60 protein-coding genes (2 of these 60 running past the window's edge) are annotated in these 57,671 nt (G+C 40.7%); 46 read left to right on the forward strand and 14 right to left on the reverse strand.

Annotated features, from left to right (window positions below; genetic code table 11):
- Nucleotides 1-287 carry the 3' end of an ABC transporter ATP-binding protein gene (locus R8389_RS00870; RefSeq protein ID WP_317637633.1) on the forward strand. It extends 424 nt beyond the left edge of the window, so 287 of the gene's 711 nt are visible here — the last part of the coding sequence; its start codon lies off the left edge, out of view; the stop codon is at nucleotides 285-287.
- Between the two features lie 97 nt (nucleotides 288-384).
- Here the strand turns inward: R8389_RS00870 and R8389_RS00875 are convergent, their stop codons facing one another.
- From R8389_RS00875 to R8389_RS00885, 3 genes are read right to left on the reverse strand one after another with little or no spacing between them, the layout of a single operon-like run.
- Entirely contained in the window at nucleotides 385-1,236 is an 852-nt protein-coding gene (locus tag R8389_RS00875) for a class I SAM-dependent methyltransferase (RefSeq protein WP_317637634.1), read from the reverse strand.
- 25 nt (nucleotides 1,237-1,261) lie between these two features.
- Nucleotides 1,262-1,906: a histidine phosphatase family protein gene (locus R8389_RS00880; protein WP_317637635.1), complete on the reverse strand. Its 645-nt coding sequence runs from the start codon at nucleotides 1,904-1,906 to the stop codon at nucleotides 1,262-1,264.
- A gap of 23 nt (nucleotides 1,907-1,929) precedes the next feature.
- A complete protein-coding gene (locus R8389_RS00885) occupies nucleotides 1,930-2,526 on the reverse strand; it encodes a zinc metalloprotease (protein WP_317637636.1) in 597 nt (198 codons plus the stop codon).
- A gap of 212 nt (nucleotides 2,527-2,738) precedes the next feature.
- Between R8389_RS00885 and helD the strand changes: the two genes are divergently transcribed.
- The 4 genes from helD to efp all read left to right on the forward strand — a co-directional run bounded on the left by helD (nucleotide 2,739) and on the right by efp (nucleotide 7,167).
- Nucleotides 2,739-5,033, forward strand: a complete 2,295-nt coding sequence (gene helD, locus R8389_RS00890; protein ID WP_317637637.1) for an RNA polymerase recycling motor HelD — start codon at nucleotides 2,739-2,741, stop codon at nucleotides 5,031-5,033.
- A gap of 8 nt (nucleotides 5,034-5,041) precedes the next feature.
- On the forward strand, nucleotides 5,042-5,515 hold the full coding sequence (locus R8389_RS00895) for a GNAT family N-acetyltransferase (protein WP_317637638.1): 474 nt from the start codon (nucleotides 5,042-5,044) through the stop codon (nucleotides 5,513-5,515).
- 43 nt (nucleotides 5,516-5,558) lie between these two features.
- Nucleotides 5,559-6,473 carry a type I pantothenate kinase gene (gene coaA, locus R8389_RS00900; RefSeq protein WP_317637639.1) on the forward strand — a complete coding sequence of 305 codons (915 nt, stop codon included), beginning with the start codon at nucleotides 5,559-5,561 and terminating at the stop codon, nucleotides 6,471-6,473.
- 121 nt (nucleotides 6,474-6,594) lie between these two features.
- Entirely contained in the window at nucleotides 6,595-7,167 is a 573-nt protein-coding gene (efp, locus tag R8389_RS00905; protein WP_317637640.1) for an elongation factor P, read from the forward strand.
- 91 nt (nucleotides 7,168-7,258) lie between these two features.
- On the opposite strand, the gene R8389_RS00910 is transcribed toward efp, so the two are convergent.
- Together R8389_RS00910 and R8389_RS00915 are read right to left on the reverse strand one after the other, a co-directional pair.
- The gene (locus R8389_RS00910; protein ID WP_317637641.1) at nucleotides 7,259-8,137 is read right to left on the reverse strand and encodes a helix-turn-helix domain-containing protein; all 879 of its coding nucleotides are present in this window, start codon (nucleotides 8,135-8,137) and stop codon (nucleotides 7,259-7,261) included.
- On the reverse strand, nucleotides 8,134-9,600 hold the full coding sequence (locus R8389_RS00915; protein ID WP_317637642.1) for a sugar porter family MFS transporter: 1,467 nt from the start codon (nucleotides 9,598-9,600) through the stop codon (nucleotides 8,134-8,136). The genes R8389_RS00910 and R8389_RS00915 overlap by 4 nt, the downstream gene beginning before the upstream one ends.
- Nucleotides 9,601-10,227: 627 nt before the next feature.
- Here R8389_RS00915 and R8389_RS00920 point away from each other — a divergent pair.
- From R8389_RS00920 to R8389_RS00960, 9 genes are all read left to right on the forward strand, one after another.
- Complete coding sequence (locus tag R8389_RS00920; RefSeq protein ID WP_317637643.1) at nucleotides 10,228-11,628, forward strand: sugar porter family MFS transporter; 1,401 nt, start codon at nucleotides 10,228-10,230, stop codon at nucleotides 11,626-11,628.
- A 34-nt stretch (nucleotides 11,629-11,662) separates the two neighbouring features.
- A complete protein-coding gene (gene iolE, locus R8389_RS00925; RefSeq protein ID WP_317637644.1) occupies nucleotides 11,663-12,586 on the forward strand; it encodes a myo-inosose-2 dehydratase in 924 nt (307 codons plus the stop codon).
- 46 nt (nucleotides 12,587-12,632) lie between these two features.
- Nucleotides 12,633-14,492 (forward strand): FAD-binding protein, encoded by a 1,860-nt coding sequence (locus tag R8389_RS00930; protein WP_317637645.1) that lies wholly within the window; start codon nucleotides 12,633-12,635, stop codon nucleotides 14,490-14,492.
- A 147-nt stretch (nucleotides 14,493-14,639) separates the two neighbouring features.
- The gene (locus tag R8389_RS00935) at nucleotides 14,640-15,341 is read left to right on the forward strand and encodes a hypothetical protein (protein WP_317637646.1); all 702 of its coding nucleotides are present in this window, start codon (nucleotides 14,640-14,642) and stop codon (nucleotides 15,339-15,341) included.
- Nucleotides 15,331-16,188, forward strand: a complete 858-nt coding sequence (locus R8389_RS00940) for an isocitrate lyase/PEP mutase family protein (RefSeq protein ID WP_317637647.1) — start codon at nucleotides 15,331-15,333, stop codon at nucleotides 16,186-16,188. Before R8389_RS00935 ends, R8389_RS00940 begins: the two co-directional genes overlap by 11 nt.
- Before the next feature lie 14 nt (nucleotides 16,189-16,202).
- A complete protein-coding gene (locus tag R8389_RS00945) occupies nucleotides 16,203-17,345 on the forward strand; it encodes an MFS transporter (protein WP_317637648.1) in 1,143 nt (380 codons plus the stop codon).
- A 143-nt stretch (nucleotides 17,346-17,488) separates the two neighbouring features.
- A complete protein-coding gene (locus R8389_RS00950) occupies nucleotides 17,489-18,514 on the forward strand; it encodes a Gfo/Idh/MocA family protein (protein WP_317637649.1) in 1,026 nt (341 codons plus the stop codon).
- A gap of 13 nt (nucleotides 18,515-18,527) precedes the next feature.
- Complete coding sequence (locus tag R8389_RS00955) at nucleotides 18,528-19,394, forward strand: sugar phosphate isomerase/epimerase family protein (protein WP_317637650.1); 867 nt, start codon at nucleotides 18,528-18,530, stop codon at nucleotides 19,392-19,394.
- Nucleotides 19,395-19,412: 18 nt separating this feature from the next.
- Nucleotides 19,413-20,264, forward strand: a complete 852-nt coding sequence (locus R8389_RS00960) for a TIM barrel protein (RefSeq protein ID WP_317637651.1) — start codon at nucleotides 19,413-19,415, stop codon at nucleotides 20,262-20,264.
- Nucleotides 20,265-20,490: 226 nt separating this feature from the next.
- Here R8389_RS00960 and R8389_RS00965 read toward each other — a convergent pair whose 3' ends face one another.
- The 7 genes from R8389_RS00965 to R8389_RS00995 all read right to left on the reverse strand — a co-directional run bounded on the left by R8389_RS00965 (nucleotide 20,491) and on the right by R8389_RS00995 (nucleotide 26,610).
- On the reverse strand, nucleotides 20,491-21,339 hold the full coding sequence (locus R8389_RS00965; RefSeq protein ID WP_317637652.1) for a TIM barrel protein: 849 nt from the start codon (nucleotides 21,337-21,339) through the stop codon (nucleotides 20,491-20,493).
- A 12-nt stretch (nucleotides 21,340-21,351) separates the two neighbouring features.
- Entirely contained in the window at nucleotides 21,352-22,209 is an 858-nt protein-coding gene (locus R8389_RS00970; RefSeq protein ID WP_317637653.1) for a TIM barrel protein, read from the reverse strand.
- A 478-nt stretch (nucleotides 22,210-22,687) separates the two neighbouring features.
- Nucleotides 22,688-23,965, reverse strand: a complete 1,278-nt coding sequence (locus R8389_RS00975; protein ID WP_317637654.1) for a glycosyltransferase family 2 protein — start codon at nucleotides 23,963-23,965, stop codon at nucleotides 22,688-22,690.
- Entirely contained in the window at nucleotides 23,962-24,453 is a 492-nt protein-coding gene (locus R8389_RS00980) for a hypothetical protein (RefSeq protein ID WP_317637655.1), read from the reverse strand. The genes R8389_RS00975 and R8389_RS00980 overlap by 4 nt, the downstream gene beginning before the upstream one ends.
- Before the next feature lie 324 nt (nucleotides 24,454-24,777).
- The gene (locus R8389_RS00985) at nucleotides 24,778-25,254 is read right to left on the reverse strand and encodes a hypothetical protein (RefSeq protein WP_317637656.1); all 477 of its coding nucleotides are present in this window, start codon (nucleotides 25,252-25,254) and stop codon (nucleotides 24,778-24,780) included.
- Between the two features lie 16 nt (nucleotides 25,255-25,270).
- Nucleotides 25,271-25,840, reverse strand: coding sequence for a hypothetical protein (locus R8389_RS00990; protein ID WP_317637657.1), 570 nt, complete (start codon nucleotides 25,838-25,840; stop codon nucleotides 25,271-25,273).
- Nucleotides 25,841-25,953: 113 nt separating this feature from the next.
- Nucleotides 25,954-26,610, reverse strand: a complete 657-nt coding sequence (locus R8389_RS00995) for a hypothetical protein (RefSeq protein ID WP_317637658.1) — start codon at nucleotides 26,608-26,610, stop codon at nucleotides 25,954-25,956.
- 60 nt (nucleotides 26,611-26,670) lie between these two features.
- Here R8389_RS00995 and yaaA point away from each other — a divergent pair, with 60 nt between their 5' ends.
- The 14 genes from yaaA to R8389_RS01065 all read left to right on the forward strand — a co-directional run bounded on the left by yaaA (nucleotide 26,671) and on the right by R8389_RS01065 (nucleotide 37,363).
- On the forward strand, nucleotides 26,671-27,438 hold the full coding sequence (gene yaaA / locus R8389_RS01000) for a peroxide stress protein YaaA (protein ID WP_317637659.1): 768 nt from the start codon (nucleotides 26,671-26,673) through the stop codon (nucleotides 27,436-27,438).
- A gap of 58 nt (nucleotides 27,439-27,496) precedes the next feature.
- Nucleotides 27,497-28,096 (forward strand): histidine phosphatase family protein, encoded by a 600-nt coding sequence (locus R8389_RS01005; protein ID WP_317637660.1) that lies wholly within the window; start codon nucleotides 27,497-27,499, stop codon nucleotides 28,094-28,096.
- Nucleotides 28,097-28,216: 120 nt separating this feature from the next.
- Complete coding sequence (locus tag R8389_RS01010) at nucleotides 28,217-28,759, forward strand: TetR/AcrR family transcriptional regulator (RefSeq protein WP_317637661.1); 543 nt, start codon at nucleotides 28,217-28,219, stop codon at nucleotides 28,757-28,759.
- Nucleotides 28,759-29,820, forward strand: a complete 1,062-nt coding sequence (locus R8389_RS01015) for an ABC transporter permease (protein WP_317637662.1) — start codon at nucleotides 28,759-28,761, stop codon at nucleotides 29,818-29,820. Before R8389_RS01010 ends, R8389_RS01015 begins: the two co-directional genes overlap by 1 nt.
- Before the next feature lies 1 nt (nucleotide 29,821).
- Nucleotides 29,822-30,496, forward strand: coding sequence for an ABC transporter ATP-binding protein (locus R8389_RS01020; protein WP_317637663.1), 675 nt, complete (start codon nucleotides 29,822-29,824; stop codon nucleotides 30,494-30,496).
- Nucleotides 30,497-30,927: 431 nt separating this feature from the next.
- Nucleotides 30,928-31,149 (forward strand): hypothetical protein, encoded by a 222-nt coding sequence (locus R8389_RS01025; RefSeq protein ID WP_317637664.1) that lies wholly within the window; start codon nucleotides 30,928-30,930, stop codon nucleotides 31,147-31,149.
- 89 nt (nucleotides 31,150-31,238) lie between these two features.
- Nucleotides 31,239-31,850, forward strand: coding sequence for a TetR/AcrR family transcriptional regulator (locus tag R8389_RS01030; RefSeq protein WP_317637665.1), 612 nt, complete (start codon nucleotides 31,239-31,241; stop codon nucleotides 31,848-31,850).
- A 143-nt stretch (nucleotides 31,851-31,993) separates the two neighbouring features.
- The gene (locus R8389_RS01035) at nucleotides 31,994-32,533 is read left to right on the forward strand and encodes an NADPH-dependent FMN reductase (RefSeq protein ID WP_317637666.1); all 540 of its coding nucleotides are present in this window, start codon (nucleotides 31,994-31,996) and stop codon (nucleotides 32,531-32,533) included.
- A gap of 12 nt (nucleotides 32,534-32,545) precedes the next feature.
- Nucleotides 32,546-33,094 (forward strand): NADPH-dependent FMN reductase, encoded by a 549-nt coding sequence (locus R8389_RS01040; RefSeq protein WP_317637667.1) that lies wholly within the window; start codon nucleotides 32,546-32,548, stop codon nucleotides 33,092-33,094.
- Nucleotides 33,095-33,178: 84 nt separating this feature from the next.
- Nucleotides 33,179-33,970, forward strand: coding sequence for a tyrosine-protein phosphatase (locus R8389_RS01045; protein ID WP_317637668.1), 792 nt, complete (start codon nucleotides 33,179-33,181; stop codon nucleotides 33,968-33,970).
- A 12-nt stretch (nucleotides 33,971-33,982) separates the two neighbouring features.
- The gene (locus R8389_RS01050; protein WP_317637669.1) at nucleotides 33,983-34,906 is read left to right on the forward strand and encodes an FAD:protein FMN transferase; all 924 of its coding nucleotides are present in this window, start codon (nucleotides 33,983-33,985) and stop codon (nucleotides 34,904-34,906) included.
- Between the two features lie 713 nt (nucleotides 34,907-35,619).
- Nucleotides 35,620-36,135: a hypothetical protein gene (locus R8389_RS01055; protein WP_317637670.1), complete on the forward strand. Its 516-nt coding sequence runs from the start codon at nucleotides 35,620-35,622 to the stop codon at nucleotides 36,133-36,135.
- A 5-nt stretch (nucleotides 36,136-36,140) separates the two neighbouring features.
- Nucleotides 36,141-36,992 carry a thioredoxin family protein gene (locus tag R8389_RS01060; RefSeq protein WP_317637671.1) on the forward strand — a complete coding sequence of 284 codons (852 nt, stop codon included), beginning with the start codon at nucleotides 36,141-36,143 and terminating at the stop codon, nucleotides 36,990-36,992.
- A complete protein-coding gene (locus R8389_RS01065; RefSeq protein ID WP_317637672.1) occupies nucleotides 36,989-37,363 on the forward strand; it encodes a hypothetical protein in 375 nt (124 codons plus the stop codon). Before R8389_RS01060 ends, R8389_RS01065 begins: the two co-directional genes overlap by 4 nt.
- Nucleotides 37,364-37,759: 396 nt before the next feature.
- Here R8389_RS01065 and R8389_RS01070 read toward each other — a convergent pair whose 3' ends face one another.
- Nucleotides 37,760-38,698 carry a C39 family peptidase gene (locus R8389_RS01070; RefSeq protein ID WP_317637673.1) on the reverse strand — a complete coding sequence of 313 codons (939 nt, stop codon included), beginning with the start codon at nucleotides 38,696-38,698 and terminating at the stop codon, nucleotides 37,760-37,762.
- 102 nt (nucleotides 38,699-38,800) lie between these two features.
- Nucleotides 38,801-39,334, reverse strand: coding sequence for a CvpA family protein (locus tag R8389_RS01075; RefSeq protein ID WP_317637674.1), 534 nt, complete (start codon nucleotides 39,332-39,334; stop codon nucleotides 38,801-38,803).
- Between the two features lie 157 nt (nucleotides 39,335-39,491).
- Here R8389_RS01075 and rsmG point away from each other — a divergent pair, with 157 nt between their 5' ends.
- From rsmG to R8389_RS01165, 18 genes are all read left to right on the forward strand, one after another.
- Nucleotides 39,492-40,214, forward strand: a complete 723-nt coding sequence (gene rsmG, locus R8389_RS01080) for a 16S rRNA (guanine(527)-N(7))-methyltransferase RsmG (protein WP_317637675.1) — start codon at nucleotides 39,492-39,494, stop codon at nucleotides 40,212-40,214.
- An 18-nt stretch (nucleotides 40,215-40,232) separates the two neighbouring features.
- Complete coding sequence (gene noc, locus R8389_RS01085) at nucleotides 40,233-41,075, forward strand: nucleoid occlusion protein (RefSeq protein ID WP_317637676.1); 843 nt, start codon at nucleotides 40,233-40,235, stop codon at nucleotides 41,073-41,075.
- 15 nt (nucleotides 41,076-41,090) lie between these two features.
- Entirely contained in the window at nucleotides 41,091-41,870 is a 780-nt protein-coding gene (locus tag R8389_RS01090) for a ParA family protein (RefSeq protein ID WP_317637677.1), read from the forward strand.
- Nucleotides 41,848-42,735, forward strand: a complete 888-nt coding sequence (locus tag R8389_RS01095) for a ParB/RepB/Spo0J family partition protein (RefSeq protein WP_317637678.1) — start codon at nucleotides 41,848-41,850, stop codon at nucleotides 42,733-42,735. The genes R8389_RS01090 and R8389_RS01095 overlap by 23 nt, the downstream gene beginning before the upstream one ends.
- Nucleotides 42,728-43,003: a DUF951 domain-containing protein gene (locus R8389_RS01100; protein ID WP_317637679.1), complete on the forward strand. Its 276-nt coding sequence runs from the start codon at nucleotides 42,728-42,730 to the stop codon at nucleotides 43,001-43,003. The genes R8389_RS01095 and R8389_RS01100 overlap by 8 nt, the downstream gene beginning before the upstream one ends.
- A gap of 26 nt (nucleotides 43,004-43,029) precedes the next feature.
- Nucleotides 43,030-44,130 (forward strand): redox-regulated ATPase YchF, encoded by a 1,101-nt coding sequence (ychF, locus tag R8389_RS01105; RefSeq protein WP_317637680.1) that lies wholly within the window; start codon nucleotides 43,030-43,032, stop codon nucleotides 44,128-44,130.
- 9 nt (nucleotides 44,131-44,139) lie between these two features.
- Complete coding sequence (locus R8389_RS01110) at nucleotides 44,140-44,922, forward strand: DUF1129 family protein (RefSeq protein ID WP_317637681.1); 783 nt, start codon at nucleotides 44,140-44,142, stop codon at nucleotides 44,920-44,922.
- Between the two features lie 146 nt (nucleotides 44,923-45,068).
- Nucleotides 45,069-46,793 (forward strand): ABC transporter ATP-binding protein, encoded by a 1,725-nt coding sequence (locus tag R8389_RS01115; RefSeq protein WP_317637682.1) that lies wholly within the window; start codon nucleotides 45,069-45,071, stop codon nucleotides 46,791-46,793.
- A gap of 3 nt (nucleotides 46,794-46,796) precedes the next feature.
- Entirely contained in the window at nucleotides 46,797-48,665 is a 1,869-nt protein-coding gene (locus tag R8389_RS01120) for an ABC transporter ATP-binding protein (protein WP_425604641.1), read from the forward strand.
- Between the two features lie 210 nt (nucleotides 48,666-48,875).
- A complete protein-coding gene (locus R8389_RS01125; protein WP_317637683.1) occupies nucleotides 48,876-50,402 on the forward strand; it encodes an ABC transporter permease/substrate-binding protein in 1,527 nt (508 codons plus the stop codon).
- Between the two features lie 2 nt (nucleotides 50,403-50,404).
- Nucleotides 50,405-51,373 (forward strand): ABC transporter ATP-binding protein, encoded by a 969-nt coding sequence (locus tag R8389_RS01130; protein WP_317638221.1) that lies wholly within the window; start codon nucleotides 50,405-50,407, stop codon nucleotides 51,371-51,373.
- A gap of 171 nt (nucleotides 51,374-51,544) precedes the next feature.
- Nucleotides 51,545-52,231: a response regulator transcription factor CroR gene (gene croR / locus R8389_RS01135; protein WP_317637684.1), complete on the forward strand. Its 687-nt coding sequence runs from the start codon at nucleotides 51,545-51,547 to the stop codon at nucleotides 52,229-52,231.
- Nucleotides 52,232-52,235: 4 nt separating this feature from the next.
- Nucleotides 52,236-53,390 carry a sensor histidine kinase gene (locus R8389_RS01140; protein ID WP_317637685.1) on the forward strand — a complete coding sequence of 385 codons (1,155 nt, stop codon included), beginning with the start codon at nucleotides 52,236-52,238 and terminating at the stop codon, nucleotides 53,388-53,390.
- 44 nt (nucleotides 53,391-53,434) lie between these two features.
- Entirely contained in the window at nucleotides 53,435-55,006 is a 1,572-nt protein-coding gene (locus R8389_RS01145) for a UDP-N-acetylmuramoyl-L-alanyl-D-glutamate--2,6-diaminopimelate ligase (protein WP_317637686.1), read from the forward strand.
- Between the two features lie 13 nt (nucleotides 55,007-55,019).
- Nucleotides 55,020-55,769 carry an aspartate/glutamate racemase family protein gene (locus R8389_RS01150; RefSeq protein WP_317637687.1) on the forward strand — a complete coding sequence of 250 codons (750 nt, stop codon included), beginning with the start codon at nucleotides 55,020-55,022 and terminating at the stop codon, nucleotides 55,767-55,769.
- A gap of 117 nt (nucleotides 55,770-55,886) precedes the next feature.
- Nucleotides 55,887-56,081 (forward strand): hypothetical protein, encoded by a 195-nt coding sequence (locus tag R8389_RS01155; protein ID WP_317637688.1) that lies wholly within the window; start codon nucleotides 55,887-55,889, stop codon nucleotides 56,079-56,081.
- Between the two features lie 119 nt (nucleotides 56,082-56,200).
- A complete protein-coding gene (locus R8389_RS01160; protein WP_317637689.1) occupies nucleotides 56,201-57,499 on the forward strand; it encodes an SLAP domain-containing protein in 1,299 nt (432 codons plus the stop codon).
- Between the two features lie 161 nt (nucleotides 57,500-57,660).
- A protein-coding gene (locus tag R8389_RS01165) for a helveticin J family class III bacteriocin (protein ID WP_425604642.1) crosses the window boundary here: on the forward strand, nucleotides 57,661-57,671 show its 5' end (the start). It continues 796 nt past the right edge of the window; the window shows 11 of its 807 coding nt (coding positions 1-11); it begins with the start codon at nucleotides 57,661-57,663; the stop codon falls past the right edge of the window.

The following is a 57,671-nucleotide window of genomic DNA, read 5'->3' on the forward strand; positions in this document are numbered from 1 at the left end:
AGCAGATGCTGGCTATTGGCCGCGCACTGATGGCTAAACCTAAGCTGCTTCTACTCGATGAACCTTCGATGGGGCTATCACCGCTTTTTATCAAGGAAATCTTTACAATCATCAAGGAGTTAAATGAACGAGGCACAACTATTCTGTTGATTGAGCAGAATGCCAAGCAGGCGCTAGCAATTGCAGACCGGGGTTACGTCTTGGCGACGGGCAACGTGCAGTTAACCGGAACGGGTAAGGAGTTGCTGGCTAATCCAGAGGTACAACGAGTATACTTTGGTGGCTAAATAACAGTGCGATAAAGCATCAAAAGGGGGCTAAGACCGCGTTTCTTGCGAGTCTAGCCCCTTTTTTGTCCTAATAATAACTGCTGATCATTTGAAGTTATGGCTTTTGGGCAACAACCGAAAAGGTCAGCGGAAATTGCGGCGAAGTGGCCGGTAATTCCCAGCCCTCATGATCTTTGCTGTAAATTAAAGATGGCAAGGCTTGCCAGTCAGTGATCCGGTGTTCTCCGACGTTTTTAATGGTCAGACCAGCTCCAATCAATGAATTAATAATTTCTTGAAAGTCATGGGCCCAGTTGTGGTTAACTTGATGGTTAATCTTGCCAGCTGAGTTTGAAGTATAAGAAGAATCTGACTCATATGTGTCTTCCGTGCCGCTGAAATAATCCTGTTTTATTTCTAAGCCGGCATTCTCCAGCGCAAATAGCAGCGGGTGGTTGTCGCGAATCATGAACACACCGCCAGGAGCCAGTAACTGCGCAATTGATTCTGCCCAAGACTTTAATTCAGGTAACCAAGTAATTGTTCCGGCGCTGGTCACAATTGCATTAAACTGGGCTAACTGTTCCGGCATAGCCTGTGCTGCTAAGCCGGCATCTCCTTCTACATAAGTGATGGGAATTTGTGCTGCTGTTGCTAATTTGCGAGCAGCCGTTAGAGCAACCGGTGAAAAATCCAATCCGTAGACGTCACTAGCCCCAAGGCGGGCCCAACTGAGGGTGTCATCACCGATATGGCACTGCAGATGCAAGAGATGTTGGCCAGTTAGTTTTTGGTCAGGTAAAAAGGGTCGAATGACGGCCAAGTCCCGCTTAACTGTTGCAGTGATTGCCTGTTTGTTGCTTGCAAAAGCGGCCAGATCACCATAGCCGCCGTTAGCATGGACTACTGCTCGATCATTCCAGTTATTAAGGTTGTCGGTTAAGTCGATTTTAGTATGATGGTTCATTTTTGCTCCGTAGTGAGTCAAGTAATCACAGTTTCAACTTGTTATAAGCAACGACTTTTTTCTCCTTGTCGGTCATGGTCATAATGGTTACGGAAGAATTCCTTGGTCCCTGACTAATGTCAAAGTTGCCATAACGTGCCGCTATGCTACGAATGGTAAAGCCGTGGGTAACTAGCAGAATGTTTTCAGCGCCATCAAGTTGATCGATTAAGTTGAAGCCTTGGTCGAGCCGGGTCCAATATTCTTCGGCGTTTTCGGCATCATGGAAGGGGTCGGCTGCTTTGATCCAGTCTTTCACTGTGTCAAGGGGCTCATTTTTAAATAAGTCATAATGATTTTGATAGCCATGAGGTCCTGCGATCATACGCCAGGCCATGTCAGTATCCATGCCCTCGAAGTAACCGTAAAAGTGTTCGCGAAAAAGGGGCGAGGCGATATGTTGGAGTTCATCATGGTTTGTATTATGGCTGATGATTAAAGCGCAAGTGTCGCTGGCACGTTTCAGGTCACTGGACAAGGCGATGTCAAAAGGAACTTCCCTTAGCATTTCACCGGCTTGGTTGGCCCCAGCAATTCCTTCCTCGGTGAGTGGGGTGTCACACCAGCCTTGCATCTTGTTGTAGCGGTTAATATAGGTTTGACCGTGGCGCACCAGATAAATTCTCTTCATTATGTCATTCCCTGAATTAATGCTTATTTTTTGTGGTAAAGTTTTTTGACGTGTTTAATATCAATTGGCTGAATCGGGTAAGTAGACCCCTTGTAGTACATTACAGAATGGCCCTTAGTATGCTTCAAGCCGATAGCGTGCCCCAGTTCATGTTCTACTGTATTAACAACGCGGTCATAGCTATAATCGTATGGTGAAAAGTTTTGTAAAAAGTAAGTGTTTAATTCAACTTTGGCAAAGTATAGAATGTGATTTCGAATATAATAATTAAACCAAGTATAGCCAGCGTATGTAGAATATGGACTATATGTTGGCGAAATAACAATGTTAGCTTTCTTCTTATTTTTAGTCTTTTTAAAGGTAAATGCTCCAGTATCGTTCCAAGTAGCGATAGCCTCATTAGTAGCCGAAATCAGGTCGGTGTTATGGTTCAAATCTAGATAAACTGTGGCTTTAGGCTTGGCCCATCGAATTTTTTTACTCTTCTTTTTTGCCAAGACTACTTGTGATGGTTTATTTACTAGTAATTCATTAGTTAGAGGTTCAATGCTACCGCCTAGGGCTATGGCTGCCATAACTGCGCAAACTAGTTTTAATGAAAAACGACGAAATATCTTCATAGTTTAAATAACTCCAGTATAAATTATAAATAATCAAAATTGGTTAAGGTATGAATAAAATAAATGCTAATTTAACCTTAATACAATAAATTATAAACGAAAATTCATAAATTGTCATGAATTATTCAAATCCACAGCAATTGACCCGTGAATTATATATAAATCTGATTTCATGTTAAAATAGTAGGCAAGTTTTGAAATTAGGTGACTTTATGACAAAAACGATGGATGATAAACAATTTGAACAAAAGCATCTCGACCAAATCTTAAAAATGATTAGGGCCAAGCAGGCCGAGCTATCCGCGTCAATTCAGTCTGCTGAAGGAGAAGCTAAGAACCTTAATTCACATTTTTTTGATGATGTAAAATTGGATTATGATGGTTATTCAACTTCAATGGAAACTGCCCTATCCATTCACCAGCAGCAACAACTGCTTGATGAGCGCGAGCACGCCTGGCAACATGCGGCTAGACAATTGAGTACGGTCAAAAAATTAGTCCAAAAACCCTATTTTGCCCGGGTTGACTTCCAAGAGGGTAGTGCAGAACCGGAGACCATATATATTGGCTTAGGCTCTTTTGCTGACCAGAATGACCATTTTTTAATTTATGACTGGCGCGCACCTATTTCGTCAATTTATTATGATGGTAAACTAGGGCAAGTCTCCTACATGTCACCCGAAGGCGAAATTACCATAGAAATGACTAAAAAGCGGCAGTTCATGATTGAAGACGGTAAGATTGTCAACATGTTTGACACCAACGAGTCAATCGGTGACCAGATGCTGCTGGAGGTCTTGGGCGAAAAGTCGAGCACACAGATGAAGTCGATTGTGACGACCATCCAGCGTGAACAGAATAAAATCATCAGAAATACCAGCGCCGACTTGCTCTTCGTTCAGGGGGCCGCCGGTTCAGGTAAGACCTCGGCAATCTTGCAACGTATTGCCTACCTGCTGTACCGTTACCGGGGCAACTTAACTAGTAGCGATGTAATCATGTTTAGTCCCAACCAACTCTTTAATGACTACATTAAAAATGTGTTGCCAGAGATGGGTGAGCAAAACATGGTGCAAATGACCTATTGGCAGTTTGTTGCGCGCCGTTTGCCGGGGATGCAGGTCGAAAACCTGTTTGATCAGTTTGAAGATGATAATGCCAATTCGGCTATTAGTCAGTTCAAGGATTCTACCAGTTTCTTCAAGCTGCTGGATCACTATACCAAGCGGCTCAACCAGCGCGGAGTGATTTTTAAGAACATTTATTTTCGCGACCATAAGCGGCCATTTTTCACTAAAGAAAAAATCAGTGAGCTGTATTACTCATTCAATGATAATTACAACTTAAGTAACCGAATTGACGCAACGCGTGAAGAGTTAATTAAAGCACTCAACCGCAAGATTAACGCTGAGACGAAGAAGAACTGGGTGGTGGATACAATCCAAAGTCTGAGCCAGGAGCAGTTAAATGAGTTGTATGACCGGCCCGACCAGGAATTTGATTCTGAAGAGAAAGAGGAAAAATTTCTGAGCCGCAAGATTGTCATTAAGGCACTAGACAAGGTCTTCCAACAAATTAGGCGTAATAACTTTGTTAATATGCGCGCGCAATATTTGCACTTCTTACGCACCGTGCCAAAGATGACAGCTCTTTCCAAGTGGCATATTAGTTCAACTGATTGGGCGGAGCACGTGGCAAGCGTCAAAGAATCCTTCATGAAGCATGACATTCATATGAATGATGTTTCGGCCTACCTTTACTTGTATGACTTAATTACTGGCCGCCAGGTTGACTATGAGATGCGTTACGCCTTTATTGATGAGATTCAGGATTACACCCCGTTTCAGTTGTGCTACCTTAAGTATAACTTCCCTCGGGCAAAGTTTACGATGCTGGGCGATTTGAACCAGGCAATCTTTACCAAAGATGAAAGTCGTAATTTACTTAAACAGATTAATGGCCTGTTTGATCCTGAAAAGACTGTCGTGGTTCAGCTAACTAAGTCCTATCGGTCAACCAAACAATTGACTGACTTTACTAGGCAAATTCTGCGTCAAGGTGAAAAGATTGAAGCCTTTGACCGGCAGGGACCCAAGCCGGTATTTTGGGGCCGTCAGACCACTACTGCAGCCATCGATGTCATCGACCAGTTGCTAAAAGAAAACCAGCAGGCTAACTTAACAACGACAATTATCGCCAAGGATTTGGCCGCCGCGAAGAAAGTTGCTCAGAAGTTAAAGGATCTGGGCACTAAAGTTACGTTAATTGCTACGGCTAATCAGCGGTTGGCCGTGGGTACGCTGGTTATTCCGTCCTACTTGGCTAAGGGATTGGAATTTGATGCCGTCATTATGTGGGGGGCTTCTGCAGCGAACTACCACCGCCTCGATGAAACCCAGCTCGTATATACGATTACCTCGCGTGCGATGTACAAGCTTGACCTCGTGTACACAGGAGCGCGAAGCCCGCTGCTTGAAGTTGATCAAGGAACCTTTGAAGAAAAGTAGGTATAATAATGCAAAAAGCTCCCACTAATTTTACTTTTAAAAAAATTTCTGAGATGTCCGGTCGTGAAGTCTTTTGTCTCGCCCGTCTGCGGGTTGACACCTTTGTGTGTGAGCAAAAAATCACGGACCCCGAGTTGGATGACCAGGACCTAGAGGCCATTCAAATTTTTGCACTGAATCAAGCTCAAACTAAGGCACTGGCAGTTTGTCGGGTGTTCCAAGAAGATGGTAAGTGGATGCTTGGTCGGGTCGCAGTTGCCCGTGCAGCCAGGGGACAGGGACTAGGAAGAAAGATGATGGAGCAAGTGCACGAGTATTTGAAGCAGCACGGCGTTGAACGGCTGTACTGTCATGCTCAATTACAGGCTAAACCATTTTATGATTTTCTAGGTTACAAAACGACGGGCGCTAACTTTTTCGAAGCTGGCGTCGAGCACGTCATGATGTATAAAGATTTAAAAGACAAAAAAGCGCGTGAGTAGGTGATTTTAATAGTCACTGCTGAAAATATGAAGGACGAGGTTGATGAAGAATTACTTACAATTCAGTCGTGATGACTGGGCTCAACTTGCTACTAGTGACCAGGTTAAAATTTCGCCAGCAGAATTGGCCAAGCTTAAGTCGCTGGGAGATGTCATCAATCTAACGGATGTACAGCAAATTTATGCTAGTTTAATTGCCTACATTGATTTGGCCTACCAGGAGAAGCGCGAGTTGCAGCAAAAGCAGCGTGTCTTTTTGCGGCAAAAAGTTGCAGGTGCGCCCTTCATCATCGGTATTTCTGGGTCGGTGGCCGTAGGCAAGTCAACCACTGCCCGCTTGCTGCAGGTGCTATTGAGCCGGACTGAGGCAGATTTGCAGGTGCACTTGATGACCACAGACGGCTTCCTTTACCCAAACCAGGAGTTAAAGCGGCGCGGTTTGTTTGATCGTAAGGGTTTCCCCGAGAGCTATAACATGGCCATGCTTAGTGATTTTTTAAAAGATGTGCTTAGTGGTAAGGAAGACATCGCCTACCCGTTATACTCGCAAGAGTTAAGTGACATTGTGCCGGGAAAATATGGTCATGTAAAGCGGCCCGATATTCTGATCATTGAAGGAATTAACACGCTGCAATTACCAACCAACGGGCAGATTGTTACCAGTGATTTTTTTGACTTTTCCATTTATATTGATGCGGCTGAAGACTTGATTGAAAAATGGTTTATGCAGCGCTTTGTACGGGTACTTGAACTAAATAAGCATAATCCCCAGAATTTCTATTATGAAATGGCCAATGGACCTCGCGGAGCTGCCCTGCAACTGGCTCAGGACACCTGGCAGATGGTCAACCTGGTCAACCTACGCGAGTATATTGCACCGACCAGGCAACGGGCCGACCTGATTTTGCATAAAACGGCAGGTCATTTGATTGATCGGATCTACCTGAGACAATTTTAATTTGTTATAATTAGTGCTATGAAGACGATATATTTACTATTAATCAAAAAATTCGCATTGCCGCCCGCGTGACTCTTTTTTGTTTTGGTTATTTTTAAGTGAAATTAAGGGAGAATAAACAATGGTACAGGCAATTAACTTAAAAAAGGGTATGGTTTTCAGTCAAGCCGGCAAGATGATTCGAGTACTGAAGGCTAACCACCACAAGCCTGGCAAAGGCAACACTGTTATGCAGATGGACTTGCGTAATATTGAAAGCGGTGCGGTTGTGCATAAGACGATGCGGCCAACGGAAAAGGTTGAATTAGTTGACATGACCAAGAAAAAAGCCCAGTTTTTATATAATGAAGGCGATGTTTATACCTTCATGGATACAGAAACTTACGAACAATATGAAGTTACTAGTGAGCAACTCGGAGATGACCGCTTATATTTAATGCCTAATATTGACGTCCAGTTAGAATTTGCCAATGGTAGCAAACTACTTGGAGTTGAGCTGCCAGCTACGGTTACGATGAAGGTCGTCCATACTGAACCAAGTATTAAAGGTGCAACGGTTACCGGTTCGGGCAAGCCAGCTACAATGGAGACTGGCCTGGTGGTTCAGGTACCTGACTTTGTTAAAGACGGCGAAGAACTGATTATCAATACCAGCGAAGGTGCTTACAAGGCACGTGCCGAGAGCGGAAGATAAAACAAAATTTCAACACAAAAGAGCTACAATTTTAAATTGTAGCTCTTTTGTGTTGAGGCTGTTTAGATTTAAAAAGTTGCTTTTAACAAGATTAGTAGTATTTTTTCCTAAATTTTCCTGGTGACATCCCCGTAGCTTCCTTTATCTTTTTATAAAGATGTGACGCATCAGTAAAACCACAGGAGATAGCTATTTTTTCTAAAGGTATAGTAGGATCTTTTACTAGTAAACTTTCAGCCGCCTTAATCCGAATATTTAACAGATAAGCGTGGATGCTTATCCCGGTATATTTTTTAAAATCTCGAGATAATTGTGAGTAACTCATTGAGCATTTTAGGGCAATGTCTCTTACCGTTATTTTTTGACTAAAATTTTGCTCCATGTATTCTGCAGCGCTATGAATATAGCTGGGAATAGAATGAAAATCGCTAGAATAATTAGTGATTTGGTTTTCTTGGGTAACAGAAAGGTTGCAAATTAAGTTATAGGTTAGATTAGATAAGAATGGTTCATTTTTTCCATCGGAATTAGTCGATATTAACCTAAAAATTCTAGTAAATAAATTTTCGATATTTTTACGAGGAGAAAAAACGGGTAGCGCATTTTCTGTGATTTTGTTAAATATTTTTTGCATGAAGGGGCTATTAAAGTGTAAAAAATAAAACTCACTATCAGTAACCGCTTTATAAAAATTAGGCTCTTTACAATCTAGCAATACTATTTGATTTTTTGCGTGAAATTCTTGATTATGGAAGTAGAATTTCATTTCGCCTTTATATATGTAGATATATAAAAATGAATCCATAAAATCTCTTTTTACTTCATAGGGATAGCTAACATGGTATTCGGCTCCAAACATTGGATAAAAATATATTTCATGCGCTAAATCACTAGGATTATTATAAAAAATACCCTTTTCAACTGTAACACCGGTTTCTTTTTCGGGAATAAAATCTTGATACTTATTCATTTTATTCCTTCTCCATCATCTAATTGGTGGTGTTTTTGTGGCTCATAGCCATCTTGAAATCCTGATTGAAGTTCTTCAAGTGATTTTCCCTGGGTTTCTGGTATAAATTTAATAGCATATAATAGTGAGACAACGTTGAGAATTGTAAATACCACGAACGTTTTGCCCAGTCCAAGATGTTCAAGCAGGATGGGGAAGAGGTAGCCAACTAAGAAATTAGATAGCCATAAGAAGAATGTCGCAATTCCCATGGCCATTCCGCGAATCGCTTGTGGAAAAATTTCTGATAATAGTACCCACACTATCGGTGATACACCGCCTTGGAAAAATATCAGGAAAATTGCCATTAATAACAGCATGACAAACGGGAAAATAAAACTTCCTTTGAGGAAAAATGATAAAACGCTAATCGTTAACATTGTAATGGTTGTTCCACAGATGGCGGTAATGACCATTTTTCGTCGATTAACTACGCCCATTATCCGGATACTTGCAATAGTTGCGAGCGTTGAAATAATACCATTACTGATATTTGCTATTAAAGCTGCGGAATGACTAAATCCAGCATCACTTAGTACAGTAGTTCCGTAAAACATAATGATATTAATTCCAATTGCCTGCTGCATTATCCCTAAGCCGATACCAATTAGAATTAAACGACGAATCCAGGGCGTTTTTAGGTCCTTAAAAGTAACTTTTTTCTGTTTGCTATTTGCTGTTAAAGAAACTTTTATTTGAGCAATTTCAGCTACTGCGGTCTTTTTACTATCACGTATTTTTTCTAAGTTATGCAAGGCCTGCTGGTCATTATGTTTAGTAACTAACCATCTTGGCGATTCAGGTACCCTGTTTATTCCAATTAAGAGCAAAATTTCAGGAATTAACCCAACCGCTAGCATGTATCGCCAAATGCCGCTATAACTGCCTAGTAATACTCCAAATAAGGCATTAATAATATAGGAAAGTAATTGCCCAACAACAATCATCAATTCATGATGATTAACAAATTTTCCTCTAATTTGTGGAGTTGATAACTCAGCCAGAAAGACAGGGCTGATAACAGACTCAGCCCCCACTGCTAATCCTAAAACAAAGCGACATAAAATCATTACATATGCATTAGGAGCAAAAGTACAGCCAAGAGTCCCTAAAATAAAAATCCAAGCCGAGTACATTAAAATACGTTTTCGGCCAAAGTGGTCTGAAAGTTTCCCACCAATTATTGCCCCAAATGCCGCGCCTAAAGTTATCCCACTAGTGACTAGACCTTCGTCTGAAGCATTTAGGTTGAGCTGACTTGGTTTACTCATAAAAGTCAAGGAACCATTGGTGGCTCCGGTATCGATTCCAAAAAGCAAGCCGCCTAGGGTAATTATCCAGCCATAAGTCTGTAAATTAACCATTTTTTTATTGGTTGTAATTATGTCTTCCGATTTGGAAGTTGTATTTTGATTGTTATTCATTTAATCACCATCTCTAATTTAAAAACAAATCAGTTCAGTGATGTAATCATTTGAAAATAGGCTTGAGCTTAATTTATCCATTTTTTGTTTTTTTTGCAAGTGTACCCGCTTTCAATAAGTGGAACTTATAAGTAGGGAGCTGTGCTATGTAAGTGTTAGATAGAACTATCTTATTTTCATAATTATTTTTCTTTTAAGCAGCAAACTTGACTAGACTGTTATTTTAACCCTTTTATTTGGATAATAAGTGATAAAAAGTACATTTATTAGCTGCAAAAATACCTTGACTTTTTAAATATCTTTTATAAAAAATAAATAACTCGGATTTATAATTTAGTTTAGGTTTTTGTATTTTTAAGATAAATATTTAAAAACCCTATTATAACAAGCATAAAGTAAAAATAACTAAAGTGTAATTACTAGCCAATAAGTTAATCTGATAAAAACGCTTGCAAAAAACAAAGTCGATTTTACAATACACTTAAGTGATTGCAATCACGAAGAAAATAGGTTTAAGAGTCTACATTAACTAGACTTTTATTATTCGTTCAAAAAATATGGTTAGCTTTTGTTAATATGTTGCAATAGCTCTATAGAACATATTGTAGAAAAAATGGAGATTGCAAAATGCAAGAAAAAAGTTATGAGAATAATCATCATGGTTATTTAGTTCTAGTTGCATGGATTGCATGTATGGGGGCGCTTTGTTTCGGCTTCGATACTGGGGTTGTAAACGGGTCGCTTGATTTTATGGCAAAACCCGGTCAGTTAAACTTGTCAGCATTTGAACAAGGAATTGTTTCGAGTGGATTAACCTTTGGTGCAGCTTTTGGTGCAGTTTTTGGTAGTCCATTAAGCGACCGATTAGGTCGTAAAAAACTGATGATTTGGTTAGGCATACTGTTTACACTGACTGCCTTGGGCTGTGGCTTTGCACCTAATACAGCAATTTTAATCGTTTTAAGAATTATCATGGGCCTGGCAGTAGGGGCGACCTCTGCGCTAGTGCCCGTATATTTAGCAGAAATATCACCGGCGAAAGAGCGCGGTAAGTTTGTCAGTATGAATCAATTATTAATCGTTGGTGGTCAAGGCCTCTCATTTTTGATTAATGCTATTTTGGGTAATACCCTTGGTGTTCATGATGCAGCTGTATGGCGGTTGATGCTCGGTGTCACAGCTATTCCTGGAATATTGCTGTGGTTTGGAATGTATCTTGTGCCTGAGAGCCCGCAATGGTATGTCAATAAAGGAATGTTTGGGGATGCTCTAAAAGCTCTTTACAGAGTTAGGAGTAAGGCACAAGCAGAAGCAGAAATTGATGACTTAAAGAAAAATGCTGAAGCCTTGCAGCAAGAAAATGCCGAAAAAGCTTCCTTCAGAGATTTTAAGAAACCGTGGATTTTACAAATTGTTATTACTGGTTCGCTGTTGGGGATTTTTCAACAATTTGCCGGCATCAATTCTGTTATGTATTACGGCACCAAAATCTTAACGTCTGCTGGCTTTGGTAGCAATACATCACTGTACATGAACATTGCAAATGGTGTCTTTTCAGTAATCGGTGCTATTGTCGGCATGTATACAGTAGATAGGTTAGGTAGAAAGCCTTTACTGTTAATTGGTTACATTTTCTGTTCGATTGCTTTAATTGTTATCGCCCTGATTGGTAGTTTTGCACTACATACTTCTTGGGCCCCATTCGCAGTCCTAGTTATTTTATTGATTTACATTGTTATTGATCAGGGTACGCTCGGTCCAGTTACTTGGCTGCTCAATTCTGAAATTTTTCCGGCGCGGTATCGCGGGTTAGGTACAGGTATTACAATTTTTGTTTTATGGATGGCTAACTTCATTGTTGGCTTGCTTTTCCCAGTTATTCTTTCTGTTTTAGGCATTTCATCATTTTATATATTTGCCGTATTCTGCTTGCTTGGCGCCTGGTTTGTTAAAGTTAGAGTTCCTGAAACCAAGGGAGCATCGCTTAGTAGCATTGAAGGCTTTTTCCATGAGAGATATGACAAATAAAGAAATTGTAGTTAGTTATTAAGGAGAAAATATTATGTCAAAATACGATATTAATAAAAATATTAAATTAGGTATTTGTCCGATTGGTTGGCGAAATGACGATATTCCATCTATTGGTGCTGAAAATACCTTTCCGCAACTTTTAAGCGATGCTGCACTTGCAGGCTTTAAAGGTGTAGAAGTGGGTGGCTTTTTCCCTGAAGCGAATGAAATCAACTATGAGCGAAAATTGCGCAACATAGAAATTGCTGGTCAATGGTTTAGCAGTTTTATCATTCGTGATGGAATTGACCAAGCAGCGGCAGATTTTGAGGAGCATTGTAAAAATCTCCAGGCACTTGGTGCCCATATTGCTACTGTGTCGGAACAGACATACTCAATTCAACAAACTAGTAAAAATATTTTCAAAGACAAGCCATATTTTACTGATCAGGAATGGGAAGAAGTTTGTGAGGGTTTAAATAAATATGGTGAGATTGGCAAAAAATATGGTGTTAAAGTGGCATATCATCACCATCTGGGAACCGGTATCCAAACTTTTGAAGAAACGAAAAGATTAATGGATAACACTGACCCAGAAAAAGTTAATTTGGTATTTGATACTGGTCATGCTTATGTGGCAGAAGGTGATGTTATGCCAATGCTTAACGCGTTTGTTGAGCGAGTCGTGCATGTTCACTTCAAAGATGTTCGTAAAGATAAAGAAAATGATTCTAGGGCAAGAGGATTGTCATTTCAAGATTCATTCATGAATGATATGTTTACAGTGCCTGGTGATGGCAGTATTGATTTCAGACCAGTCTTTAAGACTTTAGCCGATCATAAGTATACTGGGTGGATTATGGTGGAAGCCGAACAAGATCCCAAAAAACATAATCCTTTTGAAATGGCGGTAAAAGCACATGAATATATGGAAAATGAATTGTTTATGCCGTACGAAAAGAAAAATTTAAACTAGTTTTCGTCTAAGTTCCTTTTTAAAATAAAAGAGAGGTTTTAATAATATGATTTTTGATAAGTCCATTAAATGGGATAAAGTCTATGATGTAGTAGTATTGGGATTTGGTGGTGCAGGTGCCAGTGCAGCAAGATTTGCAGCAGACAAGGGGGCTAAGGTGCTGCTAGTCGATAAGGCTCCAGAGGGGCATGAGGGTGGTAATACTAGGTATTCCGGTCAAAATGTTGGTTACACCCCAGATCCGGTGAAATTCAGAACATACTACAAACAGCTTGCACAGGGCTTTCATATTGATAAAGATGTGGAAGATACAGTAATTAATGGCTTAGCAAATATGAAAGACTACTTTACAAAATATTTAGGGGTAAAGCCGTTTGTATTTGGAGAGCATCCTGAAGATAACCCGTTGACTCATACTGCTGACAACCAGACAACGGCCACACATCCAGAATTTACCGATTCGTCATCATCAGAATTAATGACGGTTCACAATGGTATGTTTGATTCTGCACTGTGGACTGTGTTAAGGGAGTTAGTAATAGACCGGGTAGATAATATTGATGTTTGGTATGACTCACCAGCCGTTCATATTATTCAAGCCCCAGACAAAACTGTAGTTGGTGTTCAAATTAACCGGAAGGGCAAGATAAGGAATATTGGTGCCCGTAATGGTGTGGTTCTTTCTACCGGTGGTTTTTCTAACAGTAAGATAAAAATTCAGGATTTTATTGGTGAACATCACTTAGCCCCAGTTGGTACACTTTATAATACCGGTGATGGTATTGATCTTGCTATTGAAGCGGGAGCTAGATTATGGCACATGACGACCTATAACTCAGCCGGAATTGTTGGCGATTTAACCTTACCAGTTAAAGAAGGGGAGCGTAGCATTTTCCAACCAGCTGATATTGATGCCAAGGAAATGTACACCGGAAGTATTTTTGCTGTTAGTGATGATGGTACAAGGTACTGCCGCGAAGATATTTTTAGTATTGAAGGCTGGTTTTACAATCACGGTCAATGGAGGACCCCACAGGCCCCAATTAAGCCGTATGTTATTTTTGACCAGAAGCAATATGAGCAGCTGGCCAAAATCGACCATATGCCATATCAACGTGCCTTGAAGAATTTTCTGATAAGTGCGGATAGTGTTGATGAACTAGCTAAGAAAATTGCTGTTGATCCTGAAACTTTAACAGCAACAATTGATACTTTTAATTCATATGCTGAATCTGGTAATGACCTAGACTTTCACAGGGCAACCGCTACCCTGGCGAGATTTGATGCAACGGATACTATTTATGCTTTGCCAATGGTTCAGTCTGTTGCTCAAACTCACGGTGGCCCAAAGCGAAACGGGCAAGCAGAAATAATGGATCCATTTAATAAAGCCATTCCCCATCTATATGGAGCTGGTGAATTAGGTGGAAATATTGTCAGAATTTACCAAGGTGGAGAAAATCTGGCAGACTGCTTAATCTTTGGTAAGGTTGCAGGTGAAAATGCTGCTGAAGAAAAAGCCGATAAATATGGTGTATTCAGCAGTGCCCCGGATGTTACTTCAGGTGCATCAGTCAAAGAAGATGCTGACTTGTTAAGCGATATGAAGAAAAAGTGCCGGGTTAAGTTAGATAAGAATCAATATTTAGGTACAAGTTCTGCCGGTATGGGTAATGAGATAGTTGTTCGTGTCACAGTAGATGATGATCAAAACATTAAGAACATTGAGGTTTTGCAAGAAAGCGAAAGCGAAGATTATGGTAAGCGTGCAATTAAAGCATTACCGAAGATAATGATTGAGAAAAACACTTATGACGTTGATGCAGTATCAGGCGCCTCCTCTTCTAGCCGGGCCATGAGAGAAGCGGTTAAAATGGCATTGGACAGTGCAAAAGAAAAAAAGTAATAAAGATTATAATGGCTAACAAATAATGTTTTGTTAGGATATCAAATTTTCTATAAAACTCGTAGTTAACTTTTTTCGGAATGATAAAAAATTTACATTCAGATAGCAAGTTCTACGAGTTTTTTGCTAGAAATGAGGTAATAAAGGATGTTAAAAGGGAAAATACCGGTTACAATTTCGGCAGATTTAATAAACAAGTTTAACCAGGATACAACTTTTTTTGTTAGCAGCAGATTATTGGCACTAATGACGCTAGGCAAAGAAAATGAAGGGCTAATAACAAGACGTGAGTACTTGCAATATTTTAATACACTGACCATTGAAACGGGAGCTAAATTAATTGCAGATGGACAGTCGGGCTTTGGTAACGAATTAAGTGTGTGGACCGCCGCAGCTGAATTAGGTCGAGCTGGAGCAAAATACTTAGTATTAAATGATCAAAAGTGGCCAGCAATTTCCGTGGGAATTTCTGGTGCAGTTACAGAACAAGCCTTTCTTAAAAAGGTTAGGGCGGCAATTTCTGGTGGTGAAAATTATGCTTTACAAGTTATTCCTAAGTTGGAGGGCATAAGTGCATACGGCTATGAAGGGCTTGTTGAGCGGATACAGTTGTTGCTGCAACTTGGGATACAACAAGTTATAGTCTCGCGGATAAGCAAAAAGGAACTCTTAAAACTAAAAACAGAAAGATTTAAAGATCACTTGGGCATTGCATTGGATGATTCAATGCTGTCGTTATCTGAAGCAGAAGCCATCAAGCCGATGTTTATCCTTTCTGTACAGCAGACGCTTAACCGGATTAATGCTATGAACGATGAGCTTTTAAGGGAGGATGATTATGCAAAATAAAGCAAAGATGATGCGGCTATCATTTAATAATCGTGTTCGAAATGGCAAAGAAATGCTGATCATGCCGGTTGTCGGGGATGGCTTATCGGCAAAAATTTGTGAAAAGTCAGGGGTTAAAGCTATTAATGTAACTGGTACAGCTATTAATTCCACTTATGGTAAGCCTGATATGGGTTTTGCTGATTTTTATACTTTATTTAATCAAGCTAAGGAAATAGTCGAAAATGTTGATATTCCAGTTTTATGTGATGTTGGGACGGGACATGGATTTCAAGCCAATATAGCCCGGACCACCTATAGTTATGAAGCTATTGGAGTTGCCGGAATCTATCTTGATGATGGAGTTTGGCCTAAGGAATGCGGCCAAATGGCCAAGACCATGATTGCACCAAGCTTAGAGGTAACGCAAAGAATCAGGGCAGCTGTTGCTGCGAGAAAACATCCGGATTTTACGATTATGGTTCATTCGGCCGCGCGAGCCAGCTATGAGCTAGACCAGGCTATTGATAAATTTCAAGCTTATATTGAAGCTGGCGCAGATATGTTATACGTTGACAAGCTTACTAGTGTCAAAGAGCTGCGCCAAGTCGCCCGCAAAATACCTAATGTACCTTTGTTTGTAAATCTTAATGGTTTAAGCCAACCAATTGATTACCAGGAACTGTTTAAGATGGGTTACGCCATGTCTACTTTTGATAATGAAGGACTGTATTCAAGGGTAGCTGGTGAACAAGCTGCTTTAAAAGGTGAACCATTTAATTTTAGTATGCAGAATCAAGCTGAAGGGTTTAAAAAAATAGTTGATACAGATAAAATGATTGAACTTGAAAGTAACTATGCTGAATAGTTTGGGAACTTCACATGAATAAAGAAAATACCAAATTTTTAAGTATAGTAACCTTGTTTTGGTTTGCACAGTATGTTTATGTTCCTTATCAAACTCCTTTTTTAACCGCCATTAACGTGACCTCAGGTTTTGTGGGGCTGATTATTGGATCTTATGGTTTTGCGCAAATGGTGCTTCGAATTCCATTAGGAATGTTAGCTGACTGGCATTTAAACCACCAAGTTATTATTGTTACCGGTACCTTGTTGACAGGGTTAGCGGCACTTATTAGGCTAATATTCCAGACTGGAATAGGATTTTTAATAGGAAATATCGTTTCTGGAATTGCTAGTGCAACTTGGCTGTCATTTATTGTGTTATTTTTAAAAATTAATTCTAACGCCAGCAAAGTAGAAAATATGGCAGTCCTGGTAATGGTCAATAACTTGGGGATATTATTAGGATTTCTTGTTTCGAGTTTACTATATTCAAGTTTGGCTATGTCAGGATTGTGTCTATTTAGCGCTTTGGCTGGCATGTTAGCCTTTATTTTGTCTTTAACTCTACCGCAGCTTAAATTTAAAAAGAATGCCGGAAAAAAACCATTAGGTAAACTTGGCCAAGTTTTTAAAAATAAAACACTAATAGTTTGCGGGGCATTGGCCTTTATTCAACAAGGAATACAGCAGTCGACAACAATGTCATTAACGATGCAAATGGTTAGGGAAATTGGTGCACCGGCATATTCTGAAGGATTATCAGCCATAGTCTATATGGGGTCAGCGGTTCTACTGGCAAAATCAACTTCTGCAAAATATCTTACGAAATTCACCAGGAGAGGGATTTTACTTGTTAGTTTTATCTTGCTAGCAGGGTATTGCTTTTTAATTCCGCTAGTATCTTCAATCTATTTAATTTATTTATTACAAATTATTCCAGGTATTGGAACCGGTATCTTATTTACAATTCTAAATGCTGAAGCAATTTCTGTAGTGCCGTCGAACACCTTATCCACAGCGACAGGAGTTTTTCAATCTATTTATGCTTTAGGTATGACTACTTTGCCTATTTTTGCGGGCCAATTGTGTGCAAGGTACTCGATAACTATCTCTTTTTTTAGTATGGGTTTGTTTGCTTTAATAGGTGGGTTAATCGTAATCAAATTTTGGCCAAAATAGCATAAAAACTTTGATTCGTTTTTACATTTTATGAATACTAATTTACATTGAGGTGCACTAGGAAAGCTCTATAATGAAAATTGTAACAATTGAGCGAAACCGCTTACGAACTAGCAGTAAATGTAAATTTTAGGAGGAAAAACATGACACTAAGAATAGGTATTATTGGTTGTGGTTATAAAGGCGGCGATCATATTGACCGTGTAGCCAATCAAATTAATGGTGCAACTTTAGCGGGCGTGGCTGATATTAAGCAAGAACGTGCTGAAAAATACGCTAAAAAGTATGGCTGTAAACATTTCCAAAGTGGAGAAGAATTAATCGCATCTCCTGACATTGATGCGGTAATGGTAGTTACTCGTCCACATGATACTCATGTACCATTTGTACTTAAATCGCTTGAAGTAGGTAAGTATGTTTTTACTGAAAAACCACTGTCAACTTCAGCAGAAGACTGTAAACGCGTTGTGGAGGCTGAAACTAAGATTGGTAAGCGCCTAGTACAAGTCGGGTTTATGCGGCGTTATGATAATGGTTATCGTCAAATTAAGCAGGCAATTGATGAGGGTACCTACGGGAAACCATTGCTACTTCACATGACCCATAGAAATGAGACCACGGTTTCGGACTATTACGATAACGATGCCATTGTTGAAACTGCTATCCATGAATGTGATATTATGCACTGGTTAGTTGGTAGTGATTATGACAAAGTTTCTTGCTTTATTCCGGCTGCACAAACCAGATATACTCATGAGGGCTTAAAAGATCCGCAATGCATGACTTTTGATACTAAGAACGGTATTCATGGCGATCTGGAAGTATTTGTAAATAATCATAATAGTTATGATATTAATTGTGAAGTTGTTTGTGAAGAAGGTACTATCTCTTTGACCAGCCCGATCTTTTCAAAAGTAAAGACGCAGGAAAGAGAACAGACAGCAATTCCTGAAAATGACAGTTACCGTTTCCGTCAGGCTTTTGACTCAGAGATTCAAGATTGGGTAAACGGAGTTTTAGCTGATCACCTTAATCCAACTGCTCCTACCACTTGGGATGGCTTAATGGCTTGCGTAGCCGCTGATGCCTTGGAAAAATCGCGTGATAATGGCTTTGTAAGAGAGCCAGTTGTATTGCCAGAAAGACCAGAGTTGTACAAGAACAAGTAATAGGAGACGCTTTATGAAATTAGCATATGATGCTTCAATGTTTCGTGATAGTACTCCATTACATGAAACGATTGATAAAGTAGCAGCATTGGGTTATAAATATCTTGAATTAGCACCAAGAACAGACTTTTTTTGGTTTTACCAGTATCCAAAAGCAAATTCTGCGATGATTTCCAAGGTTCGCCAGTGGTGTAAGGATGCGGGAATAGAAATTTCTTCACTAGTACCTGTTCAGCAATGGTCGTCTCCGGATGAACAGGAGAGACAGGCAGCTGTCCGTAATCTGAAAAGAACGATTTGGCTTGCTTCAGAACTAGGCGTTAATACCATTAATACTGAATTTTCAGGGGATAAATATAATTCCGTAGCTTCAGAAGGACAATGGTATAAGTCGATGGAGGAATTACTGCCAATTTTTGAAAAGGAAGGAATTTACCTTGAAATTCAGGCCCATCCGAATGACTTTATTGAGTCTAGTTATTCAGCAGCCCAGCTGATTCGTTCGCTTGATTCTAAAAACGTTGGTCAGGTCTTGTGTTCAGCTCATGCGTTCTATTCTGATAATGGCAAGGGTAATGTTAGAAAACAAATCTTGGATTCAAAAGATATACTGAGCCACGTTTTAATTGCTGATACGTTTAATTATGCAGGTTCATATGGACTTAGGTATACCATCAACCCACCTGCCGCTCCAGTTACTATTCATCAGCACTTAAATCCTGGTGAGGGCGAAGTGGATATGGCTGCATTCTACTCTACTCTTCGTGAGATTAATTTTGATGGTATTGTCACTAACAACGTCTTTATGTGGCCTGATCGGATTGAATGGTCAAACGAGCAGACCTTAAAGTCAATTAAGGCAGGTCTTCATATTAAATAGAAGAGGAGGACAGAAGCTATGCTTTCTGATAATGATTTTTGTATTAATAGAAAGGCTGCACCTGGATTAGATCTGAAGGACTTTATTCAAATGGTTGCAGACCTTAATATTAAATATGTGGAATTACGTAACGACATAACTGGTAGAGTTGCTAATTCGACAATTTTAGATGGTTATCAACCTGAAGAAATCAAGCAATTACTTGATGAAAAAGGGATTGAAGTTGTTGATATCAATGCCCAGGGTAATATGGATCTAGCTCAAAATCTGGATGAAAACTTAAGCAGTCTAGAAGAAATGATTTCAATTGGTAGAGTCTTAAACGTAAAAAACATCCTATTTTGTCCAGTTAGGGATGCCAACGATTCAAGAACAGGTGATGAACGTCGTCAAGGCGCAATTGATAATATGAAAGTCTACTCTAAAGTATTAAAAGCAAACGGCATGAGTGGTCTACTAGAACCGTTAGGTTTTGTAGACGCTACTTTGCAGACACCATGGCTTGCCCAGGATGTTATTAAGGCGGCAAATGTTGACAATTTTAAACTCGTGGCAGATAATTTCCATTACTATCTAGCTGATGTAACTGAGCATGACTTTGCGACTAAAGTTGATCCATTTATGGTTGGTTTAGTTCATTTGAGTTCAGTTGTTAATGAAAAACCGCGGGCAGACTTAGACGACGCCGATCGGGTTATGCTTGAAGAAAATGACATCATGCATGTCAACAATTTTGTCAAAATGATTGAGAACAGCACGTATAATGGCTTATACTCATTTGAACCATTTTCACCAGATTTATCTAATTGGGGTGCTGAAAAGGCTAAAAAAGAAATTATTCATAGTATAGATTTAATCAACGCTGAATAGACTAGATTTGAATAACAGTATTAATTGAGTGATTGGACATTTAAAGTTTAATGTTCAGTCGCTCTTTTTATATCCCATTTTATTGACTAGACTTCCTTAATAATAGATAACGGATGGCTAAATTTGTGCTCTTTAAGGAGGCTAATAATTGTATTCAAAAAGGCGGATAAAATCATTTTGTCCGCCTTTAATTAAGATGTTTAACAGAGTACTGAGAGAGTATGGCCTAACCTGCAATAATCTTTTTAATACTGCTAATAATTTCTTGCTTACATTTGTCATAGCTCCATTGATCAATTTCAGGGGCACAAGGTTCAAACGAATATAAACCAAAGTAGTTACTTTCTTTAAACCAGTTAGTCTGATCGATCGTTTTCATGATGTCCTCATCATTGTCACAAATAAATAAGCGGTCGGCATCGTCAGCTTCTTTTGGACTTTTGTTCGTTGGAATGGAGCTTAAGTGAATCAGACCAACGCGACTGACGTCAACTTTTTCATCAAAGTCCTTCTTTGTAACCTGTGCCTTATAATAATGGAAAGTATCCGCGATTAGCTTGAAGTTCTTGGCGTCAGCTTCCTGGAGAACCTGCTGAGCAACCCAAGGAAAGCGCAGAGATGAATCACCAAAGCCCAAGGGCTCAACTAAACCATTGATTCCAGCAGCACCGAGAATGTCTGAATAGGTGCGGATATTGTGGACTAAATCGGCAAACTTTTGGTCGTCGGTGCGTATGTCATGCGCGTTCCTAATTGGGGTGAAGAGGATGTGTTGGGCACCGATTTTCTGGGCGAGATTGACTAATTCAGTGACTGCTTGAATTTTATTATTCCAGTGACTGCGGTCATCCAAGTTAAATTCGGCCGAAATATTAGCTACATGAACGTCGTATTCCCGTTGAAGTTGATTAAATTCTGCACTAGACAAATCATCTAAAAAATTACTACCTTTGTGGATATCTGTCCGCAGCTCGATGTTATGTACACCGACTTCATTAGCCAATTTAACAAAGTCGCTTAGTTTTAATCCACCTGCACAACACCGGTTAATACAAAAATCGTTTAATTCTAGCATAGTTAATTCCTCCTAAATATTTTCAATTAATTTAATACTGGTTAATAAATTGTTTTTTGCAGTTTTGTAGTCCCATTTGCGAAGTTCATCAGAGAATGGTTCAAAAGAGAATAAGCCCCTAAAATCACTATTTGCAAACCAGTTAATACTAGCGTAGGCGCTAATTGCATCTTGGTTAGGATCACGCAAAAGCACACGGTTTTGATCGGAGAGCTCTTCTTTTGGCAGTTGGACTTCGACGGTACTCATGTGAATCAGTCCAACCTTAGCAACATCAAGCTTAGTGAATAGATCTTCAGGAGAAACACCACCCATAAACCAATGGAAAAGGTCCGCTACTACCTTAAAATTGGTGGCGTTTGCTGCTTCAATGATATCGATAGCCCTAAAAGGTGTTCTGATTGAACTTTCAGGGAAACCCAGTGTCTCAAATAAACCAAACATTCCTTCCGCTTGCAGACGATTAGAGAAAAGCTTAATTGTCTTGACACCTTCAGAGAACTTATCATTATCACTGCGAGGATCATTTTTGTCCATGACTGGGCAGAAGAGGATCTTTTTGGCACCGATACCCTTTGCAATGGCAATCATTTCGTCTAAATCGTCCAGGTTACTATTCTTTTGGACAAGCGAATCAGTATTACCAATAGAATTAATATCTTCAACTTGAACATCGTATTTAGTTAATAGGTCGTTAAACTCTGAAATGCTCATGCCGTCTAAAATGTTTGCGTTGTTCGGTGCTCCCGCCAAATCATTACGCAACTCTACATGCTTGATGCCAAGATCGTGAGCGAGCTTAATGAATTCGGCAACTGGTAAACCGGGCAAAACCTTACGGTTAAGACATAGATTTGAATTAGTAATCATCTAGAAACCTCCATTTGTAAAGTTAATATTATTTGCTATAAAAGCTTTTCTCATAATTAATAGTAGATAACAAAGGAAGGATGGTAAATGTAAAAATAGCGCGCATAATTGTATTTTTGACCTAATTGGAACGCGGTAAAATTCAAAATTTTTTGTCTATAAATAATTATGAAAGACTGCTTTAGTTGACTAGCTGAAGTAGCCTATTACCTGTCAGCATAACTTTTATTCTTGAGGTCGTTTACGCTAAAAGCTGTCGTGCGAGAAGGTCCCTAGAAGATGAACTAACGGAAGTTTTTGGGGCGTCTAAATAAATTGACTATTACAGCAGTAAAAGAACTTAGAGCAAACAAACAGGACTAACTCCTGCTGAATGTCGGAGTTAGTCCTGAGTTTAAAATCATTAATCTGTTCTAATCATGAATTGCCATACTATTTAAGGTTAGTTAGCTATTGGAGTTGAAGTCATCAAAATATATCATACCCGATTTGGACTATTCCAAGTTCCTGAGCCTTCATGCCGGATGGTATAAACAGCCGGTATAAAGCTAACTACAATGGTTAGCGAAGTAACTATCCACCACCAGATGATGTAGAGGGGAGCAAACAGCAGGTAACGGAGTTTGCTGGCTTGGCTATCGATGATTAAAGCAACAGCCAACTGGATTACGGCTGAGATTATCCCAAAACTTAGAAAGACTGCTGCAAGGGTAAGGATATATGGCAAATTACCTGTCCTAATGTTTAGAATTATTAAGACAACAGAAGCAATTATTGATATCCAGAAGAAAAACGCCCATAGAATACTGAAAGTTTGATCAAAAAACATGAGGGTCTGTCCGATATTAGCAAAGGGATGACACAGTACTTTCTTGAAATTGGTCAGCCAAACTTCAATTCCTCCTTTAGCCCAACGCTTACGTTGAGCATAGAGAGCCCCTGCCGTTTCGGGGACCGAAGTGTAAAAGGCAATATCAGGGGCAAATTTTGCAAACCAACCATTCAACTGTTGGTCCCATGCTGCACTGATATCTTCGGTAGCCCGATCTTGTCGAAATAATCCGACATCCATGACGGCACTTTTACGGTACATCGTGTTAGCGCCGCTGTAGGCGTAGACACCGCCGAACACTCCTTGTTCTACACGCTTAATGATTCCCACAATACTCGAGAATTCAACCGTTTGTGACTTGGTAATCAGTTTAGTCCGGTTTAAAACATTCATGTTGGCGGTAATTGCAGCAATATTGTCAGCACCTTTTTGGGTAAAGTAACGGAGATATTTTTGCAATGCGTCTGGTTCAGGGACAGTGTCCGCGTCATTACTTAAGATAAATTCTCCCCGTACAAAGGCTAAGGCCACATTAAGGGCGTGAGCTTTGCCTTTGTTACTTTTGATGCGAATGACACGCAAGTTTGGATACTTTTCTTGCAGTTTTTGCAGGATAAAGGGTGTGCGATCAGTTGAATAATCATCAACTACTAAAACTTCATAATTACTATAGGTTAATTCGGTTAGCATATAGGTAACAGTAGCTTCGATGCAAACTTCTTCGTTATGCGCAGGAATGACAATTGAAACCAGGGGCTCGTCCTGGTGCGCAAATTCTGGATACTTGAGCTTGTTCCCTTTGTAAAGATACTTATAGCACACGGTACCGACTAACCAGGCGATTGAACCGAGAATAGGATAAGAAATTAATATCCAGAAAAGAATGTTAAGAATAGTACTGCAGATTTGCCATAATTGGCTCATTGGTCGACCTCATTTAATTCAAATAAGTTTTGAATATAGTTATTGTCAAAATTTTGGTTACCTTCAACTTGATAAAAGTGTGCTGCTTGCCGCTGGGCCTTGTCGCCAAAATGCTGCTGGCAAGCTAATTCGACCACGTGCCCGCGCCGGCTACGCATCATTGACCGATTTGTTTCTTTTTGCGCAACCGCATGTTTGAAATGGAGGTTATTCCAAATGGTAACAATAATGAAAAAACCCGTGATAAAAACAAAAAATGTTCCAAAAAACAGCGCTAAAAAGTTTACTAGCTTAAACTCATCACTGAAATAGGCAATGCCCAATTTATGGGCTAGTTGTTGATTACATAAAGGTAAAAATACCCAAAAAATAGGAAAGAAAATGACCATCCAACTAACTAATGCAAGGATAGTTTGCCGTATTTTTAAGGCTTGATGGCCACTTTGAAAATATTTGTCTGAAGTTAATGGTGATACGCTATGCTTCATTTTATTCTTTCACTTCTCCCTTAAATTTAAGTATTAGCAAACCTTTTGGCTGCTAGTGCTTCCTAATCAGTCATCATTTAGGAAAAAATTCGCAGTCAACGCTAGTTGATTATTACTGAATCTTAAATAGCTTGAACATTCTTGCGATTTTAAATGAAAACAGATAACTACCTAACTTAATGTACTCTGTTAAACCCTTATTCTATTAAAATTTTCTAACTATTGCAATGATAATTTAGGGCGATTGGGACTTAATAAAGATAGTGCCAGTAGAACTATCTGAAATGAGCTTAGGACTGTTGAAGTAGCTTAGCGCAATATTTGCTATTCCTTATTTTGGAACTGCGGTTCTTTAAGCTTGCTGGGTGCGATAGGCCCGCCAAAAGGCAGTGTGGGTAGTTTACGCAAAAGCCAGGTGACTAGGGGATAAATGCCGGCTTTAAGCTGGCCCAAGACAGAAACCAGTACACCAAACCAGAGCAAGCAGGAACGGACAACTTTGGTGTAATAAAGAATACGGTTGGTTTGCACATCTTTGGCCGTTTTTACCTTGAAGTAGCGAATTTCTGCAGTAGTAGTTGATCGTTTAGCCGAAGTACTTGCAGAAAATAATTTACGAGCATCGTTGGTAGTTTTGTGGTAAATTGCATGATAAATTTTGCGCCAGGGATGAGCCCAGCCCATTCCGCGTTTCCCATAATTGGGAATAAGTGCTTTTTTAATCGTTCTAGTAGCGCGGCCTTTGGTTTTGGCCGCGATTGTTTTTTTGAGACTGGGCTTGCGTAAACCAACCTTAACCATGGTGTGTTTAGCCCGCCTAGTTTTCCCACTTGCAAGGGGTGTAGCCCTGTGCAAGTGCTTGTCCTAGTGTCATTTTGCTGATGTTTCCGTGAGCCCGACTTAAACCGCGACAAGATGGGGTATAATGGTACCTGCTACCAGAGGTCGGAGCAACATAAACTGTTCGACTATTCCGGTCATTAGCAGCTATCTGTTGCTTTTGTTGTTTTGGGTGCCTCTGCTGTTGTCTTTGGGGTTTTTTTCGGACTTTTTGGTTAGCAACTAGATGTCTTTGCGTAGCGCGTCTGCGGGCGCGAATTTTGCTTTCTTGTGCTTTTTTCTGTGCTAGCTTCTTTTGAGCAGCTTTTTTTGGTGTTTTCTCTAGCAGCTGCTCTTGCAGGGCTTTTTTGGTTGGCTTTTTTTCGGTTAGGTCCTTAGTATGCGCTTTTTTGGCTTGCTCGCTGCGTGCTATCTTGCTAGAGCGCGGCGCCGCGGCTTGGGAACTCTCAGCGTTTGACGTAAATTGGCCCCGATTATTGACTGCGATAATGACGGTGGTAATTAACCAGAACCACCACTTTTTATAGAATGGTTTCTTATACTTCATCTTATTGCTCCTTCAGTTTTTTCTTATCTTATTGTAATTACGGGACATCGGAGTGTCAATGCCCTTATCCTGGTTTCAGTAGCAATAAAAAAGCGGGGACAAGCCCCGTTTTCTTAATATTTTGTTGCAATAAGATCATCTTCCTGGCGGTGCTCCTGGATACGCACAATCTGCCAGATTAGATTGTCAGGCGGCATGGCACCTAAGTTGATGGTTAAGCTGCCATCCTGATAGTCAAAGTCTAGTTCTGTCCGGTTGTCAACCAGTTCAATGCGATTAGGCGCTTGTGCCATACCGGTAACTATAACTTGGGCAGGCACTGGACGATTAACAAATAGATACTTTTGATAGTGCATATGTCGATTCTGTAAGACAAAACCATGGTTGGCAACAAGTGAGCTGGGCTCACTCTCATTAAAGGCATGACCAAAGCGATGCATCCAGCGGTTAACTTGGTCGAGCAGAGCCTGCGCGCTTTCAGACAAGGTCCCATCTTCACTAACGGATAAGTTAATAATTGTTTTTTGGCCGTCCTTGCGCTGGTGCACCATGTGGTCGATGACTTTGTCGGCAGTTAGTTCTTCTCCCTGGTCTTCATCTACGAGTGCAATGACGTACTTATTGCAAGCTTGTTTGAAGTCGGCTCGTCGGTCATTTGTTGCAACAGCTCGGGCCCCGATATTCCGGGCCGTTTTAACCAAAAGATCGACATCTACATCTTTTCCGGTTTTTAGTTTAAAATTTAGAATGACAGCAAAGTCAGGATTCATTAGTTCTCTCCTTAGTACGTTTAGTATTAAGTTTAACGCAAAAGGTGGAAATTACGAAAGATGAAAATTATTATCTCACCCGCAATGAAAATGAAGGTTGACCGCGAATCTTTTCCGGTTAGGACTAAGCCGCAATTTATCACGCAAGCAAGCGCATTGGCAAGTTTTCTTAAGCAGTGTAATTTGGCTGAACTGCAACAGATTTGGCAGTCCAGTGAACGCATGACTAAGGAAGGGCAAAAGCAAATTAGTGCGCTTAAGCTGGCCCAAACCACCGGGCTTACGCCCGCAATTATTTCTTATTCGGGCATCCAGTACCAGTATATGGCGCCAGATCTGTTAACCAGCCCGGCCCTTGATTATTTGCAGCAAAATGTCCGCATTCTGTCTGGCTTATACGGACTTTTGCGGCCCTTTGATGGCGTCTGGCCGTACCGGTTAGAAATGAAGAACAAGGTACAAGGATTTAGTCAGCCTAACCTGTACAGGTTTTGGGGCAGCAGCCTAGCCGACACTTTATTTAGTCAGGATGATGTGGTCATTAACCTGGCTTCTAAGGAATATTCACGGAATATCACGCCTTTTTTGACGGATGCTCGCCAAATGATTAAGATTGATTTTCAGGAAGAACACACCGGCAAATGGAAGACAGTTGGCGTCCACGCCAAGATGGCTCGCGGTGAAATGGTCCGCTTTATTGCGGCAAACCAACTAACCAGACCGCAACAGTTACGAGACTTTAATGACTTTGGTTTCGCATATAATGAGGAACATAGTACATCAGATACTTATGTCTTCCGAACGAAGTTTGACTTTAAGCGTCATTAATAAGCAATAAAGTAAAATGGTTATTAACAGTAAAAAAATTAGCTAAAGTGAGGTTAAGATGGAAATTGTGTTTGTTCGGCATGGCCAGACAGATTTGAATAAGACGGGTCGTATTCAGGGATCATTGTTTGACCATGACTTGGATGCAGAAGGGCGTGTCGAGGCAGAAAAGGCGGCAGCCAAGTTCGATCCGTCCAGTTTCGAAGTGGTTTTTTCTAGTCCGATGACTAGGGCACTGACGACGGCCCGGCTTTTTGTTAAGGGTCAAAAGGAGATCATTGAGGATCAGCGACTAATTGAGTTTAACTTCGGTGAATGGGACGGGGAGTTTTTGCCAGAACTGGGCAAGCAGTATCCCGATGCAGTTGACCCGTGGGGTAAGGCAGCAGCCAATTACGTTAAGTATGCCCCCAGTGGTGCGACCTTTGAGGATTTGCATGAGCGGTGTGGCAGTTTTCTAAATGAGCTGCAAGCAAAGTATCCCAAACAAAAAATCCTAGTGGTCTGTCATGGCACTTTGATCCGAATGATGTTTGCTCATTATTTTACCAATGGTAATATGGATTACTTTGACACGATTAATAATTGTGCTTTGGCCAAGCTTTCATATCTTGATGGCTGGCCGCGAATTAATTATTATAATCGGGTGTTAAGTTGATCCGATTGCAAGGCTCTACAGGAGCCTTTTTATTTTACACTGATATTTTAAGAATACTTTTTGTTTGACGATTTTTTCAAGCAGACGTATTCTTGTCTAGGTGACACGGTGTCACTTTTTATGAAAGAAGGTGTCAACAAAATGGTAAAAGCGACTTTTACTAACTTGCCCGCGACAAAGAAAGCGTTAGTTCAGTCGGCCTTACTGAGAGAATTTAGCAACTATCCTTTGCAAAAGGCGCAGGTTGCTCGGATCGTCAAGGACGCCGGCATTGCTCGCGGGGCTTTTTACAAGTACTTTGATGATTTGCCGGATAGTTACCAATACCTCTATCAGTGCGCTCTTAAGGAGATTCATGCTCATTTAAAAATCGGGCCAATTTTTGATCCAAAACTGTTCTACCAAAGTGTAGTGCAATTTATTGAGCACACACAATCCAGTAAGTTTGCCGAGCTGATTAAGATGCATGTCCTCAGCAATGAAAGTGTAGTTGCCAAGCCATTTTCTAATGACGCCTCGATTGAATTGAGTCCGCAAAATTGGAGCGCGATGGTGCTCAGTCATGCGACAATCCACATGGTGCTTGAAAATCCAAGGCAAAAGAAGGCAGTATTGTCACGGTTTAAAGCAGGACTCGAATTGTTAGAAAAGGGAGCAAATTAGTGTTTTTAGCAATTAAAGAAATAAAACGAGAAAAACTGCGTTACGGATTAATCATCCTGATGATTTTTTTAATCAGTTACCTGATTTTCGTCTTGTCATCACTTGCGGTTGGCCTAGGCAGCGAAAACACCCAGGCAATCGAATCATGGCAAGCTAAGCAGGTGGTTTTAAACAAGAATGCTAATGTCAGCATGAGTCAATCAGTCCTTTCTAAAGACGATCTCAAAGCTGCCAAGCTTACTAAGGATGAGGCGCTAGTCGGCCAGACCCCAGTCGTGGTTAAGGATAAGCAGCGGCCCCAAATTTCAGCCCAATTTATTGGTATCAAGCGTAGTCAGTTTATTTATCAAGAGCAAGAAGTAATTGCTGGGCGAAAAGCCAAGGGTGGCAATGAAGTGGTAGTTGACCAGGCCTTTCAGACCAAGGGTTATCACTTGGGCGACAAACTTGAATTGAGTGGTTCGAAGCAAAATTACCGGATTACCGGTTTTGTTAAGAATGCTAAGATCAATATTGCTCCAATTATTTACGGGACGCTTACCAAGTGGAAGAAGTTGCGGCAGGGAATGCCAGATTTGCGGGCTTCAGCAATTATTTCGCGCCAGCCAGCGTACCACTACAATCACGAAAACAGCAAGACCTATCCCATTAAGCAATTTATTAACAAATTACCAGGTTATACTGCTCAAAACATGACTTTTCAACTGATGATTGGCTTTCTCTTCGTCATTTCATTAATTGTTATTGCGGTCTTTTTGTACATCTTGACCATGCAAAAAATGCACAACTATGCGGTAATGCGTGCGCAGGGAATTCCCAGTTCAACCCTCGTCAAAGCGACGGTCAGCCAGTCACTTATTCTGGTTGTGTGCGGAGTTGTGATTGGGCTGTTAGCAATGTGGGTTACAGCCCAAGTGCTTCCGGCCGCGGTGCCGCTGAGTTTTACTCCGCAAATCATCGTTAGTGGTACGGCTGGCATGCTTTTAACAGGGATTATCGGTAGTTTGATTCCGATTAGGTCAATTTTGAAAGTAGACCCGGCAAAAGCGATAGGAGAATAAAATGGCAGTGCTCGAATTAAAAAATGTGCAAAAAAAATATGGTACTGGTGCGGCTGAGGTTGTAGCACTTGACCAGATTAACTTTAAAGCTAATGAAGGCGAAGTGGTTCTAATCATGGGACCGTCTGGAGCGGGAAAAAGCACCTTCTTAACGGTTGCCGGTTCGCTACAAAAACCATCCTCCGGTCAGGTTAAAGTTGATGGCAAGAATATTGCTGAAATTTCGCCAGCAGAAAGTAATAATCTACGGCTACAAGAAATCGGTTTTGTGCTGCAATCATATAATCTGGTGCCTTTTTTGACTGTAGAAGAACAGTTTGAACTGGTGCGACGCGTCAAAAAGACTGGTAATCTTAATGATGCAGCCCTAAAGAAATTGCTTGCGCAGCTCGGCATCACTAACTTGGTTGACAAGTATCCAAGCGCATTATCAGGCGGCCAGCAGCAACGTGCAGCGATTGCCCGGGCGCTCTATGCTAATCCGGAAATTCTACTTGCAGATGAGCCTACGGCCTCGCTGGATAGTAAAAATGTCGATGAGGTGGGGCAGTTATTTAAAGACTTGGCCAAGGACTATAATAAGGTCGTTATCCTAGTAACCCATGATCCGCGGCTGGAACAATATGCAGATCACATCTATGAAATGATGGATGGTAAAATGACTAAAAAGCGATAATTATTGAATGGATATATAATAAATCAGAAATAAAAAAACAGTAGGGTCTATTTTTGTCTTAGCAAGATTAAATAAGAACTGCTGTTTTTTCTTGCTAAGTGTTATTTTAAAAGTGGCTTAAAAAGTTGATACAGTCATTGACAGTCGCACTTTAAAGGCAAAACTAATAATGATTTTCAAGGGCTGAAAAGTGTTTGGGTCTTGACAAAGGGACTTAAAATTTACTATCCTAACACTAGATAATAATTGTTATTTTTTGATTTAATAACCGGGGTCTTGGCCACATTTGTGGTTTAAGTCTGGTCTAGTTAAAGTGATAAAAATAACCGTTAGTGTAATGCGGATTTGCTAGTGCAGTCAGTGGCTCTATGAAGGTTAGCTCGGCTAGACGCAAAGGATATCCAACTAATTTTGAAGATGGAGTATAAGTAATGAATGAACTTCCTAAGGATAAAACTATTGAATTGTCAACGGATTATCAAAATCAACGGATCAATATCAACTTTTCCGATGATTTAACTGATGATCGCGAACGCGGCTATATCTTGTCTGCGGCGTTCTTTTCCTACTGTGCGGCGCAAGGCTTGAGCAAGGATGAGGTAAGTGACATGGTTTCATCATATTATGATGAGTTTTTAGACAGTAATGCATAAGCAGTACTGCAACTGTTGTCTAATGATGTTAGTTTTTGTGCTTGGTCAAAGCAAGAATTAATAAGTGAAATGACAGATAGGGATTTGACATGGCGAGAAGAAAAGAAATAGGAAGAAACAAGATTTTAAACATTGCCTACAAAATGGTCGTCAAGGATGGGGTTGAAAGTCTTACGGCCCGCAACATTGCTAAAGTGGGGCATTTTTCGACCCAGCCCTTATATCTTGAATTTAACAACATGCATGAATTGCGCAAGGAGGTTTTGCGCAAAATCGCAGATAATTTAAAGAATAATATCCTGCAAAAGAAATATACTGACAAACCGTTAATTGATATTGACTTATCCTATATTGAATTTGCCCAGGAGCACGAGAACTTGTTCCGGGCAATGTTTGTTGATGGGAAATTGGGTAGCGAAATTATTTCAGACACCTTAATTACGTTGGGAATTGAAAAGTTTAAGGAGCAATATCAGGACACCGATTACAGTGACGAAAAAATCAAAAGTATTGTCACTGCCAACTGGATTACCGCCATCGGTATTGCCTCTTTGATTGTTAATCGCATTGCTACCTTTTCACAGACACAAATTGTTAATGTCTTGACTGCCCAAATTAACGATGCCATTTTGAATGATTGGCTGAGTAAAACTGGTAAAGTTTCTATTTTTGATAATGTTACTGGAAAGAGCAAAAACTAAAAAAACGCGTAGAAGCGGGCGGGATATGCCGCCCGCTTTTGTATATTTAATTATCAAGATGGATAAAAAGCAAGTTTATGTCAGAAGGCTCGGAATGATGCTATAATCAAGTTAGAAATTAGTTTTCCGAAAGGTGGTTTTTTATGAAAATCCTTGCATTATCTGGCTCAAATGCCAATAATTCATTTAACGAAGCGTTGCTTAAGTATATTACTAAGCATTTCGCTGCTAAGTATGACTTTAAACTGGCTACTGTTAAAGGTATTCCCATGTTTAAAGAAGGTGAAAGCATTCCTGCAGCTGTCCAAACTCTGGCACAAGAGATTGAGGATGCGGACTTGGTGTTGATTGGTTCACCAGAACAACAACACTCAGTAACCAGTGCAACGAGTAGCGCACTTGAGTGGCTATCATCCGACATTCACCCATTTAAGGGTAAGCCAGTTGCACTTGTTTCAACTTCACCAATGCCTCAAGGTGCTGCGCGTTCCCAAAGTCGCTTGAAGAGTCTGTTGACTGCTCCTGGTTTTGGTGCTGTAGTCTTTAATGGTGATGAGTTTATGATGGGTACCGCACCGGCACAATTTGATGACAATGGTGACTTGAAGGACAAGTCAACGATTGAATTCTTGGGCCACTTCTTCGATGAAGTTGACGAGTGGTATGCACAAGTTACTAAGTAAGGAGGACCAAGAATGAAATTATTAGCAATTGTTGGTACAAATGCACCTTTCTCATATAATCGTTTCTTAGCGCAATTTATTGCTAAGCATTACAGTGACAAGGCTGACATTGAAGTAAAAGAAATTGATCAGTTAACACCTTTCTGCAGAACGGAAATGGCTGATGACTCAATTAAGGCTTGGATTGAAGACATTAAGAGTGCTGACGGCATCGTTATTACGATCCCAGAATATGACCACACTGTTCCAGCTGCCCTGAAGAGTAGTCTTGAATGGCTTGGTTCACACGCTGGTCCAAATGTGATGAAGATGAAGCCAGTTGCTGTTCTTGGTGCGTCATTTGGCGGCCAAGGTTCTAGCCGTGCGCAAGAAGATATTCGTGAAATTTTACTTTCACCTGATATGAGCGCAAACGTTTTGCCAGGCAACGAAGTTTTGATTGGTCAAGCTCCAGCTAAGTTCAATAAGGAAACTGGTGAGTTGACCGATAATGCAACGATCAAGCAGATAGATGGTTTGATGGATGCTTTCATTAAATTTGTTGAGCAAGCAAACAAATAAATTTTTGCTAGTTTGACTAGCAGAGAGTAAAATAGCCGGATAGGAGAACTGTCCGGCTATTTTTGTTTTAGAAAGGATCTTGGCATGAGTGACCCTCTTGTTTTACCAGTGAAGTCTGTTCGCAACCCACGTGATCTAGGTGGCTACCGCGGCCTTAATGGCCGCAAAATCAAGCTGCACCGCTTGTTGCGGACCGGGAATATCAGCAGAATAAGCCCTGAAGACGAGCGCTATTTGCTTAATTACGGCTTGACCAAGATTATTGACCTGCGTTCTCCCGCAGAATGCCGCCAAAATCCAGATAAGGCGCTAGCGGGAGTTGACCACTATGCCTATCCTTTGTCAGTCGAAGATAATACGGGGGGTAATGGACTGGACGTGAGTGCTGAATTTGCCGAGTATCGCCGTGACCAGTATGCCGGTTTGCAGATGATGTGTCAGCGTTATCGCCAACACATTATTGCTGAAGCGTCTCAGGAAAATATGCATCGCATTATTAACTTGCTAGCCCAAACGAATAGCGGGGCAACTCTTTACCACTGTTCAGAAGGTAAGGATCGCACGGGTCTAGTGACCGTCATGCTTTTACATATTTTGGGCGTGGAGAGGGAAGAGATTAGGCGAGACTACCTTTATTCCAACTGGATGCTCAATGACTACCGGGCAGGACGTGATCAAAAGTTCAAGCAGGCTGGCGAAAACGACCGCTTCCGCGCCAATATGCGGGTTTTGGGGTCAGTAGCGAACGTCTTCTTAGATACCAGTCTGATTACTATCAATGAGAACTTTGGTGGACTTGACACGTATATTGTTAATCAGTTGCAGCTTAGTGAGCAAGTTCAGGAAGAACTAAGAGCCAATTATTTGGAGAAGTAGGAATAAACGGAAATGATTGAAAATTTAGCATTAGAGCAAAAAAGCGGCCAGCACCACGCTCTGGGTACGGATATTACCCTGCAGATCTTTGGTGCGCGCGATCAAAAAATCATCGACCAGTCTTTTGACTTAATTGATCATTACGAAGACCTCTTGACGGTCAATCGGGATAAGTCCGAGGTAATGAGCATCAACCATGCAGCCGGAAAAAAGGCGGTGCAAGTTTCGAGTGGCACCTACGACCTAGTTAAGTTAGCGGTGAATGAGAGCCGAGCCAACTTCGGCTTTAACGCGTTAATTGGTCCCGTCGTTAAGTTGTGGTCAATTGGCTTTAAAAATGCCCATGTACCTACAGCCGCACAAGTCAAGGAAAAGATGCAGCTCATTGACCCCTTCAAGGTTGAGTTAAACGATCAAAACCAGTCGGTCTGCTTGCAAGAACCGGGGATGGAACTTGATCTGGGCGGTATCGCCAAGGGTTGGATTGCCGACCGGATCCGTGACCTTTGGCAGGCTTATGGTGTGCACGCAGGCATTATCAACTTAGGCGGCAATATTTTGCTAGTAGGGGATTCACCTAAAAGAGCAAGTGGCCAGTGGACAATTGGTGTGCAAGACCCTAAAGAACCGCGCGGCAAAAACATTGCGTCCGTGATGGTGCCGCAATGTTCTGCCGTTACCAGTGGAACGTATGAACGTTATCTGGTTGTTGATGGGCACAAGTACCACCACCTGATCGACCCGCGTACTGGTTACCCAGTAGAAACTGACTTAGCGGGTGTAACCACCTTTACCAAGGATTCAGTTGAGGCCGAGATTGAGTGCAAACGTCTCTTTTTTGCGGGACATCCGCTGCCCCAGTGGCATGATGATCCTGATCGCATTGGTGCCGTTTTTGTTTATAATGATGAACACGTTGAATACGATAACTTTTAAAGGCTATTAGTGAAGGCTAGCTGGGCGGGATGAGCCGAGCTGGTCTTTTTTAGTAGTTGAAAAAGTTGAACTAGGATTGGCAAAAAACTGATGATTATCATGGGCGCATGGCTAGATAACTAAAACAGGAGTTGAACCTTTTAAATACTTTGTTAGTGAAAATTATTAGAAATCAGTGTCAATCATTTACGCAAGGTATCGAATGTAGCTTTTTGTAACGTATTATCATACTATAAATATCAAAATAATTAATATTAAATAAAAAAGCGTTTACATTATTGATGAAAAAATTTATTGTAAATGAAATATAAAATTTTGTTTAATGAATAGGAGTTGTTATCATGAATTTGTTAAGTTATAAAAAAGTGTGATTTTTCTTTTATATGTACTTTTATTATCAATTATTCAGCCTGTATTGTCATCAGCAAATGAGGTGAATGCGTCAAATGATATTCCAATTGATGAACAAGCGAAAAAAGCTTTTTTTGAGAGTAAAGAATATAAAAAGTTAAAAAATTTTAAAAAGTAGTGAACCAGAATATACTAAGCCTTTCTATGATGAAAATGGAAAACAAAATGGTGAGGCACTAGTTTTCTCTGCCAAAACAGCTACTACCAAAAAATTTAAAAAGAATCAAGTATCTGGAACTGTTACAGCTAATCTAGATTCTCCACTAGTAGCTATGTATGATTTGGTGGATCATAAAATAACTATGGTTACACTATTTGACTACTCAACTTCAGCTGCTAAAAAAGGACAAGTTAAAGTCACAGACTTTACTAATAATGTATCTGCTAAGGTACCAACAAAAAGTCTAAATACTAAAGCCGTAAAAATTGCTCAAGATTTAAATAAAGATGTAAAAAAGACGGTTGTCAATGCTACTGACCAAGTCAATGCCCCTGAAAACAGTAATCAAGTTAATAGTTCTGAAAATGATAATAAATTAGCGCCTAGGATATCAGTCTCATGTTCAGTATTTACGTGTACAAAGTATAAAAAATATGGTGGTAAAAATAAACCAGGCTGTGAGAGATTTATAAATAGATGGATTTGTCCGGCTATAACTGCAGGTGTTATTCTTTATGATAAGATTCCTAAGAGTGGTAAAGTGGCCTCGGCATTTTGTAATACAGTATTATCAATTGGTTGTTATGTTCCAAAGGGAAAAACTTGTATTGAAGGTCGGACGTACCGTGCAAATGTTTGTCCAATGCAAATGCAATAAAAACAATGAAGATTAACAATAAAAAAATTTTATTATTTATATTTGCTGTTATGTCACTTTTAATTGTGATGGTTTTCTATTTTAGACCGCAAAAAAGTAGCTTTGGTTCTAAAAGTACAATTCCTAAAAGTGCTGCAAGTTTTCACACAAATAATAAATTGTCTATGAATCAGTTAACCTCTATGTTGAATAAAAAAGCTACTTTTACTGTTATGTTTTATGAGACTTCCTGTCCACCATGTCAAAAAGAATTAAAAGATTTAAAAACAACAAATTATATCAAAAAGTTGTATCTTGTAAATTTGGATAAAACTGAAAATATTGACAATAAAAGCTTCAAGAAACTAAACATACAATATACTCCAACAATTTTGAAGATTTATAAAGGAAAAGTTGTTTATAGGCATGAAGGGTACGCTAGTATTTCACTATTGAAGAAAATAAGACTTGATGACTTTTCGGAATATAGAAAAAGGAATTCAATTACCACATTTTGGAAACCAATCAGTAGAAAGCGTTTTGATCTACTAAGAGCTAAAAAGAGTAGTTTTATAGTTTATCTTGGGAAATCTACCTGCAAGGATTGCCAATCATTTGAACGTAACTTACAAGAATATGATTTTAATTCGTATAAAAACAAGATTTATTATTTAAACATTACAAAGTATCTTTTTAATTCAAAGCTTGAATGGCAAAATTTTAAAAAAGACAATAAAATTGCTGGTATTCCGGCTTTTATATCATATAGAAGAGGAAAATATTTTTCTTCTTCCTCCTGGTCCATCAGTAATGGTTATAGTCCTGAAATTGCTCTTTCTTGGCTAAAAAAGCAAGGCTTAACGGATAAAGACAAATGAAAAACAAAGTAATAAGAGCTGTTTTGATATTAGCAAGTCCGATCTGGATATCTTTTTATAAACAAGGGCCATACGAATATTTAATATGGGCGATTAATGGCTATTTGATATCAATAATAGCAACGGCTTGGCTTGTGATAAAAGAAGATAATTTAATTAAGCAAATAGGTAATGATTTGCTATATTGTTTGATATTGCAAGGCCCAGCTATTGCTTTTGAAATCACCTACTTGATAAATTTGACTGATAAGCAACAAAACAATCCTTTATTGATATTATTTATTATTTTACTAAATATAATCTTTGTAATACTATTTGACTGCTTGATCCAACAAGTTGATTTTAAGAACATAATGAATAGGAAAGTATAAAGGCTTATTGAGTTAAAGCCAGCCCTCTAGATTGGATCCTAATCAATCTAGAGGGTTTTACGATGGTTAAATTTATTGTCGAATAAAAATCACGAGCGCTTAACTTGGATTAAAGAAGCTCCAGCATTAACTCTGTGACCCAAATAATTGGTTGCTATCTACCACGATATTTGGTTGGTGAAAGTCTTTTTCACATTATGAAGGTCTGAATACCCATCCCAATCAGAAGATCTTGTAGGCAGCTATGGAAAAGAAGCTCAAAAAACTAAAGACAGACATACATTAAAAGACCGCACATCGATTGAACATTGAAATACGGCCTTAGCGAAAATGAAATAATGTTAACGTCCAACTTTACGGGCTAGCTTCATTTGGGAGTTATTTTATTTTAAAACTTTATTTAATAGTTAGTGCTTTGTGGCAGAATTCTTTTTGAATAGTCGCTTTTGCTACCCAGGCAATAGCGCCGTGGTCGTATTTCATGTTTTTGCCACCAGTTCCAGCCCCGTCATTACGGGAATAGTAGAGTGGGTCATAGACCAGGAACTTACCCTGCTTGTAACCAGTGATTACCTTGCAGTGGTTGCGCTGGTTGTCACCGGCTTTTTGATAAGAAGAAAAGCCATAGTACAAAACGGGTTTACCGCCTTGAACATACATCTTCAAGTCATTGACAGTCAGCTTTTTGCTAGAGACGTTGATAATATTCTTCCCCTGCGGATAAGTCCGAGCATATTTAGCGAGGGCGCCGGGGCTAATCACGTAGCCAAAACCGATGCCGGTGTATACATTGCCCTTCTGCCCGCCTTTAGTTGGCTGCATTGGCAGGTGGTTTTGAATATTCTGAAGCAAACCAGTCGTGATTTTTTGGCCCTGCGATCCTAGCAGCATTGCCATTGCTGCCCCGGCACAGCCCCATGGCGCCTTAACTGGTGCATACTGGCTAACGTAAGGGGTATCAACTAACTTTGCCTGGTTAGGGGTAGCTACCGCATTTTTGTTGAGATAGCCAATGGCCGGACTGCCCTTTTTGTTAATCCAGTAATATTTTTTACCATTGTAAGTGAAGGTGCGGTTAACGTTGAAGGTTTGGTGGAAGTAGTCTTGGCTGGTTTTTTTACTGGCAAAGAAGCCCTGATAAATGCCGTAATTCTTTTTGACAATAGCTACTTGAAAAGTTTTGACTTTTTGGGCTTGCGGCAGGACTTGCTGCGTTCCAGCGGCGCCGGAATTATTAGTATCAGCTTTGACCACACTTGCGGTGCTAGCTGATAACCCTAGTACTAAAGCGGTCCCTAGTATAATAATTTTTTTAAAAACGTTTTTTTTCTCCACTTTTTCCTCCTCAGTTGCTTAGACTGTATTCATTACGAGGCTAGTTTACTACAAAAAAGAAAAAATAACGAATTTAAATAATTGTTCAGTTAAGGTTAATTCTTAAGCAGCAGTCCGGCTGATACTGAAGATACTGTTGAAAACGCCGTTAGACAGGCCCGGAGTGCTGTAAATGATGAAACGCAAGAAGGAAGAATCTAGTGTCTGTTGGATGAACCAGGCGTTTTCTAAAGCATTGAGCATCGACAGGATGATGTAGACGAAGAAGTAGCTGGCAAAAAAGGCGACAATAGCACCTAAAGTTCCATCCAAAATAGTCCCAAAGCTGGAGCGCGGCTTGCGGGCGGGCAGCCAACTCTTAAAGATTTTGCTAATCATTTTACCTAAAAATAAAATAACGAAGAAAGCTAAAAAACGGAAAATCATTAAATTGGTGCCCGATGGCAGTGTTGTCTGGACGTCTTGGCCAGTTACTTGGCTATAAAGAAAGTTACCGACCGGATTTTGGAAGAGGATGGCAGCAATGAAAATAATTGCTGCAAAAATCAAATTGGTAATTAGTCTGGTAAAACCTGTTTGGTAACCTCGATAAGTTTTTAAGGTCAGGTAGGCGATGACAATTAACGTAACAATCATGTTTTTCTCCTTTGACGATATTATAGCGTATTTTGGATATTTAGACTTTGACGGCAGTCAAAAAATATTTCATAATTAAAGAGATGTAATGGCTTTACAATAAGCCATTTTTAGCGTTAAATTGAAAGAGTGTGAAACAAGGTTTCACGGGTGAAAAATGAATCCTGAAGATTTTGTCCAAGAATTGTCAAAGCGTAATTTTAAGTTATCTGAACCACAAATCAAGCAATTTAACCAATACTTTACCAGTCTCTTGCTGGCCAACAAGCAGGTTAACCTCACGCGGATAACGGCTAAGGACGATGTTTACCTCAAGCATTTTTTTGATAGCCTCACACCGCTATTCACCTTTGGGTCAGTCTTTGAACCTGACAGTACGCTATGTGATGTTGGTGCTGGTGCTGGCTTTCCATCAATTCCGCTTAAATTATTGCGGCCAGATCTTAAGGTAACTATTGTTGATTCATTGGGCAAGCGACTGCACTTTTTACAGGACCTGGTTGACCAACTAGGGTTAACCGATGTCAAGCTAGTTCATGGCCGTGCTGAAGATGTTGGTCAAAATCCGACCTACCGTGAACAGTTTGATCTGGTGACGGCGCGCGCAGTAGCTAACATGGCGGTTTTAAGTGAATATTGTTTACCGTTAGTTAAGCTAAAGGGCAATCTGTTGGCCCTTAAAGGACCGAAGGCGGCCAGTGAATTAACTGAAGCGCAAAAGGCAATTACCGTGTTAGGTGGACAAATGCGACAGCAGGAGGAATTACGTTTACCCGGCAGTGAGGAGGAGCGAACTTTGATTTTAATCCGAAAAGTTAAGCCGACACCGAAGAAGTACCCCCGGCAAGCAGGAACGCCACACCGTAAACCGATTCATTAATACAGAAGGAGAAGCAATATGTCATTATTTTCTTCTTTACGGCACCATGAAGAAATTCCTCAAGATAAACAAATTAAAGAACTTGAACTGAGCAAGATCAAGCCCAATACTTATCAGCCGCGGCGGGTATTCTCAGATGAATCAATCCGTGAGTTAGCGTCGACGATTGACAAGGAAGGGCTCTTGCAACCGATTGTGGTTCGCGAAAAGGGCGAGAATTACGAAATTATTGCTGGTGAACGCCGCTTCCGTGCCGTCCAACACTTAGCCTGGCCACGAATTCCGGCAATCATTAACAACATGAATGATAGTCAGGCGGCCTCACTAGCGCTAATTGAAAACCTGCAACGGGAAAACCTTAACCCAATTGATGAAGCGCAGGCCTATAACAATTTGATGAAGTTGAATAATTTGACACAGACTGCGTTGGCGCAAAACATCGGCAAGTCGCAGTCATATGTGGCCAATAAGTTACGACTGCTAAAGTTAACGCCTAAGGTACAAAGTTATCTAGCAAGCGGAGAGATTTCAGCGCGGCACGGACGCTGTCTGGTTGGCTTAAGTGAGAAAGACCAGGGGCGCGTTTTGGATGAAATTCTAGCTAATAATCTGAATGTCAATGATACCGAAAAGATCGTTAAGGACATTGATGGCTATTTTGCAGAACAAGAAGCAGCAGCAACAAAACCTAAAGATCGCACTAAACGGGCGGTCAATCGCATTCCCAAGGACTTAAAAGTTCAAATCAACACCATTAAGCGGGCTGTTGAACTAGCCAAAGAATCAGGAATTAAGGTCAAAGTGAAAGAGAATAATAGTTCAGATGACTATACCATCACAATTGAACTAAAGAGAAAGTAGGAAGGCATGGAGAATATGGTAAATGTAATTTCGGTTGCTAACCAAAAAGGCGGTGTCGGAAAGACAACGACCACTATTAACTTGGCCGCGTCGATTGCTAATCGCGGCTACCGCGTACTAATTGTTGATATTGACCCACAAGGTAATGCAACTTCGGGACTAGGAATTGAAAAGGCAGAGATTAATCAGGACGTCTATAGTGTTTTAATTGATAGTGTGCCACTGAAAGATACGATTTTTCACACCACAACTAACCGATTGGACCTAGTTCCGGCAACGATTAACTTGTCGGGGGCGGAAACGGAATTAATTAGCATGATGGCCCGTGAAACGCGACTTAAGTCGGCCCTTGATACGGTCAGCACAGATTATGACTTTATCTTTATTGACTGTCCACCTTCCCTAGGCCAGTTATCAATCAATGCCTTTACTGCTTCAGATGCGATTTTGATTCCAGTTCAAAGTGAGTATTATGCTATGGAGGGTTTGAGCCAGCTGCTCAATACCATTCGTTTGGTCCAAAAGCACTTTAACAAGGATCTGGGCGTTGAAGGGGTCTTAATGACCATGCTAGATGCACGCACAAATCTGGGTGCTGAAGTAGTTAAGGAAGTGCGGTCATACTTTCCTAACAAGGTTTACAAGACCATCATTCCGCGCATCACTAAACTCGCCGAAGCGCCAAGTTATGGCGAGACGATTACCGAATATGCACCCAATTCACGTGGTGCTGAAGTATACGATGATTTGGCTAAGGAGGTATTGAAGAACCATGGCAAGAGACTCAAGAAGTAATGACACAAAGAAAAAGGGTGGCTTAGGACGAGGCATTGAAGCTCTCTTTGAGGATGAACCACAGGTTGAAGAAGCTGAAGAAGAAATTCAGGACCTTGCCCTCGATGATATCCGCCCCAATCCCTATCAGCCCCGAAAAACTTTTGATGATAAGGCACTCAAAGAATTATCCGACTCAATTAAGGAAAATGGGGTCTTTCAGCCGATAATTGTACGTAAGTCGGTTAATGGCTACGAAATTATTGCGGGTGAGCGGCGTTACCGAGCCTCCAGAATGGCTCAAAAAACTACGGTGCCTGCAATTGTGCGCGATTTTAGCGAAAGCCAAATGATGGAGATCGCGGTGCTAGAAAACTTGCAACGTGAAGACTTGACTCCGCTAGAAGAGGCGCAGGCTTATGAGATGCTGCAAAAGAATTTAGGCTTGACCCAGGAGGAAGTTTCTAAGCGGATGGGTAAGTCGCGGCCATACATTGCTAACTACTTGCGCCTGCTCACTTTGCCAAGTAAAACCAAGCACCTTTTGCAACATGGTGAATTGTCGATGGGACAGGCTAGAACTTTGTTAGGTCTGAAGAACAAGGACAAAATTGATGATGTGGCTAAGCAGGTGGTTAAGGAAGGAATGCCGGTGCGTAAAGTCGAAGCACTGGTAGCTAGTCTTAATTCCAAGAAGCCACAGAAAAAGAGCACACACAAGTCTGCTTTTATTCGTGCTAGCGAACACCAATTAGCTGATAAACTAGGTTCAAGCGTTAATATCTCAGAAAATAAAACCGGTAGCGGCCGCCTTTCGGTCAGCTTCTCTTCGGTTGACGAATTGAACCGCATACTTGATATCATGGGTGTTGATCTCGATGAATAGGGACATAGTGTATGGTCTTGCGGATACCGTCTTGATGAAAAAACCACACGCCTGCAAGACTAACAACTGGGAAGTCTTACGTCTTGGTGCTGATATTCGGTTGAAGTGTATGGGCTGTGGCCGAATTGTAATGATGCCGCGGGCTAAGTTCACCCACAATTTTAAAAAAATACTGACTAAGGCCGATGATCCAGTTAACGGTAAAAATGAGTTTTACGTTGGCAAGGAAAATATTGTGCAAGCCAGTTTAAAACGAGCTAATGAGTAGTTTTTAGGGAAAAGAAGAGGATAAAGATGTCATTAACAGCTGGGATTGTCGGCTTACCTAACGTTGGTAAGTCAACTTTATTTAATGCAATAACCAAGGCCGGGGCCGAAATGGCCAACTATCCATTTGCAACCATTGAACCTAATGTTGGCATGGTTGAGGTACCGGACCAGCGCTTGAGCCGGATTCAAGCGCTCGTTCCGGCCAAAAAAATTGTGCATACGACCTTTGAATTTACCGATATTGCAGGTTTGGTCAAGGGTGCCTCCAAGGGTGAGGGGCTAGGGAATAAGTTCCTCGAAAATATCCGCCAAACTGATGCGATTATTCATGTGGTGCGTGCCTTTGATGATGACAATATTACCTCGGTTACTGGTAAGGTCGATCCGGAAGAAGATATTAATACGATCAACTTGGAACTGACGATTGCTGATCTTGACGCCGTTAACCGCCGTATTAATAAGGTTAAAAAGATTGCCCAGCAAAACGACAAGGAGGCCAAGGCGGAATACAGCGTCTTGGAAAAGATTAGGCCGGTTTTAGAGGAAGGCAAGGCGGTCAGGTCAGTTACCTTTACTGAGGATGAACAAAAAATTGTCGACGGGCTCTTTCTACTGACGGCTAAGCCAGTAATTTATGTAGCCAATATTGCAGAAACGGCAATGGCAGATCCTGAAGGTGACCAATACTACCAAATTGTCAAACAGCATGCAGCTAGTGAGCATGCTAGCTGTCTCGGTATTTCGGCAGCTACTGAAGAAGAGATTGCTGGTCTTGATGACGACGAGAGAGCAGAGTTTTTAGAAGCAGAGGGCGTGTCCGAATCCGGTCTTGATCGGTTGATTAGGGCAGCATATCACCTCTTGGGTCTGCGCACCTTCTTCACGGCTGGTGGACCGGAGACCCGGGCTTGGACCTTCCACGAAGGGATGAAGGCCCCACAAGTTGCTGGGGTCATCCACTCCGATTTTGAGCGTGGCTTTATTCGGGCGGAAGTTGTTTCCTTTGCAGATTTGGATCAGTATGAAACTATGCAAAAGGTCAAGGAAGCCGGCAGATTACGCCTTGAAGGTAAGGACTACGAGGTTCAAGACGGCGACATTATTGAATTTAGGTTTAACGTTTAGGGAGAGATAATGGCTGAACAGAAAAACGAACAAGAAGCAAAGGTCGATAATAACAAACAGGAAAAACTGAAAGAAAAAGTCGCCAGTCATAACCAAGAGGAGGAAATCCGGCAAATGACGCCTGCTGATTTACGTAAGCAGTTGTCCAATAAGAATGCCGATTATATTTTTCGTTTACAAAAGGAGTTAGAAGAGCAGGGGCAGCTAAGCGTTGAAGAGGCCACTGGCCGAGTAGACGCACTGTTACCAGACCTGCTAATCGCCCAACGCCGCGGTCAACCAGCGAGCACCTACTACAATATGTCGCCTAAGCTAAAGGCGGCTGATCTGTTAATGCCAAAGAAAAAGACGGCAGCCGATATTCCTTTCTGGCAGTATGCGGTTGATAGTGCCCTGCTATATGTGGCAATCTTTGTCGGGATTTTTGGGGTAATTGGTCTTTTTCAACCTAATGCCAAGGAAAATCCGCAAATGGGAATTACGACTCTGGTGATTGTTGGGGCCGTGATGGGTGTCTTTATGACCAAGTACAATGAATGGGTTCTACCAGCTGGTAGTAAAAATAAAAAAATCCCTTGGTCTAAGTTACTGCTGGGCATGGGCGGAATGATCCTGATTTTATTGGCTTGCTTCAGCATTCTCTCACTGCCAGCCTTGCGGGTAATTAATCCCATCTTACCAGGTACAGTTAACGTGGTCATTGCGGCTGTAGCCTACGGAATTCGGTGGTATTTTCGCCGGCACTACGAGATTGTGGGCTCGGTTTTCACGCCATCGTCGAGAAGCAAATAAAGTGTTTTTTGTCAAGAGGAGCGTTATACTTAAATAACTATATTTTAAAAAGGATAAATAAATTTAACAAAATTTATTTATCCTTTTTATGAGCATTGCAAACAGTAAAATGAACTTCATTTGACTTACATAGAAAGAGGTATTTAATGATTAGCACACTGCGTAAATCGATTAGGCAGTATAAGAAATTATCATTGTTGTCGCCATTACTAGTTATAGGTGAAGTTATCATTGAAATGTTAATTCCTTATTTGGTTGGTGTTTTGATTGATAACGGAATTATGAAGGGCGACATGCCCTACATTATGAAATCGGGCCTAATTCTGCTGGTGATTACCATCGTTTCACTTGTTTTGGGTGCTGCTGCCAGTTATGTTTCGGCTCACGCTGCTGCAGGTTTTGCAGCCAATCTGCGCAAGGACATGTTTTACCGGGTCCAGGATTATTCCTTTGAGAATATCGATCGGTTTTCTAGCGCCAGTCTAGTAACGAGAATGACGACTGATGTTTCCAACGTTCAGATGGCCTACCAAATTCTTATCAGAATTGCGGTGCGTGCACCAATGATGTTGATTGTCTCGGTAATTATGTCGCTCATTATCAGTCCACGTCTTTCTTTGATTTTTGTGGTTTTGGCTCCTATTTTTGTCTTGCTGATGGCGGTAATTATTAAGGCTGCCAGTCCTTACTTCCCGAAGATCTTTAAGGGTTATGACCGCATGAATCAGGTTGTCCGTGAGAACATTCGCGGCATTCGTGAGGTTAAGACTTACGTTCAGGAAGATGCCCAAACGACCAAGTTTAAGAAGTCATCGGGTTTTATCTACAAGTTGTTTTCAACTGCCCAAAAAATCATGTCACTTAACGCGATGGTTGTTATGGCCATCTTGAATATTTCCAACTTGGCCATTTGTTGGTTTGGCGCTAAGGAAATCGTCGGTGGCAGCCTGCAGACCGGTCAGTTGATTTCCATGTTTTCATATTCAAATTCGGTTTTAAACAGTTTGAACATTTTAGCGATGATCTTCACGCAATTGGTTATTTCGACCGCTAGTGGTCACAGAATTGCTGATGTAATTACTGAAAAGCCATCAATTGTGAATCCGCGCAAGCCGCTTGAACATGTTACTAATGGTGAAGTGATTTTTGATCATGTTAACTTTAAGTATGATCCCGCTGACAAGAATCTGGCCTTAAGCGACATTAATTTGAATATTAAGCCAGGAGAAACGCTGGGAATAATAGGACGAACTGGTTCTTCCAAGTCGACACTGGTAGCAATGATTCCGCGCCTTTATGACACTGATTCTGGGGCAGTGAGAGTTTCAGGTCATAATGTTAAGTCCTATGACTTGAAGACGCTGCGTGATAATGTGGCGATGGTTTTGCAGAACAATGTGTTGTTTTCCGGTACAATTAAGGAAAACTTGAAGTGGGGTAATGAAAATGCGACTGATGAACAGGTCATTGCCGCTGCTAAGATTGCCCATGCTGACGACTTTATTCGTGAGATGCCCGACCAGTATGAAACAATGGTTGAACAGGGCGGAACGAACGTTTCCGGCGGACAAAAGCAACGCATTACCATTGCTCGCGCTTTGCTCAAGAACCCGAAAATTTTGATTTTGGATGATTCGACTTCTGCCGTTGATACTCACACTGAACGAGAAATCCGTGAGTCTCTTGCCCAGGACATGCCGGATACGACCAAGATTATTATTTCGCAACGAATTGTTTCGATTAAGGATGCTGATCGCATCGTTGTTATGGATGAGGGTAAGATTCAGGATGTTGGTACGCATGATGAATTGATGAAGCGTAATGATTTGTACAGTTCAATTGCCAAGTTCCAAGAAGAGCAGAAGAAGTAGGTGATGGATTTGGATAAAGCAGCAGAAAACAAGAATACTAATATGAAGGGCCACCGTACCACTACTTTAATGCGGTTGCTCAAGCTGATAGCAAGCACTAGTCCGTGGATGCTAGTGGTTTCGCTGGTAGCAATTGTGCTAACCGCGGCAGCAACCGTGGCTGGCTCGCTATTTATTGAGCGGCTGATTAATGACTACATTATTCCTTTGACTAAGCAGGCTCAACCAAACTTTGGTCCATTATGGCATGCCATCACGATTATGTTTGGCTTTTATGCCATTGGCTTTATTGCCAATTACCTCTTTGCGATGCTAATGGCGGTTTTGGCCCAGAAGGTGCAATATCGGGTGCGTAATGAGATGTTCGAACACATGGAGAAATTGCCGATTGCCTACTTTGACGGCAATGATTACGGTGATATCATGAGCCGCTATACTAACGACATCGACACCCTAATGCAGATGATTTCGCAGTCAATTCCTCAGTTTTTGAACTCAACCTTGAATGTAGTCTTTGCCCTGGGAGCAATGTTAAGTCTTAGCTGGCAGCTAACCATCTTCACCTTAATTATTTTTGCACTTTCAATTGGCGTGGTTCGTTTCCTGACTACTCGCTCGTCACACTACTTTCAGTTGCAACAAAAGGAATTGGGGCAAGTTAACGGTTATAACGAAGAGATGCTTAATGGGTTAAAGGTCATTAAGGTCTTCAGCCATGAACCAGAAGTTGAAAAAAACTTTGATGTGTACAACCAGGCCTTAGAAGATGCAGCCGGTAAGGCCAACACTTATGCGACAATCCTATTTCCGATTATGGGCAACATGGGTAACCTGCTCTACGTTTTGATTGCAGTCTTAGGCGGAGCAGTTGCAATTAACCACATTGCACCACTGTCACTGGGGGTAATTGGGGCCTTCTTGCAGTTGTCTAAGCAATTTACCATGCCAATTGCCCAGATTTCCCAACAGTTGAACTCAATTGTCATGGCTCTGGCTGGTGCTAAGCGTATTTTTGATTTGGAAGACCAGGCGGTTGAAGTCGATGACGGAGATGTGACTATCGCCAAGGATGAGAATGTCAAGGGCACGTGGCATTGGAATGTCCCGCAAGCAGACGGAACTATGCAGAAAATTACGGTTAAGGGCCATATTGTCTTTGACCAGGTAAATTTTGGTTATTCGCCTAAAAAGCAGATTCTTTATGATATTTCGCTCGATGCTAAGCCAGGCATGAAGGTTGCTCTAGTCGGTGAGACTGGAGCCGGGAAGACAACCATTTCTAATATGATTAACCGCTTCTATGAGATTAATTCGGGAACCATCACTTACGATGGTATTCCGATTAAGCGGATTAAAAAAGATGATTTACGTCGTTCTCTATCAATTGTTCTGCAGGACACGCATATGTTTACGGGCACAGTGATGGACAATATTCGTTTTGGTAACACAGAAGCTAGTGACGATGAAGTATATCAAGCAGCTCACCTATCACATGCAGATGAATTCATCCATCACCTGGACGAGGGCTACAAAACCATTATTGATGGTAATGGTGGCGATCTCTCCCAGGGCCAGATGCAGTTGCTAAGTATTGCCCGGGCAATGATTGCGGATGAACCGGTGATGATTTTGGATGAAGCTACTTCAAGTATCGACACGCAAACTGAAAAGTTGGTTCAGGCCGGCATGGACAACCTTTTGGCAGGGCGCACGAGCTTTGTGATTGCCCACCGCTTGTCGACGATTGTTAACTCTGACTTAATTCTAGTTCTTGACCATGGTCATATTATCGAGGCTGGTAACCACGATGAACTGCTTAAGGAGCAGGGCTACTACTACGAATTATATACTGGCAAAAAAGAAATTGAATAATTTTAATAAAGATCTGACACTCATTATGGGTATCAGATCTTTTGTTTATAGCTAAGTCAAGGATATGTTTCGTACTTAAAGGTGGAAATTTTAATCATTATAGTAATAAAAAATATGTTATAGTAAGTCAACCTAATTATACTGATTAATTACAGATAACAGTAGCACTTTTTAAAAGTTATGCTCCAAAAAGTACGAGGGAATTTATCAATGAATCAAATACTGCAAATAATGAACGAACGGAAGGGTGAATTGGGTGTTGCTTTACTGCAACACTTACAGATATCACTGGCATCACTGCTAGTTGCAATGATAATAGCAATGCCGTTGGCCTTTTGGGCGGTAAAGCATACCAAGTCGGCGGAGTTTCTTTTGCAAGTTGCCAGTATTTTGCAGACCATTCCGTCTTTAGCTCTTTTGGGTCTACTCATCCCTCTGGTTGGGATTGGGACCGTTCCGGCAGTAATTGCACTTGTCGTATACGCTCTACTACCAGTTTTTCAAAACACCTACCTGGGATTGACCGGAATAGATCCTGCTCTTGAAGAAGCAGCGGAAGCATTCGGTATGCCCCGTATGCAGAGACTGGTCAAAGTTGAATTACCACTGGCAATGCCAACAATTGTTTCTGGCATTAGAACTGCCTTGGTTCTAATCATAGGAACTGCGACAATGGCAGCCTTAATTGGAGCAGGTGGCTTGGGAAGTTTCATTTTGCTCGGAATAGATCGAAATAATACGGCCTTAATTATTATTGGTGCGGTTTGTTCTGGGCTCTTGGCAATAAGTCTGAGCGCCCTAATTAAGTGGCTTGAACATGCCTCAATTAAGGCCAGCCTGACTGTCCTCGCTATGAGTATCCTTTTTTTGGCGGGTAGTGGAATTTATGAGGCAGTTGCTGGCCAAAAAGAGACGATAACAATTGCTGGAAAGTTGGGTTCAGAACCGGAAATTTTAATTAATATGTACAAAGAGCTGATTGAGCAGAACGATGCGAATGTAAAAGTAGTTTTAAAGCCCAACTTTGGCAAAACCACTTTTTTGTATAGTGCTCTTAAAAATAACAAGATTGATCTCTATCCTGAGTTTACTGGGACAATTTTGGAGACCTTTGTTAAAAAGGAAACAAAGGCGGGTAAGCTAAATGAAAAGCAGACTTATGAGCTGGCCCGGACACTGATAGAAAAGCAGGATAAGCTGACTCTGCTTAAACCCATGGCTTATGATAATACCTATGCTTTGGCAGTAAAAAGATCATTTAAGACAAAATATCATATAGAAAAAATCAGCGACCTAGCAATTATTGCCAATCAGTTAAAAGGTGGAATGACACTTGAATTTATTGATCGGAGTGATGGCTTTAAAGGAATTAAAAAGCGTTACGGACTTGACTTTCCTGTCAAATCAATGGAACCTGCATTGCGCTACCAGGCAATTCAGCAGAATAAGGTCAATATTGTTGATGCATATTCTACTGATAGTGAGTTGCAGCAGTATCATTTAAGTATCTTAAAAGACGATAAGCATAATTTTCCAGTATATCAAGGTGCACCACTGATGAATACGAATTTTGCCCGTAAACATCCGAAAATAGTACGAAGTCTAAATAAACTGGCAGGTAAAATCACGGAAGAGCAAATGCAAAAAATGAACTATGAGGTTAACGTCAAAAACGCAGAACCTGCTCAAGTGGCTCACCGCTTCTTAGTAAAACATAACTTGATTAAGGAGAATTAATGATGGCGACCGCAATTAAATTCGATCATGTTAAAAAGGCGTTTAATGGCAAGTTAGTAGTGAATGACTTTAATCTGGATATTCAACAGGGCGAATTATTTGTTTTAGTAGGAAATTCGGGTAGTGGAAAGACCACGTCGATTAAAATGATTAACCGGTTGGAAGATCCAAGTACAGGACAAATACTGGTTAATGATGTGCCTACTACTGCCTACGATTTGCAAAAATTACGGTGGAAAATCGGCTATGTGCTCCAACAAATTGCACTTTTTCCTAATATGACAGTTGCCCAAAACATTACACTTATTCCAGAAATCAAGAAAGAGCAAGGCGACTTAAAACGACTGGCTAAAGAATTACTGCAGGATGTAGGCTTAAATGGAAAGGATTATTTTGACCGATACCCGCATGAGTTGTCTGGTGGAGAACAGCAAAGAATCGGTATTCTACGTGCTATTGCTTCCAAACCGCCGATTGTGTTAATGGATGAGCCTTTTAGTGCTCTTGATCCGCTGTCTCGAACAAACTTGCAGAATTTAGTCATTGACCTGCATAAAGAGTTACATAATACGATTGTATTTGTCACTCATGATATGAATGAGGCTCTTAGGTTGGCGGATAGAATTGGCATTATGAAGGATGGGAACTTGTTACAGGTTGGGCGGCCGCAAGAACTTTTGCGCCACCCTGCAACCGAGTATGTACAAGAATTTTTCCGGGGATGCCTGGCCAACGATCTCTACCAAACGCCTTTACGTCAAGCAATTTTATTTACTGATCCAAAAGTGTATCCGCGAACGCCAGCAGCTGGCATGCCGGTTCTTAGTGATGACAGCAACTTTGAAAAATTATTGAATCTGCTGAGTCGTCGTGAAGAAGTTGGGGTTCAGGACCCAAATGGTGAATGTATGGGATATTTAGACCGAAGATGGGTGATAAAATACTTGAGTGAGATTAATGACTTTAGTTAAAGGATCTAAGCTGAACTGGAAGTCACTCTATTTTTTTATGAAAAGATAAAGTTATGACTGATTATTAGGTGTTTAGGTTTAAATCAGCTAAAATATTAGACAAAGATTCTGCTACACTATATTAGTAGAAATTAAGTTGAAAATAAGTTTAAAAAGAAGGGAATTTGCCCTATGAAAATTTTGGTTGTTGATGATGATAAAGAAATCGTTGAATTATTAAGTATATACCTTAAAAACGAGGGTTATACGCCAGTGGTTGCCTATAGTGGTAAGGAGGCTATTACTAAGCTGACGACCACGCCTGACATTTCGCTGATGATTCTGGATGTGATGATGCCAAGTATGAATGGGATTGACGTAATTAAGGAGGTCCGTAAGGATTCTGATATTCCGATTATTATTGTCTCAGCCAAAACTGGCGATATGGACAAGATTAAGGGTCTAATTACGGGCGCCGATGACTACGTCTCAAAACCCTTTAATCCACTTGAAGTGATGGCTCGGGTACGGTCCTTGCTCAGACGCAGTCAGAAACAGGTCAAGGACGATGAACCTGATGTCTTAGAAGTGGGGCCACTGGTCGTTAACCGCGATTCACACGAGGTTAAGACGATTGCCGGTCAAGACATTCAGTTGACGGCGTTAGAGTTTGGGATACTTTACCTGCTGGCTAGTCACCCTAACCGCGTCTTCTCAGCGGATGAAATTTTTGAACGAGTTTGGCAACAAGAATCGATTGTGTCGGCTAAGACGGTCATGGTCCACGTGTCACACTTACGAGATAAGATCCAAAAGGCGACAGATGGTGAGGATGTTATCCAGACTGTTTGGGGCGTTGGCTATAAAATTGAGGCTTAGCTAAATGAAAAAAGAACGGGTCAAGTTAACCGCAGCGGAAAAAAGCGAGTTATTTGCCGAAGGGGTCATTACGGTGGTCCTCTTGTTACTACTCAATTTATCGGTTGTCATTCTGATTAATTTGACTATTCTCCAAAACAAGAACTTGGTTAATGGCATCTATTTTTTAAAGAAGACCATTACCTTTGCCGGTGGCCGCCATTTGTGGTCCTGGCAAAACACGTTTTTGATTATTATGGGTATTGGGGATTCGATTGTACTTTGCTGGCGCCTGATTCGACGCTACCACCAGATGCAGCTGCGCCATGTTATTTCTGAACTTCACTATATCGCTCAAGGGCACTTTGACCACAAGATTTCGTTTAGAGTAAAAACCGACTTGCAAAAAGTGATTGATTCAATTAATTCACTGGTCAGCAGTACGGTCAATGCTATTGAAGAGGAACGGACAATTGAAAAGTCCAAGGACGAATTAATCAGCAATGTATCGCACGATATCAGAACACCGCTAACGTCGATTATTGGCTATTTAGGCTTGTTAAAGTCGGGTGTGGCTGATCCTGAAGATCAACAGCGTTACCTCAATATCGCCTTTACCAAAGCAGAACAGATGAAGGCACTGGCTCATGACCTACTTGAATATACGACACTTAAGTCGACTACGACTGAGTTGAACTTATCCACTTTGCATATTTTTTCCATGCTGGAACAGGTGGCTGCCGGGTTTGAAATCGAGGCTGAAGAAAAGAACATTGAGTTTAATATTGAAACCAGACCCAAGGAGTTGACAATTCAAGCTGATCCAGAAAAACTTGTTCGCATCTATAATAACCTGATTAGCAATGCCTTGAAGTATGGTACCGGTGCAAGTCAGATCAACCTAATTGCCAACTTGGTCAACAATAATGAAGTGGAATTGCGGGTAGAAAATAACGGGGCCCAAATTCCGGCCGCATCCTTGAAAAAAATCTTTGAACGCTTTTATCGGGTGGAAACTTCGCGCAATACAGAAACAGGTGGGACTGGGTTGGGCCTATCGATTACTAAGAGTATTGTCGACTTACATCATGGCAAAATCCGTTGTGAATCAGATCCGGATTGGACCAAGTTCATTATTAGTTTGCCGCTAGACCCAAAGAATACTAACACGGTAGCCTAGCTGTGTTATAATTTTGACTGAGATAAAAAACAGAGGGGTATAGCATGAGTATTTCTTTAAATACCTGTATTTTAATTTTGAAAGAACACCACTTGTTGAAATCGAGCGCGGTTCAAGACACGGTTATGACCAGGATGGAGTATGTATCATATGATTCACGCGACATCCAAACGAATACCTTGTTCTTTTGTAAGGGAGCAGGGTTCCGACCGACTTACTTGTCGATGGCGAAAGACAACGGTGCTAATTGTTATGTGGCAGAGCAGCCTTATCCAGAGGGTAAGGGTATGCACGCCTTAATCGTGCGTGACGTGTCTAAGGCAATGGCCTTATTGTCTGCGGCGTTCTTCCGTTTTCCTCAGGATGACTTGTATGTAGTTGGGATCACGGGCACTAAGGGTAAGACAACGACTGCCTACTTTTTAAAGGGGATGCTGGACCAGATCAATGGAGGTAAGACAGCGCTTCTTTCATCGGTTAATAATGTTGTCGGACAGCAGCCTGAAGATACCTTCAAGTCTAGTTTGACCACGCCGGAGTCACTTGACTTATTCCGTGACATGCGCAATGCTGCTGATAATGGAATGACCCATTTGGTGATGGAAGTTTCAAGCCAGGCTTATAAGAAAAACCGGGTATTTGGCCTAACTTATGACCTGGGCTTTTTCCTTAATATTACGCCTGATCACATTGGTCCTAATGAACATCCTAACTTTGCTGATTATTTGCACTGCAAGCTCCAATTACTAGTTAATGCCCGCAAGTGTATCATTAATGCCCAAACTGACCGCTTTAGTGAAGTATATGCGGCAGCGACGACAACCACCGAACCAAATAGTATCTACCTATTTGCCGATGAGCAGTTTGCCAATCCTGAATTGAAAGAAACAATTGATTTTCGATACGCAGCTCAGGAAAGTGACATGGTCCAAACCTGCTTTCAGGTCTTATGTGTAAGTGACAAGGCTAAGGCACTGGAGATTGCCGGTAACTATCGGCTGAAAATGCTGGGTGACTTTAACCAGTCAAACGGTACGGCGGCGATTATTGGAGCTGGTCTTGCTGGTATGAATCATGATGATGCGGCTCGCGGAATTGCTGCAGTGACAGTTCCAGGTAGAATGCAGACAGAGGTTACCCAAGAACATGGAGTTGTAGTTGTTGATTATGCTCACAATGAAGCTTCAATGATGGCTCTAATGGGTTTTATGCAACGTGAATTCGACAATCCCAAAATTATTGTGGTTGTAGGTGCACCCGGCGATAAAGGTGAGTCCCGGCGCGCCGGTTTTAGTCATAGTTTAAATGTCTATGCCGACAAGGTGTTCTTGACGACTGATGATCCGGGCTTTGAGGATCCAAAACAAATCGCTGAAGAAATTAATGCTGGGATCGACCATTCTAGAGTTGAGGTAACTTTTGAACTAGATCGGGCTAAGGCCATTCATGATGCAATTGTTCTGGCAGGCAAAAATGATGTGGTACTTATTTGTGGTAAAGGTGAGGATAACTTCCAGAAAATTCGTGGAATTGACACGCCGTATTTGTCAGACATTACGGTTGCCCAGCAAGCAATTAACGAGTTGGAAGGTCAAGACGAGCACTTTAAGCACTAGAAAAGCGGACAAAATGAAAGATTTCTTTAGTATTATTGGTGGGATGGGAACGATCGCTACGGAGAGCTATGTGCGGATGCTTAACCATCGGGTTAAGATTAGTAGGGACCAGGATTATTTAAACTATCTTTTAGTAAATGATGCTCAAATCCCTGATCGCACAACTTATATCAAGGACCACACCAAGTCTAATTTTTTCTTTGCTTTGCGTGAAGATATTCTGCAACAGGCCCAGCTGAAGCCGGACTTTATGGTAATGCCTTGTAATACGGCACACTATTTTTATGATGATTTGGCTAAACTGACTGATATTCCCTTTTTGAACATGATGCGGATTGCTGTCCACCACTTTGTTGATGAATACCCCCAAGAACAAAGAATTGGTGTCATTGCTACAGAAGGATCAATTTATGACCACCTGTATGTGGATGAGATTGAGAAGGTAAAGCGTACTGTGGAACTGGGCGGACCAGAAATTCAACCGCTGGTTACGAGGTTAATTTACACTAATATTAAGGAAAAAGGGATTGTGGATGCAGAATTATACCATCACATTTTGCGCACAATGCACGATCAATATGGTTGTAAGGTCATTTTATTAGGGTGTACTGAACTGTCTTTAGCTCAGGAAAAAGCACCAGACCACCCGTATCATGTCATTGATCCACAGTCGATTCTGGCTGATGTTGCAATTGAACTTGAACAGCAAATTCGCGCGGGCCAGAACCCAAAAGAAGTAGTACAAAAGTATTTATATCAATAAGATCAGCGATTTTTAAGAGTCGCTGGTCTTTTTTTGACTAAAAGTTGACAAGATGGTCAAATAGTTATACCGTATTAGATAATTAGTACACATCAAATTATGAATGGAGGAACAACTATGCTGTATCTTTTATACACACTTATCGGTCTAGTAATTATTCTGTTAACCAATCTAGTAGTAACGGTCCTTTTAACTTTGAATGACCTTCGTTCTCATCAATGGGAAGATAACGGGCATTTTATCAATGTCTTTAAGAAGTATTTTGGTAAGAATAATAATATTCCGCTGCACTTTGCCGATTGGATGTTATAAATCTGCTAAAAAGTTTTGAAATCACTAACAATATCATTATCGCTGTTGTTTTTCTATCTTAATTATTTCAATGTACTATAATTAGCGTGAGAGATTAATTTTATGTTCGAGGTATTATTATGAAAATTAGTAAAAAACTCATCCTAGGAGCAGTTGCCGGCACCTTGGCTCTCGGTGGTGCGATTCCATTAGCAACCACTACCAGTAACACAGTCACTGCTGCCACTACCACTAATAAATTGAAGTTAGCCCACGGTGCCTATGTTTATAACAAAGCTGGCAAGCCCCTTCGTACTTATCGCGGCAGCACATGGAAGACCCACCTCAAAAAAGGCGCCACCGTTAAATTTACTGGTGCAATCGAACCTGCCGAGCGCAACAGCAAACACTTCTTCTTACTCGACGACGACAACTACAACCAGTCTTGGCTTCCTTATAAACAAATAAAGGGGCAATATTACTATGGCATTGGTGCTGGTGGCTACATTAAAGCCAGCAACGTCAGTCAAATCGCTGGCAAGCCGCTGTATACCTCTGAAGCCACGGTGACAATCAAAGATAATTTTACTAACAAGCCGTATGCTGTTGGCATTGGTAAAGATAAAACTACAATTAAGAATGGTAAAACCTTTAAAGTTGACCGTATTACTTCAGTGTCAAGCGATCCTGAAGATCTCATAGAATATCGGGTTAGTGGGACAACAAATGCTTTTATACTCACAGACAGTGTAAAAACTAAACCACGGCAAAATTTAAAAGTCTATACTAAATACACTTATATTTCATTTTTACAAACAGCTGATACTTATGACAATTATGGCTCTAAAAGGGCTACCTCGCTTATTCATTCTACTTTTTTACCAGGGGATATGTATCCTGTCGAAGAATTGACTTATCTATGGATCCCTAGTGAAAATAAAGCAGAATTGTTTTATTTATTGAAATATTCTTGGGAACCATTTACACTCTCTTCACCGGCAAACTACACTGGTAATCCAGGTTATGGCGATGGTCTTGTCTATGTTAAAGCAGACAACACTAAGTATGTATCTGGTTCATTCCTAAAGCCAGATAATACGCCCGAGCAAGCACAAATTGAAGCAAAAACCGCTACTTCAGCAGATAAGGAGGAATTACAAAAATTAATTAGTCAAGCCAAAAACATTCCTACTAAAATGCTAGAAGCAGCTACTAACCGTAATTACCATTATAAATATATTTTACAGTTTGCTAAAGATACGATTAAGTCTACTACAGCAAGCATTTCTGCAGTAAAAAAAGTTGTCTTTCTATTAGATCAGGCACAAAATGATGTCATTAACAAAACAAAAGAGCAAGATGAAATTGATAACATATTAGACGGAACCACGCCGTACATCAATACAACCCCTGGCTTTTATACCAAAAATAGAAAATAGATTTATGTTAGGCAATAAAACAGAAGAAAAGTCTTCTGTTTTATTTTTATATTTTTCCGAACATTTGTTTGACTTTATGGAACCTGTGTCATAAAATGTTTATGATCTCGAGATTAAATTAACTTGTTTTAAAAATTATTTTTATTTGAAAGGAAATCAAAATGAATACAAA

This window comes from Lactobacillus xylocopicola, assembly GCF_033096005.1.
In the GTDB taxonomy this organism is placed as follows: domain Bacteria; phylum Bacillota; class Bacilli; order Lactobacillales; family Lactobacillaceae; genus Lactobacillus; species Lactobacillus xylocopicola.

Coding starts and splice junctions, on each gene's coding strand:
- R8389_RS00910 (WP_317637641.1), bottom strand. CDS start 8,137: ATGAATAAGTATCAAGATTTTATTCCCGAAAAAGAAACCGGTGTTACA.
- R8389_RS00970 (WP_317637653.1), bottom strand. CDS start 22,209: ATGATTACTAATTCAAATCTATGTCTTAACCGTAAGGTTTTGCCCGGT.
- efp (WP_317637640.1), top strand. CDS start 6,595: ATGGTACAGGCAATTAACTTAAAAAAGGGTATGGTTTTCAGTCAAGCC.
- R8389_RS00955 (WP_317637650.1), top strand. CDS start 18,528: ATGAAATTAGCATATGATGCTTCAATGTTTCGTGATAGTACTCCATTA.
- R8389_RS01065 (WP_317637672.1), top strand. CDS start 36,989: ATGAAAAACAAAGTAATAAGAGCTGTTTTGATATTAGCAAGTCCGATC.
- R8389_RS01045 (WP_317637668.1), top strand. CDS start 33,179: ATGAGTGACCCTCTTGTTTTACCAGTGAAGTCTGTTCGCAACCCACGT.
- R8389_RS00995 (WP_317637658.1), bottom strand. CDS start 26,610: ATGAATCCTGACTTTGCTGTCATTCTAAATTTTAAACTAAAAACCGGA.
- R8389_RS01160 (WP_317637689.1), top strand. CDS start 56,201: ATGAAAATTAGTAAAAAACTCATCCTAGGAGCAGTTGCCGGCACCTTG.
- R8389_RS01095 (WP_317637678.1), top strand. CDS start 41,848: ATGGCAAGAGACTCAAGAAGTAATGACACAAAGAAAAAGGGTGGCTTA.
- R8389_RS00880 (WP_317637635.1), bottom strand. CDS start 1,906: ATGAAGAGAATTTATCTGGTGCGCCACGGTCAAACCTATATTAACCGC.
- R8389_RS00980 (WP_317637655.1), bottom strand. CDS start 24,453: ATGAAGCATAGCGTATCACCATTAACTTCAGACAAATATTTTCAAAGT.
- R8389_RS01150 (WP_317637687.1), top strand. CDS start 55,020: ATGAAAGATTTCTTTAGTATTATTGGTGGGATGGGAACGATCGCTACG.
- R8389_RS00960 (WP_317637651.1), top strand. CDS start 19,413: ATGCTTTCTGATAATGATTTTTGTATTAATAGAAAGGCTGCACCTGGA.
- R8389_RS01110 (WP_317637681.1), top strand. CDS start 44,140: ATGGCTGAACAGAAAAACGAACAAGAAGCAAAGGTCGATAATAACAAA.
- helD (WP_317637637.1), top strand. CDS start 2,739: ATGACAAAAACGATGGATGATAAACAATTTGAACAAAAGCATCTCGAC.
- coaA (WP_317637639.1), top strand. CDS start 5,559: ATGAAGAATTACTTACAATTCAGTCGTGATGACTGGGCTCAACTTGCT.
- noc (WP_317637676.1), top strand. CDS start 40,233: ATGTCATTATTTTCTTCTTTACGGCACCATGAAGAAATTCCTCAAGAT.
- R8389_RS01075 (WP_317637674.1), bottom strand. CDS start 39,334: ATGATTGTTACGTTAATTGTCATCGCCTACCTGACCTTAAAAACTTAT.
- R8389_RS00940 (WP_317637647.1), top strand. CDS start 15,331: ATGCAAAATAAAGCAAAGATGATGCGGCTATCATTTAATAATCGTGTT.
- R8389_RS01140 (WP_317637685.1), top strand. CDS start 52,236: ATGAAAAAAGAACGGGTCAAGTTAACCGCAGCGGAAAAAAGCGAGTTA.
- R8389_RS00885 (WP_317637636.1), bottom strand. CDS start 2,526: ATGAAGATATTTCGTCGTTTTTCATTAAAACTAGTTTGCGCAGTTATG.
- R8389_RS00935 (WP_317637646.1), top strand. CDS start 14,640: ATGTTAAAAGGGAAAATACCGGTTACAATTTCGGCAGATTTAATAAAC.
- R8389_RS01130 (WP_317638221.1), top strand. CDS start 50,405: ATGGCGACCGCAATTAAATTCGATCATGTTAAAAAGGCGTTTAATGGC.
- R8389_RS01055 (WP_317637670.1), top strand. CDS start 35,620: ATGGTTACACTATTTGACTACTCAACTTCAGCTGCTAAAAAAGGACAA.
- yaaA (WP_317637659.1), top strand. CDS start 26,671: ATGAAAATTATTATCTCACCCGCAATGAAAATGAAGGTTGACCGCGAA.
- R8389_RS00920 (WP_317637643.1), top strand. CDS start 10,228: ATGCAAGAAAAAAGTTATGAGAATAATCATCATGGTTATTTAGTTCTA.
- R8389_RS01120 (WP_425604641.1), top strand. CDS start 46,797: ATGGATTTGGATAAAGCAGCAGAAAACAAGAATACTAATATGAAGGGC.
- R8389_RS00990 (WP_317637657.1), bottom strand. CDS start 25,840: ATGAAGTATAAGAAACCATTCTATAAAAAGTGGTGGTTCTGGTTAATT.
- R8389_RS00950 (WP_317637649.1), top strand. CDS start 17,489: ATGACACTAAGAATAGGTATTATTGGTTGTGGTTATAAAGGCGGCGAT.
- R8389_RS00915 (WP_317637642.1), bottom strand. CDS start 9,600: ATGAATAACAATCAAAATACAACTTCCAAATCGGAAGACATAATTACA.
- R8389_RS01145 (WP_317637686.1), top strand. CDS start 53,435: ATGAGTATTTCTTTAAATACCTGTATTTTAATTTTGAAAGAACACCAC.
- iolE (WP_317637644.1), top strand. CDS start 11,663: ATGTCAAAATACGATATTAATAAAAATATTAAATTAGGTATTTGTCCG.
- R8389_RS01035 (WP_317637666.1), top strand. CDS start 31,994: ATGAAAATCCTTGCATTATCTGGCTCAAATGCCAATAATTCATTTAAC.
- R8389_RS01040 (WP_317637667.1), top strand. CDS start 32,546: ATGAAATTATTAGCAATTGTTGGTACAAATGCACCTTTCTCATATAAT.
- R8389_RS01090 (WP_317637677.1), top strand. CDS start 41,091: ATGGTAAATGTAATTTCGGTTGCTAACCAAAAAGGCGGTGTCGGAAAG.
- croR (WP_317637684.1), top strand. CDS start 51,545: ATGAAAATTTTGGTTGTTGATGATGATAAAGAAATCGTTGAATTATTA.
- R8389_RS01125 (WP_317637683.1), top strand. CDS start 48,876: ATGAATCAAATACTGCAAATAATGAACGAACGGAAGGGTGAATTGGGT.
- R8389_RS00895 (WP_317637638.1), top strand. CDS start 5,042: ATGCAAAAAGCTCCCACTAATTTTACTTTTAAAAAAATTTCTGAGATG.
- R8389_RS01155 (WP_317637688.1), top strand. CDS start 55,887: ATGCTGTATCTTTTATACACACTTATCGGTCTAGTAATTATTCTGTTA.
- R8389_RS00945 (WP_317637648.1), top strand. CDS start 16,203: ATGAATAAAGAAAATACCAAATTTTTAAGTATAGTAACCTTGTTTTGG.
- R8389_RS00975 (WP_317637654.1), bottom strand. CDS start 23,965: ATGAGCCAATTATGGCAAATCTGCAGTACTATTCTTAACATTCTTTTC.
- R8389_RS01010 (WP_317637661.1), top strand. CDS start 28,217: ATGAAAGAAGGTGTCAACAAAATGGTAAAAGCGACTTTTACTAACTTG.
- R8389_RS01050 (WP_317637669.1), top strand. CDS start 33,983: ATGATTGAAAATTTAGCATTAGAGCAAAAAAGCGGCCAGCACCACGCT.
- ychF (WP_317637680.1), top strand. CDS start 43,030: ATGTCATTAACAGCTGGGATTGTCGGCTTACCTAACGTTGGTAAGTCA.
- R8389_RS01115 (WP_317637682.1), top strand. CDS start 45,069: ATGATTAGCACACTGCGTAAATCGATTAGGCAGTATAAGAAATTATCA.
- R8389_RS01005 (WP_317637660.1), top strand. CDS start 27,497: ATGGAAATTGTGTTTGTTCGGCATGGCCAGACAGATTTGAATAAGACG.
- R8389_RS00965 (WP_317637652.1), bottom strand. CDS start 21,339: ATGCTAGAATTAAACGATTTTTGTATTAACCGGTGTTGTGCAGGTGGA.
- R8389_RS01025 (WP_317637664.1), top strand. CDS start 30,928: ATGAATGAACTTCCTAAGGATAAAACTATTGAATTGTCAACGGATTAT.
- rsmG (WP_317637675.1), top strand. CDS start 39,492: ATGAATCCTGAAGATTTTGTCCAAGAATTGTCAAAGCGTAATTTTAAG.
- R8389_RS01060 (WP_317637671.1), top strand. CDS start 36,141: ATGAAGATTAACAATAAAAAAATTTTATTATTTATATTTGCTGTTATG.
- R8389_RS00930 (WP_317637645.1), top strand. CDS start 12,633: ATGATTTTTGATAAGTCCATTAAATGGGATAAAGTCTATGATGTAGTA.
- R8389_RS00875 (WP_317637634.1), bottom strand. CDS start 1,236: ATGAACCATCATACTAAAATCGACTTAACCGACAACCTTAATAACTGG.
- R8389_RS01030 (WP_317637665.1), top strand. CDS start 31,239: ATGGCGAGAAGAAAAGAAATAGGAAGAAACAAGATTTTAAACATTGCC.
- R8389_RS01100 (WP_317637679.1), top strand. CDS start 42,728: ATGAATAGGGACATAGTGTATGGTCTTGCGGATACCGTCTTGATGAAA.
- R8389_RS01020 (WP_317637663.1), top strand. CDS start 29,822: ATGGCAGTGCTCGAATTAAAAAATGTGCAAAAAAAATATGGTACTGGT.
- R8389_RS00985 (WP_317637656.1), bottom strand. CDS start 25,254: ATGGTTAAGGTTGGTTTACGCAAGCCCAGTCTCAAAAAAACAATCGCG.